The following is a 55044-nucleotide window of genomic DNA, read 5'->3' as shown; positions in this document are numbered from 1 at the left end:
AACTCCAGCAGAGGCGCTTGACGAGCTGCTGTCACGAATGAAAACACTGGGTGTTGCGACCACCGCTTGAGCCCGCCGGGCTCATCCGGCTGAACCTGTGGTTCCTGCCCATGCAATCTTTCCGCACGGGTGCCACGGGTGCCAGTCGGCACCCGGCCTTCCCTGCGCCCTCCGACTAATGAGGAGGGAATGATCGTCAAAGCTGGGGCGCAATCGTGCCGCGAGAGCGGCTCCGTTCGTCTCCGCGTCGACCGCGCTGCGCCGCGGGCCGATCGAGCCTGCTGCCACCGGGCGATGCCGCCCAGAGCTGAATATTCGGGCACCGCCCGCCACATCTGCTCCACTTTGTCGGCGCAAATCCGCCCGGTATGAATCCCTAAAACTCAGGTAAGCCTTCCAAAAGTAAGATTTTGGCAATCAATCGAACGCTAACTAAGGTTACCAAGTGCTCAACGTCATGCGGAGACTCTGAACGTGAGCGACCAAAAGCCCGAACGGGCCAGCCTTGGCGTGGCCGATACGACTGGCATGGCCAGTGCGAGTGTCGACCTGATGCCGAAGACATCCGCGTTCCCCGATGCAGTCGACCTGGCCGTGCCTGCGATCGCGACCGTCGCCCCGCCCATGATCGCGCCGGATCACGAAGCGCCTGCGGCTGACCGTCCGGGCATCGACCCCAAGGCGGCGATCGTGGAAGCGGTGACCGCGCCCGAGCCGCAGGCCGAGGCCAACAAGTCTGAGATCAAGACCGAGATGACGGCCGACACCGAGATCGGGACGATCAGCGTCAAGCCGGTCAAGCCCGAGCAGGTCAAGGTCGAAGCCCTCACGGCCGAGCAGGAAAAGATCGAGCCCGCCAAGATCCAAGCGGCGAAGCCGGAGCGAGCCAAACCAGAGCCCGCGCGGCTCGACCTGGTCAAGTCCGACAAGGGCAAATCCGACAAGGTCAAGCCCGAGCTGACCAAGGCCCAGGCGGCGGGGGGCAACCTTGCGGCGACGGGCAAAGTCGAAGCCGCAGCGAGCTCGAGTGCTGCGAAATCTCCATCGACGATCCTGGATCTGATCAGGACGGAGCCGGTCAAGTCGGAGCCGATCAAGACGACTGCGGCCGGTGAGCTCCTCAAGGTCGAGACACCGAAGCTGTCGATGCTCGCGGCCAATGCGCCGAAAGTCGGCCCGATGGCGGCGGCTGCGCCGAAGCCGGAGACGGCCATCAAGCCGGACGCGCCGATCAAGTCCGTGGCTGCCACCAAGACGGAAGCTGTCGTCCGGCCAGAGCCGGCTGCCAAGCCGGAGACTGTTGCCAGGCCCGAGACTGTCGCCAAGTCGGAGGCCAAGTCGGAGCCCGTTGCCAAGCAGGCATCCGCGGCCAAACCCGAGGTGTCCGCGACGCGCCCGGTCACGCCAGTCCAGGCGGATGCCGGACCGGCGACCAAGGCGGGTGCTTTTGCCGCGGTCGACAAGGCCGCGGCCTGGGCCAAAGCGAAGTTCAAGACCGAGCCCTTCAAGTTCAATGCGGCGTCCAAGCCGGCGGCCGCTGCCGCAACGGCGGCCAGCGCGACCGCTGCCGGAGCGGCGCTGCCGCCTCCGCAGCCGGGCCAGGCCCCGCGGCCGCATGGCGTGAACGGCAGGCTCGGCCTTCCGGCCATGGCCGCAATCCTGCTGCTGTCGATGATTGTCGGCGGCGTTGCCGGTGGTCTGGTCACGGCCAAGTTCGTCACGCGCTCCGGCGGCGGTGACGTGGCCGATGCGGCGGCAGGCGAGGCTGCAGACGCCACGCTTGGCGCGACCGTGGCGCGGATCGACAATGATGTCGCCGCGCTGAAGGCGAGCCTCGACCAGACCAATCAGACCAGCCTCGTCGAGCTCAACAAATCCGCCGAGCGTCTCGACCGGCTCGAGAAGATCCTGGGTGACCTGTCGACGAAATCGTCGGCCAAGCCGAGCGAGCTGCAGCGTCTGAGCGAGGCCGTGGACCGGCTGCGCGCCGCGCAGGCGTCCGCGACCGCGCAGGCCCCCGCGCGAGACAGCGCCGCGTCCGTGCCGCAGGCGGTGGGCGCGATCAATGCGGCGGCGCCGCCCGCGGGCGTGGCGAGCCGGGCCGACGCGGCCAGGACCACCGAGGCAGCCAGGACCGAAGCAGCAAGGGCAGAGGCGAGCCGGGCCGAGCCGGCGCGGGCGGAGACCGCTCGCCCCGAGCCGAACCGCACGGAGGCCACCAAGCCCAAGGTCGTCGAGGGCTGGGTGCTGCGCGACGTCGGTCGTGGCGGCGCGCTGATCGAGGGCCGCGGTGGCCTCTACGAGGTCTATGCCGGCGATCCCGTGCCGGGCCTCGGCAAGGTCGACGCGATCCGCAAGCAGGACGGCCGCTGGGTGGTCGTCACCACCAAGGGGCTTGTCGTCGCACGCTGACGGACCATCTGTTTTTGGAGACGAATCTGGACGAGGCGCCTCACCGCGACGTGAGGCGCCTCGTCGCACAATTGTCCGAAGCCGCCCGCCTTTCGGCTATCTTCGAGGACTAGCAGGCCCTCAATTGCATGTTCGTGGAAGCGAGGAGGCGCGTCTTGCGACTGTCGGTATTCGGCCTTGTCATGCTGTGCTGCGGCCAGCTCGCTCATGCGGACGAGAGCGCGCCGATCGAGCGCGGCGCCGCCATCCTCGAGCCGTTCGCGCTGCGTGAGCTCGACAACGGCGCGTTCGGCCTTGGGAAGATGCTTGCGCGCGCGAGCGATGCGCCGCTGACCGACGCGGCATTGTTTGCGCTGCCGTCGATGATTCCCGTGCGCAAGGCGCTCGACGCGGAGTTCGACCGCTATGTCGACAAGCACAAGACCACGCTGCCGAACGAGAGCATTGGCGTCGGCACGTCCTACGCGTTCCAGCTGTTCGACCGCACCATGCTCGATTCGTCCGATGCCCGCTTCGTGCTGGCCGGCGTCGTCAATCGCATGGATCGCGCCTTCGTCGATCCCGACCATTGCGGCGAGGTGCGGCTGCTGTACCGCCTGACGCGGACCACGCCGCCCGAGGCCAAAGATGGCGAGGTCGCCTCGCCGCGGCTGCCGATGACGCTCAACATCGTGCTCAAGGCGCGCAGCGATGCGGAGGCCAAGAGCAATTCGCCGAGCTGTGCCGAGATCGCCAAGCGCTGGCTGGCGACGTCCGATCTGCAACTGACCGGCCCGGAGCTTGCCGCGAAGCTGACGGCGCCGGACGGCCCGCTGGCGCTGATCAGGCCCGAGAACATCCACCGCATCGAGACCAACCTGCAGATCGCGCATGCGCCGAAATCGGCGATCCGCGATTTCCGCACCGACTACATGATGAAGGTGTTCGACTATCAGGCCGCGAGCGGGACGTTCGAGGAGGCGGTGCTGGAGGATCAGGTCGATCGCGACCGGCTGCTGGCGGATGCCGCGCTGGCGCGCGAGTTCAAGGCCTGGCTGCTCGACCCGGTCCATCTCGGCGAGCTCGACCGCGGCACCGCGGTGATCCCCCAGCAGTTCCTGGCCAAGGTTGCGGTGGCGCCGACCCCGGTCGGATTCGTCAATTCCGATCTGCTGCCGGCCTACGGGCTGGTGCAGGGGAGCGCGGCCGGGCAGGGCGCGGTGTTCACCGAGGCCGACGTGGTCGGTGCGCTGGAGAAGGCGGCCGCGCAGGGCATCGTGCTGCATAACATCCGGTCGGTCGCGGGCTTCGAGCGCCGCCTCAACGATTCGAGCTGCGGCGGCTGCCATCAGACCCGCGGCATCGGCGGCTTTCACTTTCCCGGCGTCGACTGGATGGCGGAGAAGCCGTCCAACACCGTCGTGGTGCCGGGCTCGCCGCACTTCTTCGGCGACCAGGTCCGCCGGCGCGACATCCTCAACGCCTTTGCCGAGGGGCGGACTCCGGATTTCTCGCGCGGCTTCGCCAGCCGCCCGCAATTGCGCGGCAGCGATGAGCTCGTCGGCACGGTCTACAACGACGGCTGGGGCGGGCATTGCTACGCGAGCCACGCCGCGGCCGCGGACAATGACAAGAGCTTCTCGACCTGGACCTGCGCCGCGAACCTGTCCTGTCAGACCGGCCCGGCGACGCGGTTCGGCATGTGCTTCATCGCGACCCGCTAGCTCAGGCCACCGCGCCGCGCGCGCGCAGGTCGCGGATGGTCTCGTCGTCGAAGCCGGCGCTGCGCAGGATCTCGTCGCTGTGTTGGCCTATGCCGGGCGGCTTGCGCGGGGTGACCTTGCGCTGGCCGTCGATGAAGATCGGGCTGTTGACCGTCAGCATGGTGTCGTTCTCGAACGGCACCAGCACCTCGTTCTCGATCATCTGCCTGTCGTTTGGAATGTCGTCGAGAATGCCGACCACCCCGAACACGAGCCCGCTGCCGTCGAGGATCCGGCGCCATTCGGCCAGCGGCCTGGTCGCGAACACCGCGTCGAACTCGTGGATCAGCTCGACCGAGCGGGCGTGGCGATCGGCCTTGGTGACGAAGCGCGGATCATCGATCAGCTCCTCCCGGCCGAGGCAGCGGGCGAGGATCGGCCACTGCTTCTCCTCATTGAGGAGCGACAGCATGATCCAGCGGCCGTCCTGGCACTTGTAATGATTGGCGACCGCGTTCAGCGCGCGTTCGCGTGGCCGCCGCTCGACGAAGGTCGCGCCGCAAAGCTTGGCCTGAGCAAGCACGGAGGCCGCCCAGACCCCGTTCGCCATCAGGTTGGAGGCGACATGGCAGCCCTTGCCGGTCTTCTCGCGCTGGTAAAGCGCCGTGACGATCGCGCCATAGAACGCCATCGCGCAGGGGTGGTCGCCCATCCCGGCGACGGAGCGGGCGGGTGTCGTGCTCTCGTCGGCGCGGACCAGGTCCATCAGTCCGGAGCGCGCCCAATAGGCATTGCTGTCGAAGCCGGGCTTGTCGGCTTCCTCGCCCTTCTCGCCATACCCGGTGAACGACGCATAGATCAGCCGCGGATTGAGCGGCGCCAGCTTTTCGTGGGTGAGGCCGAGCTTGGCGCGGACCGACGGCGGGAAGTTGGTGATGAAGACATCGGCTTCACTCACCAGCCGCTGCAGCACGGCTTGAGCTTCGGATTTCGAAAGATCGAGCGCGAGGCTCCGCTTGTTGCGGGCTTCGAGATACCACGCGTAGTTATGCTCGCTGCGCGGATAGCCCGGCAGGTTCGGCAGGTTGCGGTAGGGATCGCCGGCGCCGGGCGGCTCGATCTTGATGACGTCAGCGCCGAAATCGGAAAGAACGGTGGCGGCTGCAGGGGCTGCGATGAAGCTCGCGCAGTCCAGCACCTTCAGGCCATGGAAAATGCCCTTGTCGTCCATGATGCGTCGCTCCCGTCGCTTGTTTCCGCGCGCTGGAATTCTGCTGACGGCGCGGTTCGAGGCGCATTTGACCCAGGTCGGGCGAGCGAGGCAATGGCGGGGAGGGAGCCGAAACTACAAACAAACGTAAAGATGTGATCAGGAGCGGGCACCGCTCCTGTCTATTTCGACGTGTCGACAATCATGCTGGCTTGGTGAGGGAAACGATCGCGCCGAAAAGCCGCGAGGCGGAATGGCGCGCCAATTGGTCCACTACACTTTCAGGTTCTCGGCCGAACTCCTGCCGCGGTTGGCGATCTCGTCGTACTCGATCGTCTGGCCCTCGTTGAGGGTCGTCAGCCCGGCCTTCTGCACTGCGGAGATGTGAACGAAAATGTCCTTGCCCCCGGCCGCGGGCTGGATGAAGCCATAGCCCTTGGTCGGGTTGAACCACTTGACCGTACCTTTAGCCATACGTCGCCTCCGCGGGACCAATCCGAGTACGAGCCGGCGGTCCCCGCAAACCGTCAGGCCCGGAATTCAAGACTACTGCGGTTGCGACAGGCGTGATAGCGCAAACAGCGGGCGGTTTTGGCCCGAAATGATCGATATCGTGGCGGCTTTGCGGCTTTTGACCGCAGCGCCACCGTTCCGCCAGTCACCGCGGACCCGCTGCAACCGTTCTCGGTATGACAGCGCAGCCTGCAAACAGGTTCAACGCAACGCGTCATGCAGCGGCCCCCTCGTCCGAGAGCACCGCAAGTTCGGCGGCATCCATGGCCGTCCTGACGCGCATCGGCTCGGCGCGGCCGCGAATCTCGACCTCGCGCTGCGGCAGCACGTCGGAGGCGAGTCGCGCCCGCGCGTAGACCTCGTCCGAGATGATCACCTGGCAGCCGAGGGTCTTCGTCATGTCCTGCAGTCGTGATGCGACGTTGACGGCGTCGCCCAGCGCGGTGAACACCATGTGGTCGCGATAGCCGATCTCGCCGACGATCACCTCGCCGCCGTGAATGCCGATGCCGAAGCGGATCGGCTCATGCAGATCATGGCTGAGGAACGCGTTCAGCTCGGCGATGTTGGCCGCGATGCCACGCGCTGCCTGGATCGCCTGGCCGCAGGCGACATGTGAATCGGCGGCTAGTCCGAACAGCGCGAGCATACCGTCGCCGACGAACTGATTGGGCTGCCCGCCATTCGCCAGCACGGCCTGGGAGACGGCGCTGAGGAAGCGGTTGACGATGAACACCACGTCGAACGGCAGCCGTTTCTCAGCGAGGCCGGTCGATCCGCGCATGTCGACGAACAGGCTGACGAGGTAGCGCTCCTGCCCGATTCCGGCACGCGAACTGCCGCGCTCGCCGGGTGTCGCGTTCGGCATGAACAGTTGAAAGAATGAGAGATCGTCGGTGGGGCGCAATTGGCAGGCCAGCCTGACCGACGGGTCCGCCGCGCCGATCTGCGCGAGCACGAAGGCCTCGCGAGGCGAGGGGGGCGGCAGCGCGCCGGGATCTCCGATCACCCTGATGCGGCAGGTCGAGCAGCGCGCGCGGCCGCCACACATGCTGGCATGCGGTACGTTATTGCGCAGACTGGCCTCGAGCACGGACAAACCCTTTGGCACCCGGATGGAGCGGCCATTGTTGTAGGACAGCGTGACCATGCCGCCACGTCGCTCATGGACCGCTCGCACGCCGCGCGCGGCGAGCGCCAAGCCGATCAGGCCGCCATAGCCGACCAGAAAGCCGTTCATGATGGTCTCCAGCACCGCCTGTTCAGATGGCGTGCCGGTCTGCTTCAATGAAAGATTTTCGGCACGCCACTGCGGTGTTGCGCTGGCAGCGATGACGTCTCGGCCTCCACGGTAGAAGCCGAGCAGCGCCAGCGCCGGGAGCAGCACGGCGCAGGCGAGCAGCCACGGCGCCGCGCGCTTGTAGAACGGCTTGAGCCGCAGCCAGAAGTGCAGCCCGATGCAGCCATGCGCCCATGACGTCAGCAGGGCTGCCGACATCAACCAGATCCGCCAGGACAGGCCGGTCCAATACGAGTACAGAACCTGCGGGTACAGCTTCTCCTGTCCGTACAGGGTCTGTCCGATGCGGACGCCGGCGATGTGGCTGAAGATCAACGCGGGGATGCTGAGGCCGAGCAGCAGTTGCAGCGGCTCCATGGTGTTGCGGCTGAATTGCCGGCGCTGATAAAGCGCCCACACGCCGAGCCCGCCATGGGTAAGAGCGGCCGCATAGAACAGCACGGCGATCGGAAGAAACTGCCAGAACGCCACATGATAGGACACGCCCTCGGCGAGCGCCTGCAGCGAGATGTTGCCGAGCGCATGGTTGAGAAAATGACTGAGCAGGTAGCTGAAGAGTATGAAGCCGCAGATCAGCCGCACCTGCCGCACACCGATGCCGCGACAGGCGGACTGCAAACGATGGTAAATCGAAATGGTCATGTGGTCCGTATGATCTGGAGCGGCAATGCTAGAGATTTATTCCCTGTTGTCCTAGAGGGCTGGTGACGGCGGTCATCCGGCGGCGCGAGCTGTGCGCGGGAACGTTGACTCGCCCGGCGGAGTCGGGGAAAAGCACCGTGTGACGGCCATTTCCCCAGGCATCGACAGCCCAGAGTCTCGGTCCATGCGCGCTGCGTGGCTGATGGCTGCGGCCGTGATCGCGAGCATGACGATCATCCGCATCGTCTATGCCGGGACGCTCGATCTGCGCACCGACGAGGCCTATTACTGGACCTGGTCGAAGGAGCTGCAGCTCTGCTTCCTCGATCATCCGCCCATGATCGCCTGGTTCATCCGGCTGGGCACCGCCCTGTTCGGCGATACCAATCTCGGCGTTCGCTTTGCCGGCATCCTCGCGATGGGGGTGACGCAGCTCCTGCTCGCCGACATCGTTCGCCGTACCACTCACGATATGCGGGCCGTGATCCTCGCGGTGCTGCTGCCCGAGGCGGCGCTCTACTATGGCCTGCTGATGGCCAAGGTGGCGCCGGATGTCGCTGCGATCCCGTTTGCGCTCGCGATGATCTGGGCGCTGGTTCGCCTCGCCGAGAGCGACGATGGCCGCTGGTGGCTCGCCGCCGGACTGTTCGGTGGACTGGCGCTGTTGTCCAAATTCACGGTGGTCATGCTGCTGCCGGGCGTGGCGGCGTTCCTGCTCGTTCCGGCTTGGCGCAGCCGTTGGCTTGCCAGCCCCTATCCCTGGTGTGGGGCGCTGATCGCGCTTGCCGTGTTCTCGCCGGTGCTGATCTGGAACGTTCAGCACGACTGGGCCTCGTTCCGCTTCCAGTTCGTTCGCGCCACGACGCCGCATGAGTTTTCGTTGCGGACGCTGGGCGATTACATCGGACTGCAGTTCGGACAGGTCGGCTTCGTCCTGCTGCCGGTCACATTGTCGGCGCTGACGGTCACAGCCTGGCGCGGCTATCGCACGTGTGAGCCGGTCGCGATTCTGCTGTCGACGGCGGTGCTGGTGCCGTTCCTCTACTTCCTCTGGAAGTCGCTCACTTTGCGGATCGGTGACACCTGGCCGATGTTCATGTGGCCGATCGGGTTTGCGGCGGTCGCGATCAACATCGTCAAGCTGACGCAGGATGGCGCATCCGCCTGGTTCGTCCGATCGACCGTGCGCTGGGCGCGCATCGCCGTCGTCAGCGGCATTGCCATGGTGGTCCTGATCTTCCTCTACTACGTCGCAGCGCCCTGGAATTTCCTCGGACGAGCCGATCCGATCGGCGCCGAGGCGGGCTATCAGCAGGTTGCGGCGCGCGTTGAGCAGGAACTGGCAAAGACCGGCGCCACCTGGATCGCAACCTCCGACTACCGCACCTATGCAATGATGCGGTGGTTCTTCAGAGGCCACGTGCCGGTGGTCCAGATCAACGAGCGTGCCCGCTTCATCGGCTTCCGTGATCCCGGCATGGACCTGATCGCAGGACATGCCGGCCTCTATGTCGTGCGCGAGCCGGACAATGCCGGCCCGCTGCTGGCGGACACGACCGCGCACCGCGAGCCGCTCGGACATGTCGAGCGGAGCTGGCGCGGCCACGTCATGGACACTTACGCGTTCGGCAAGCTGACGGGCTGGACGCCGGAGTTGGCGCCGCCACCGGACTCGCCATTGTACCCATGGCGCTGGCTCGCCGGTGACCCCGATCATACGCCGCGGGCCTGAGCTTCATGCCTGGTCCTCCTGCTTGCGCAGGAGATCCTTGGCGAGATCGGCCAGCGCCGGCCGCGGCAGCGCGGCGAACGGCATCGGCCGCGTCACGTCGATGGCGGCGAGGCCGAGCCGCGCGGTGAGAAGGCCGTTGAGCACGCCTTCGCCGAGCCGCTGCGACAGTTTTGCCGCGATGCCATGCCCCAGCACCTGCTGGATCAGGCTGTCGCTCGCGGCCATGCCGCCGGTGATGGCGAGATGCGCGACGACGTGGCGCAGCAGGCTGATCATGCCGAGCGCGCCGGGACGGCCGCCATAGAGCCGCGCGAGTTGCCGGATCATCCGCAAGCTTGCCACGAATACGAACAGCACGTCGATCAGCGCGCGCGGACTGACCGCCGTGACCACAGAGACCCGTTGCGCCGCGACCGACACCAGCCGCCGTGCCTCGATGTCGAGCGGCGCCATCAGCTCGCGCTCGGCGAGCTTGATCATGTCACCGCCGTCGATGATGTCGTCGGCGTGGCCGGCGAGCGCGGCACGTGGCCGCGCCAGCCGGGGATTGGCATGTGCGATCCGCAGCAGCTCGACGACGACTTCGCGGCTCTCGGCGCGATCGTCGGACAGCAGCACCGCGGCCGCGCGCTGATGCAGCTTCTCGATGGTGGCGAGCCGCACCAGCCCGTAGGTTTCGCGGGCAGTGACGGCCGCCAATGCAATCGCGGCTGCGGCCGCGAACCCCGCGCCGACATAGCCGAGGGCTTCGCTGCGGGCGAACAGATCCTCGATCAGTCTGACGACGCCGAGGCCGAGGCCGAGCAGGACGAGGCCGGCGACCGAGCCCCAAAAAAGCGCGCCCCAGCCAAAGCCGCGCCGCGCCGGCAGTATGGTCTCGACCTGCACCGGCAGTTGCGCCGGATCGGCCTCCGGCGTGATCTGGATGGTGCCGCGGCCCGGCCGGGTGGCCTCCTCGGCATCGACCACGACGACGTCGGGATCGTCGAGCCGGAAGGTCTGGGGACGACGTGGCTTGGCGCGTTCGCTCATTGCAGCCGGTCTCCGATCAGGAACTGAAGGGCGCGGTCCATGCGGATATGGGGCAAAGCGGGCTCGGCGCCAGCATCTGGGGTCAGCAAAGGCGGGCGGAAGCGAAGAAAGCGGAAATCGGTCCCGTCGGCGGCGGCGCTCGACAGGCCGCGATAGGCGCCGCCCTTGAACAGCTCCTCGGCGTCGGCCGGCAGCTCGCCCGGAAAAGTGGCAACCTCGGTGTTGCCGTCGAAGATCTCGCCATTGGCGCTCTCGCCGGCGGCGGGGGTGCCGAGCAGCGAGGGGAGCTTGTCGCGGCCGCGGGCGACCAGCGCCTCGCGCGTCGCCCTGACCGCGGCCAGCGCCACGACGTCGATCGCAGCGCCTGTGCTCTCGGCGCGCGCGACGGCACGGTTGACGGCACGCCGCAGCACCGCTTCGAGCCGGTCGTGGCTGGTGTGATGCAGATGGTCGGCCTTGGTGGCCGCGAACAGGATGCGATCGATGCGCGGCCGGAACAGCGCCGTCAGCATGTTTCCGCGCCCGACGCGGAAGCAATCGAGAATGCCGGTCAGCGCGGCCTCGAGATCATGCAGCGCCTCGGGGCCGGCATTGAACGCCGCCAGCGCGTCGACCAGCACGATCTGGCGGTCGAGCCGGGCGAAGTGGTCGCGGAAGAACGGCCTGACAACGATGTCCTTGTAGGATTCGTAGCGCCGCGCCATCATCGCCCACAGCGAGCCGCTCGGCGCCTGGCCCTCGGCCGGCACGTCGAGGGGCGCGAAGGTGAGCGCCGGCGAGCCCGCGAGATTGCCCGGCATCAGGAAGCGGCCGGGCGGCAGCAGGCTCATGGCGAAGCGCTCGTCGCGGCAGGCGCGCAGATATTCGGTGAACAGCCGCGCCGCCTCCAGGGTCGCCGGCTCGTCCTCCAGGCCTTCGGGGGCGAGCGTCGCCAGATGCGCGTGCCAGTCCTTGGCGACATGCGCGCGCGGCTCGCTGCGCGACAGCGCGAGGCTTTCTTGCGCCCACTGCTCATAGCTCTTGTTCAGCAGCGGCAGGTCGAGCAGCCATTCGCCGGGATAGTCGACGATGTCGAGCGTGAGCGTCCGCTCGGCGCCGTTGGCGCGCTGGAATTCGATCACCAGCCTGAGCTCGCTGATGTCGACGGTCGAGCTCGGCCAGCGCCGCTCGGCGACCAGCGCCCGCAAATGACTCTCATAGGCAAAGCGCGGCACGCCGTCGTCGGGTTGCGGCGTCAGATGGGCGCGGGCGATGCGGCCCGATGCCAAGGCCTCGAACACCGGCATGCGCCCGCCGCGAACGAGGTCGTGGATCAGCGCGGTGATGAACACGGTCTTGCCGGCCCGTGACAGCCCGGTGACGCCGAGGCGGATGGTCGGGTTGAGGAAGCTCTCGCCATAATCGAGCAGGGCACGGGCCGAGAGCCGCGCTTCCTCGACGAGTTCGGAAAAGGTCACCATGGGAGGAGGGGAATTCGCAGTTGAAAAGGGCGTGAGCGATTTTTGACAGGTGGCGATGCAAAACGCCGGATTCAAGCTCACAATTCCGGCCCGTTTCCGGATAGAACCAGACTTTGAACGGAACGTTGACCACTGGAAACCATAATCCTTCCGGCACAATTGTCCCGGAAAACCGGCACCAGGTTCTGACATGACCGTATTTCAACTGAAGCAGTTCGCCTCGACCTCCGTCCATGCCGCCACCGGCGCGATGCGTTGGAACTACGACAAGGTCGAGATGATCGCGGACGGCGTCGTCCACGTCGTCGGCATCGCCGCCGGCCTGGTCGCCGCAACCGTGCTCGTCGTGCTGACCTCGATCTATGCCAGCGCCGTCGACATCGTGGTGGTGTCGATCTACGTCGCGGGACTGCTCTCGATGCTGACGCTGTCGGCAACCTATAATCTGTGGCCGGTGTCGCCGACCAAATGGGTGCTGCGCCGCTTCGACCACTCCGCCATCTATGTGCTGATCGCAGCCACCTATACGCCGTTCATCGCCGCCCTGAAGGATACGGTGTTCTCGGCCGCGCTGCTGCTCGGGGTCTGGGGCGTCGCCATCTTCGGCATCGTGCTGAAGCTGCGTTGGCCCGGGCGCTTCGATGCGCTCTCGATCGGCCTGTATCTCGCGCTCGGCTGGAGCGGCGTGATGATGTACGACCGGGTGATCTCGGTGATGCCGGCCTCGGTCCTGGCCTGCGTGCTCACCGGCGGCATCCTCTACAGCCTCGGCGTCATCTTCCACTCGTGGCGGCGCTTGCGCTTCCAGAACGCGATCTGGCATGGTTTCGTGCTGCTGGGCGCCGGCTTCCATTACACGGCGGTCTTGGACTTGATCCTGGCGTAGAATATTCCGCAGGGAGGGCTTTGCATGCAGGTGACCGGCAAAATCGTGGTGGTCACCGGCGGAGCCCGCGGCATCGGCAAGGCGCTGTGCGAGGCGTTCGCCCGCGCCGGCGCAGCGAAGGTGGTCGTGGCCGATCTCGATGAGGCCAGCGCCAAGGCGGTCGCGGATGGGATCGGCGGGGCCGCGTTCAAATGCGACGTCTCCCGCGAATCCGACATCAGTCATGTCATCGATGAGACTGAGCGGCAGTTCGGGCCGATTGCGTTGTTCTGCTCCAACGCCGGCATCGGTGGCGGCTTCGATCCGCTGTCGGCGAATGTCGGCGGCACGTCCGACGAGCCATGGGCTCGCAGCTGGGCGATTCACGTGATGGCCCATGTCTACGCGGCGCGGCATTTGATCCCGCGCTACAAGGCCCGCGGCGGCGGTTACTTCCTCAACACGATCTCGGCGGCGGGCCTGTTGTCGCAGGTCGGCAGCGCGCCGTATTCCACCACCAAGCATGCCGCGGTTGGCTTCGCCGAAAATCTCGCAATCTCGCACAAGGCGGATAACATCAAGATCTCCATCCTCTGCCCGCAGGGAGTCGACACCGACATGCTGCGCGCGATCCCGAAGGGGCCGCAATCCGGCGACGGCGACCTCTCGGCGGAGCAGGTCGCGCAGGACGTGCTGAAGGGGCTTGCCGAGGAGAGCTTCCTGATCCTGCCGCATCCCCAGGTGCTCGGCTACATGCGCAAGAAGACCGAGAACTACGATCGCTGGCTCGGCGGCATGGCCAAGATCCAGGCGAAGATGCGGGAAGAGTTCGGCAAGTAGGTCTGAGAGGTCATCGCCAGTAGACGGCTGATGGCGAACTGCATCAACACTCTCCGCTGTCGTCCCGGCGAACGCCGGGACCCATAACCCCAGGGAGGGGTTCGGGGCACGCTCGTTGACCATCTTGCCCAACACGCTCGCCGCGGCGTATGGGTCCCGGCGTTCGCCGGGACGACAATGAGGAGAGACCGGGCGCATTTTGATAGCTGATGACATGACCTCGCGGCCTCGCGGCGCGTGATGCCCGAGCTCTGCTGAAACGGTCGCCCTCATCAAGTCGAAGGGCGCAGGGAATGCCGGGTGACGGCCTCACCCATGGCCCGCCTGCGAAAAAAATGCAGGCGGCAGGTACCACAGGTGCCGCCGGATCAACCCGGCATTCCCTGCGCGATGGTCTTCACGTTTATATCGCGCTCTCCCCGGTGTCCGGCTTGTTAGCCACCGTCGCCCGTGCGATGCGCGAGCATCGTCACGAACTTGGCGCCAGCCTCGGGGCGCCAGGACCACGCAACTTCACGTCCGCAAGAGCATCGTTCGTCCGCACCTCCGAAGAAGCGCTGCGACCTCTTGCGGCCACCGCATCCCCGCCTCGCGTGTCGTGACGATCGCGCGCAACGCCCCTCCGTAGTGAGGCGGGATGCGCGGAAAGATCGTCCTGATTTGCCCGACGGCGCAAGCCTTGACGGTGCGACATTTCAACACGACGGGCAGTTTCGTCATGGCTCGCCTGCGCAATCCGCCCGTCGTGCATCGTCAGCCGCATGGCTGCATCTCTGCATCCGCGGCGCGCCGGGCTTCGAGCGCGCGCGCGTACAGCAGCAGGCCGTCGCGCACCGTGCGCCGTTCGGCCTTCGACAGCGACGACAGCGCGCCTTGAACCTGCTGCCGGCCGAACGCATGCAGCGCGGCGAGCGTCTTCCGTCCCTTGGCGGTGAGGCACAGCGGCTTGCTGCGGGCATCGTCGGGATCGGTCGTCTCCTGCAGTTCGCCGCTGTCGATCAGCTTGCGGACCATGCGGCTGATGCTGGATTTCTCCAGATGCAAGATCGTGCCGAGCTGCATCGCTGTCAGCGGGCCGCGCAGGCCGATCTCCAGGATGGTGTGGACCGCCGACGGCGGATGGTCGGTCGCCGCCAGCGTCGTTTCCATGAAGCCGAGTTCTCGCACCATCAGGCGCGAGGCGGCGCGGATATCGTCGACGAGGGGGAGTTCGGCTTCGGGCATCTTGACTCCTGCCTTATAGTTGTATCATACAACAAATAGGCGATGCAACGTGGCATCGACGGCGGCCTCCGCCAGAGGGTACGAAATGAGTGATACGCAGCTCGCGACCCAGGGCGGATCGCCCGCGACCTCACGCATGCAGGGGCAGGTCTGCCTCGTCACCGGGGGCGGCTCCGGCATCGGCCGCGCCGCCGCCTTGAAGCTTGCGGCAGAGGGGGCGGAAGCAGTCATCATCGCCGGACGGCGCGAGGCCGAGCTCGAGGACACGGCGGCCCGGTGCCGAGCGCTCGGCTGCGAGGGGCTCGCGGTGAGAGCCGACGTAACGCGCGAGAGCGACGTGGCGCATCTGGTGCAGGCCGTGCTCGATCGCTACGGTCGGCTGGATGCGGCCTTCAACAATGCCGGTTTCCAGGAGCGGCGGGCGCCGCTCGAGCAGCAGGACGACTGCATCTATGACGATGTGTTCGACGCCAATGTGCGCTCGGTGTTTCTCTGTCTGCGGGCGCAGTTGCCGATCATGTATGCGCGCGGGCAGGGGCGCATCGTGATCAACGCCTCCGTGAGCGGTGTGCGCAATCCCAATGCCGGGCTCGCGCTCTATTCGGCATCGAAAGCCGCCGTCATTTCGCTGACGCGCTCGGCTGCGATGGAGGCAGCGCCGCGCGGCGTCCGAATCAACGCGATTGCGCCGGGACGCGTCGTCACCGACATGATGCTGCGCGCCGGTGTCGGCGACATCGCGACCGTCGCCGCGGGTCTTCCGCTGCGACGGATGGGGCAGCCGGAGGACATCGCCGAGGCCGTGCTGTGGCTATTGTCGGACGCATCGTCCTACGTCGCCGGCCACGTCTTGGCCGCCGATGGCGGGTTTCTCGCATCCTGAAGCCGGCGGACTCCGCCCATCATCCGATGGCGGCGGGCCAAGCCGCCCTTTCTTCCCGAATGCGGCAAGACCCGCGAGCGATCGAAACGGGCTCGCCCGACGTTCGTCGGAACTGCATCACGTCGAAGACTGATTTCAGCCCATATCCGCGCAGCCGCGCGGCGTGCATCGCCGTTCGAGCTAATTAGTTCTTTCTGCGAACGCAGAACATGCCGGCTCCGCCAGCTTCTCGGAGTTCTTTGCGAGCGCCTCTCAATCTCGCATGAAATCTCCCCAGCACGGCAAAACTTCTGCCGACCTTTGCCGGTCATCTGGCCGGCAAGGGGAGTTGGTCGCGTGCACATGAAGCGTGTGATGTCGGCAGCGCCCCGACATTTTTCGCGCCATCTCTGCACAGCCCCGGCTTTCCGTTGCCAGCTCATTCACCACATAAGACTAGCGCGTTCGCCGTGCGGACGAAGCGGCTCATGGTGACCAGATCCCAGCGCGGGGTCACGCTCGCGCTCGTCGAGGTGCTGCTTCTGACAGTCATGGTGGTCGATGCCGCGTCCGCGCAGCAGGCCGTCAAGACCAAGCCGACGGATGTCGTTCCAGGGCGGGCCGATCGGCTGTTCTTTCGCCACATCACCGCACGCAGCATCTACTACAACGTTCCCCGAATCACGAGCGACAGCCGGACGCTGATGATGCGCCAGGACCCGCGCGGCGTGAGCGCGCTGTTGCGTCCGGTGCGTGAGGCCGGCGCGCCCTCTCTTGCTGCGCCCGGCAAGGCCGCCGGGGCCTTTGGATTCGGACCTGCGAATTTCCGACCGGCGCGCGGCGCGCTTTTTGCTACGGCCGAGCCTGTGCGTGAAGTCGCACGCGCGGTGCAGTCTGCCGCGATGCAGGTTCCAACGCCGGCTGCGTTGCCGCCGCCAGCCAAGCCCGCGGAGGCGGTGACTGTTGCCCAGCCTGCGGCCGTGCTGCGCAACCGCGACGTGCTGCCTGATCGCAATCTCGATACCGTGAAGCCGCCGCCGGTGACGGCCGAAGCCAAGCCCTACGATCCGACGGGCTTGACGGTCGGATCGTTCCTGGTGAAGCCGGCCGTCGAGATCCAGGCGGGGTACGACAGCAATCCGACCCGGCGAGCCGGTGGACCTGGATCTCCCGTCGCCATCGTGGCAACGGAAGTCTCGGTCCGCTCGCAATGGGAGCGGCATCAGCTCAACGCTGATTTTCGCGGCGCCTACACCGAGGACACCAACGTCCGCTCCATCAGCCATCCGACCTTCGAGGCACGCGCGCAAGGACGCTACGATGTCATCGAGGGCACTGCAGTCACGGGCGAAGCGCGTTTCGTCAACGATGCCTTGACGCTGCCGGGCGCGCTCAAGCTGCCGCGCGCCACGAGCTTCGGCGGCAGTGCCGGCGTGCTGCAGAAGATCGGCCCAACCGAGATCGCGTTCAAGGGGACGGCCGACCGCGTCGTGTTCAACGATGCCATGATCACGGCCAACGTGCCGCTGCGGACGCAGGACCGCAACTACACCCAGCCGGGCGCGCAGGTCCGCGTGACCTACGTGCTGACGCCGACTATTTCGCCCTTTGTCGACTTGAGCTTCGACCGCCGCAATCACGATCTGCAGGTCGACTTCAACGGGCAGCGCCGCGACTCCGCTGGCATCGCGGCGCGCGGCGGTGCCGTCGTCAACGTGGGATCGCTGACCGGCGAGGCCTCGGTCGGCTATCTCACGCGCCGGATGGACTCGCCGTTGATGCCGAACGTCAGCGGCGTGATCGCCGACGCGACGCTGGCCTGGGCCGCGACCGACGCCACGACCTTCGTGCTGGTGGCGCGCTCGCAGGCGTCGGAAACCCCGGCAATGAATGTCTCAGGCATCCTGTCGCGTGACGTGATCGTGCAGATGGACCATCAGTTCGAGCCATGGCTGATCGGCACGCTGCGCGGCGGCTATGGACAGGACCAGTTCGTGGGCATCGGTCGGACCGATCAGCGCATGTTCGTTGCCGCCGGCGGCACCTACAAGATGAACCGCAACATCCAACTGAAGAGCGAGGTCCGCACCGAGTGGACGCGCTCCAACATCGTGATGAACAATTTCATGGCGGTGGTCGGCGTCGTCGGCGTGCGTGTCCAATACTGAGCGTGTGATGGGGGCCGTTTGGCTGACCGTCGTCGCCAACATCACCGCCGACCCGCAGGGCTATTGCAGATGGCCTTCCCATGGCGGCGCCCTCCGGGCCTCATGGTTCTCAGGGCGATGCAGAGCATCGCCTGAACGCGCCGAAGATCGGCGCTCCTCACCATGAGGTCTGGCTCCGATACCGGCGCTCGAAGGATGGCCGCGACATGATCGCTCGGTCGCGCAAAAAAAAAGCCCCGCAGGGGGGCGGGGCTCAAGGCATTGCATGCCGGGCGGTGGGGGGGGGACCGGGGCGCGTCTCACGCGGCGGGGTGAGGTCAGGTCGCCGACGCGTGCGCCGTCCCCGATCGGTTCGGCATGTGGCTGGTGATGGTCTTGTTGTTATGAGCGGGTCCGCGCTGCCGGTCGGCGACGCGGACCGCAATCGCGTTACTGCTCGAGCGCGGCCAGCGCAGCGTTGCCGATCTGCTGCGCCTCGGCCCAGGCGGCCTGGGTCGCCTGCTGAGCGGCGGTGTAGCCGGCCTGGATCTGCTGCTGAGCCGCCGCGCGCAGCGCCCCCTCCTGCTGCTCGCCGGTTTCGCGCGCCTGGGTCAGGGCCTGGTTGTCGGCGTTCAGCGTCGCGTTGGCCTGGTTGAAGGCGTTGGCGGTGGTCTGCGCCTTGGCCTGGGCCGCCGCCAGGGCGGCCTGGTTGGCCGCATTGTTGGCACGCTCGAGGACCTCGGCGGCCTCCTGCGCATCCTGCTTGGCCTGCTGTGCCGCCTGACGCGCCTGTTCCAGGGCCTGCCGGTCGGCGTTCACCTTCTGCTCGGCCGCTTCCACCGTCGCATCGATCGTGCCGATCTTCTGGTTCAGCGCGGCCTCGACCGTCTTCTGGTTCTGGGTCGCAGCCGCCTGCGCGGCCTGGGTCTTCTGCTGGGCGACCGCGCGGGCCTGCTCGCCGGTCTTCAACGCCGCCTGCAGCGCGGCCTGCTCGGCGGCTTCCTGGGCCGCCTGGTTCTGCTGGTTGTTGTTATTGTTGTTGTTGCCGCCGTTGCCGGCCGCCGCTCCGCCATTGTTGGCATTGCCGCCATTGTTGGCGTTGCCACCATTGTTGGCGTTGCCGGCGGCTTGGCCGGCCTGCTGGGCCGCCTTCGCGGCGGCCTCGGCGGTCTCGCGCGCCGTGTCCTTGGCGGCGTTGGCGGCTTCCTTGGCCTCGTTGGACACGTCGATGTCCTTGTCGAGCTTCTGGAAGGCGCTCTGCAGCGCGGCCGAGGCGGCCGTCAGCTTCGCGGCATTCGCCGTCGCCGCCGCCTGGTTGGCCGCGGTTGGGTTCTTCTCGGCCTGCTCCTGGGCCTCGATCGCGGCGCCTCGTGCGTTCTGCTCGGCCTGACGCGCGACATCGATCGCCTTGCGGTCGGCGGCGACCTGCGCCTCGGCGGCGGCGGCGGTCTGCGCGGCGGCCGCGGCCGCCGCGTTGGCCTTGGCGACGGCATCGGTGCTGCTCGACGCCGCGGCCGCCGCCTTGGCCGGGGTTGCTGCGGCTGCAGGCGTGGCGGTGGCCTTTGCGAGGGCGACAGTGGTGGTTGCCGTCGCCGCGGCAGCCGCGGCCGGCTTGGCAGCGCTCGTGCTCGTGCCCGTGGTGGTCGCGGTTGCAGTCTTGGCCGTGCCAGTCGTCGTCGTTGCCGCGGTGGCGGCCGCGGCGGGCTTGGCTGTGCTGGCCGCCGTAGTGGTGGCCGCGACGGGCTTGGCCGCGGTGCTGGCCGTTGCAACCGTGGCCGTCGGGGTTGCGGCGGCGGTCTTGGCTGCCGTGCTCGCTGCGGTGGCGGCTGCCGTTGCTGCGGCCGTAGTGGCTGCCTTGGCGGCGGCGCTGGTCGCGGCCTTTGCGGCGGCGTTGGCGGCGGCCTTTGAAGCGGCGTCGGCTGCGGCCTTGGCGGCGGCGTTGGTTGCAGCCTTTGCAGCGGCGCTAGCTGCCGCCTTTGCAGCGGCATCGCTCGCCGCCTTCGCCGCAGCCTTGGCAGCGGCGTCCTGCGCCGCCTTGGCGGCGGCAGCGGCCGCGGCCTTCGCCGCCGCATCCTGCGCCGCCTTCGCGGCGGCGTTGGTGGTGGCCGAAGTGGCAAGGGCGGTGGTCATGGCCTGCGCATGGGCCCGATGCGGCAGCGCCGTCATCGTCAGGGCGGTCATCAGGGCCAGCACGCTGACATGGCGATAGAGATCGGTCCTCGACGCCGCGGTTTGAAGGTTCTTCTTGTCCGCCATCAGCTCAACTCCCTTGGTACGCTGGATTGGATGATGGAACCTTTTGAAAATGATTTTGGCTTGCAGCATGGTCGGACCTTGCAAGCAGCAAGGCGTCCGCCTGCAAGCTGACGGCAGGATTTCGCGATGTTTGCGGCGAGCCGGCCGCGACGAGATGGCGCAGGGGAACAGAAAGCTTCTGAAACAAGCGGTTGCCGTCGGTACGCCGGTTGCACGGTTGCGGCGGGCCGATGAGCATTTCGCGGCGAGCCATGCTGCCGCCATTGAAGATGCGACGCATTGTCGCATATGTCATGATTGACAAGTCGTCCGCTGTGCGAACGTCGGATCAGCCCTTCCGGGCGTAGAGCAGCGGGACCGCGGCGTCGACCATCACCTCGACGAGGCTCGTGCCGGCATGTGCGAGGGCTCGCGTCAGCGCACTGGCGAGCTCGGCGGCATGGCTCACGCGCACTGCATCGCAGCCCATGCCTTCCGCGAGCTTGACGAAATCGAGGCCGGGCAGCTCGAGCCCGGGCACGTTGCGCACCTGCATGACCTGGCTGAACGAGCGCATCGCGCCATAGCCGGAATTGTTGATGACGACGACCGTCAGCGGCAGCCTGCGCTGCGTGGCGGTCCACAGCGCCTGCAGCGAATACATCGCCGAGCCGTCGCCGATCAGGCACACCGTGCGGCCCGCGGTGCGCCCCAGCGCCAAGCCGACCGCCGCCGGCAGGCTGTAGCCGAGTCCGCCGCTCGCCATCGTGTAGAACGAATCCGCGCCGGGCATCGGCATGTACTTGTGCATCAGCGGCCGATGCGAGGGGATCTCCTCGACCACGGCGCTGCCCGCCGGAAGCGCCTGCGCCAGCGTATGCAGGAGATAGTCGACCGGGATCGGATCGGCCGGCTTCGGCGCGGCCGGCAGCACGCGGCCCTTCGGCGCCGCGCGCCTGGTCTCCGGCAGCAACTCCAGCAACACCTCCAGCGCCGGCCGCATGGTGGCAATGATGCTGGTGCCGATCGGCGGCACGGCGGCGCCTTCGGCATCGTCGGTGATCTGATAGAGCGTGGTGACGCCGTCGAAGATCGCGGCATGGCCCTCGACATGGAAGGTGAACACCGGGGCGCCGAACACGACGACGAGGTCGTGCGGCTTCAGGGCGTCGGACAATTGTCCGGGTGAGGCGTGCAGAAAGCCCTGGAATTGCGGATGGCGCTCTGGGAACGCGCAGCGCGCCGAGAACGGGCTGACCCAGACCGCGGCCTTGGCCTTCTCGGCGACCTCGACCATCAGTTCGACGCAGCCGGCGCGGTCGATGCCGGGGCCGACCACGAGCGCGGGATTCTTCGCGGCGGCAAGTGCGCTCACCAGTTCGTCCATGGCGGCGCGATCGGGGCCGAGCTCGCGGCTCACCTTGCGGGCGGTGATCGGCTGCGCCGGATGCATCCAGTCGTCGATCGGGATCGAGACGAAGGTCGGCCCGCACGGCGGCTGCATCGCGGTGTAGTAGGCGCGGGCGATCGCGCCCGGCACGTCCTCGGGCCGCGCCGGCTCGACGCTGTATTTGACGTAAGGGCGCGGGAATTCGGACGGGCGTTCGGCATAGAGAAAGGCCTGCAGCGGCAGGATCGCGCGCGCCTGCTGGCCGGCGGTGATCACCAGCGGCGTCTGGTTGCGATGCGCGGTGTAGATGTTGCCGAGCGCGTTGCCGACGCCGGCCGCCGAATGCAGATTGACGAAGCCGGCATTGCGCGTCGCCTGCGCATAGCCGTCGGCCATGCCGACCACGCTGGCCTCCTGCAGGCCGAGCACGTAGTCGATGTCATCGGGCCAGTCGCTCAGGAACGGCAGCTCGGTCGAGCCGGGATTGCCGAAGACTTTTTTGATGCCGAACGCGCGCAGCAGTTCGAACGTGGCCTGCTTGACGGTGACGGGTTTGGTTGTTGTTCTTGTGGTTTTTGGCACGGCGTTTCCTCGAATGACCGTCATTGCGAGGAGCGAAGCGACGAAGCAATCCAGAGTCGCGGGTGGAACTCTGGATTGCGTCGCTTCGCTCGCAATGACGAGACCGACTTCACCAATTCGCGGTGCCCTTCATCGTCGGCTGGCGCTCGGCGTTGGCGGTCCACAGCTCCAGGCCGGCATCCTTGTCATTCGCATTCACCGAGAACGCGCTGCCCTCGAACAAAGGCTGCACGCCGCGATAGGCGAACTTGGCCGGCGGCTTGCCCTTGAGGCTGGCGGCGAACTCGACCAGCAGCGCGGCCTGCAAAGGTCCGTGGAAGATCAGGCCCGGATAGCCTTCGACCCTGGTGACGTAGTCGCGGTCGTAATGGATGCGATGGCCGTTGAAGGTCAGTGCGGAATAGCGAAACAGCAGCACGGCATCGGAGATACGCGTCTCGCTGTGCTGCGCGACCGGCGGAGGCGGCGGCGCTTTTGCCGGCGCAGCCTGCGCCCCGCCCATGTCGCGATAGACGATGTCCTGGCGCTCGCGGATCGCGACGCCGCGCGGCGTGGTCACGACGTGCTCTACGGCGACGAAGCAGAGCTGGCCGGTCGAACCGCTCTTCAGGGTGACGTCTGAGATCGTCGAGACGCGGGTGGCGACATCGCCGACGCGCAAGGGATCGATGAACTGCACCTCGCCGCCCGCCCACATGCGGCGCGGCAAGGGTACCGGCGGCAGGAAGCCGCCGCGGGTGGGATGGCCGTCGGGGCCGAGCTGATCGTGCGGAAACACGGGCTGGCCCAGGCACCAATGCACCGTGTAGGGCGCGATGTCGCCGGTTGTCGGCTCGCCGATGTCCTGGAACAGCGTCGCGCGCAGGCCCTTGGTGAGCTGCGCGGTGACGATGTCGGTCGCCTCGGCGCTGCGGCCGACCCATTGCCGGAGATGGTCGAGATCGAGCGGGTCCGTCATGATCATCCCTTGCGCTGATGGGGCGAGGCGGCCTCGCCGGTCGCGGGCACGGCGCCGTAGTGCCTGTCCTCGCCGACCACGATCGCCGCCGGCGCGGGATAGCTGACGACGCCGTTCGGCGTGTCCACCTCGATGCGCCGCAGATGCGGATGGACCGAGAGATCCGCCATGCTGTTGACCTCGGCGAAGGCGATGTCGGCCGCGGCGAGCTTGCCCAGCAGCTCATCGCGCGACAGCGCCGCGAAGCGCGCGGCGACGATGCCGTCGGTCAGCGCACGATTGCGCACGCGTTCGACCATGTTGGCGAAGCGCGGATCGTCGGGCAGCCCGGGCTGGTCCAGCACCTTGGCGCACAGCGTCTTCCACTCGCGCTCGCTCTGGATCGAGATCAGGATGTCCTTGCCGTCTTTCGAGGTGAACACGCCATAGGGCGCAATCGAGGGATGGGCGAGGCCGATGCGCTTCGGCGCGTTGCCGGCTTCCGCGTTGAGCAGCGGCACGGTGAGCCAGTCGGCCATCACGTCGAACATCGAGATCCTGATATCGGCGCCCTCATTGGTGCGGCCGCGCCTGATCAGCGCCTCCAGGATCGCGGCATGCGCCGTCGCGCCGGTCGCGACGTCGACGATCGACATGCCGACGCGCGAGGGACCGTCGGGGCCGCCGGTGATCGAGGCGAGCCCGCTCTCCGCCTGGATCAGCAGGTCATAGGCCTTGCGGTCGGCATAGGGACCGGAGTCGCCGTAGCCGGTGATGGTGCAGCAGATCAGCTTCGGATAGTCCTGGCGCAGCCGCTCGCGCGCAAAGCCCATTCTGTCCATCGAGCCGGGCTTGAGGTTCTGCAAGAGAACGTCGGCGCCGGCGATCAGCTTCTCCAGCTCGGCGCGACCTTCCGGTTTTGAAAGGTCGACGACGACGGAGTCCTTGCCGCGGTTGAGCCAGACGAAGTAGCTGCTCTGGCCCTTGGCGGCCGCGTCATAGCCTCGGGCGAAATCGCCCTCGGGCCGTTCGATCTTGATGACATGGGCGCCGGCATCGGCGAGGCGCGACGAGCAGAACGGCGCGGCGACCGCCTGCTCGACGGCGACGACAATGATCCCTTCAAGCGGCAGCATGGCAGGACCTCAATACGACCTGGGCATGCCGAGCACGTGCTCGGCGACGTAGGACAGGATCAGGTTGGTCGAGATCGGCGCCACCTGATACAGCCGCGTCTCGCGGAACTTGCGCTCGACGTCGTACTCCTCGGCGAAGCCGAAGCCGCCATGAGTCTGGATGCAGGCATTGGCCGCCTCGAACGACGCGTCGGCGGCGAGCATCTTGGCCATATTGGCCTCGGCGCCGCAGTCGAGCCCGGCCTCGTATTTGCGCGTGGCTTCCTTGACCATCAGCTCGGCAGCCCGCATCGACGCATAGGCCTTGGCGATCGGGAACTGGATGCCTTGATTCTGGCCGATCGGGCGGCCGAACACGACGCGCTCCTTGGCATAGGCGGTGGCCTTGGCGATGAACCATTTGGCATCGCCGACGCATTCGGCCGCGATCAGGATGCGCTCGGCGTTCATGCCGGAGAGGATGTAGCGGAAGCCCTTGCCTTCCTCGCCGATCAGGTTCTCCGCCGGCACGCGCATGTCGGTGAAGAAGACTTCCGTCGTGGCGTGGTTCATCATGGTCCGGATCGGGCGGATGGTGAGCCCGGCCTTCTTGGCCTCGCGCATGTCGACGATGAAGACGGAGAGGCCGTCGGTGCGCTTCTGCGCCTGGTCCTTCGGCGTGGTGCGCGCCAAGAGGATCATCAGGTCGGAATATTCGGCGCGGCTGGTCCAGATCTTCTGGCCGTTGACGACGTAGCTGTCGCCGTCGCGCCTGGCGAAGGTCTTCAGCGACGATGTGTCGGTGCCCGAGGTCGGCTCGGTCACGCCGAACGCCTGCAGCCGCAATTCGCCGCTCGCGACTTTTGGCAGCCACTTGGCCTTCTGCTCGGCATTGCCATGACGCAGCACCGTGCCCATCGTGTACATCTGGGCATGACAGCCGCCGCCATTGCAGCCGGCGCGCTGGATCTCTTCGAGGATCGCCGCCGCCGCCGACAGCTTCAGGCCGGCGCCGCCATATTCCTCGGGGATCAGCACGGAGAGATAGCCGGCCTGTGTCAGCGCATCCACGAAGGCGGACGGGTAGGCCATCTCGCGATCGAGCTTGCGCCAATATTCACCGGGGAACTGGGCGCAGAGCTTTGCCACCGCGTCGCGGATGTCGGCATAATCGTCGTGCGGATGGTGTTCGGTCATGCGCTGCTCCGCGGACCGCTGTCGCGCGGCCCCGCGGTCTCCCTATGCTTGTTCGTCATAGCCTATGACGAAGCATGCCAGCCTTGGCAAGCAGGGAATGACCACGCCGCGCGCGTCCGGCCCCGCCACAGCGGCATGGCGCGCCCGCGCGGTGATCGCGTTCTAGCTGACGGGAAATCCGAGATGGCCGCGAAAGCGGCTCTTTAGGAAAACGCCGTCGCGCGGCGGCAACGCGCGGTCGACATGATCGGTCGAGATCGTCACGCGGGCGAAATGCGGACCCTGCCGATCGCGCAGCTTCGGCCGGAAGGCGTCGAGTGCGGCACGCGTTTCGATCGTGCTCACCGAGGGAAAGCCGGCGCCCGCGGCAATCAGCTCCAGCTTCGCGCCGAGCCCGGAATGACTCATCTGCATCCCGGTCTCGCCGAAATGGGCGTTGTCGAGCACGACGATCGAGAGATTCTTCGGCTGCTTCGCCGCCGAGGTCGCGAGGCTGCCGAGCCCCATCAGTTGCTCGCCGTCGCCGGTGATGACGACGACCGGGCGCGATGGCTGCGCCAGTGCGAGACCCAGGCCGATCATGGCCGCGCCGCCCATCGCGCCCCAGAGATAGAAGTTCGCGTCGTGATCGCCCGCGGCGAACACGTCGTAGGACGACGAGCCGAGGCCGCTGATCACCAGCAGATCGCCGCGATCATGGAGCAACGCCTTGACGGCGGTGCGGCGGTCGAGCGGTGCTCCCATCACTTCGCCTCCGTCCACTTCTTGGCGCCGATCATGCGCTGGGAGATCAGCACCGCGATCGGCTGGTCGCTGTCGAACGCGAGCCTCGCTGCAGCGGCCGCCATCTCGCCGGCGTCCTCGGGACGCCCGAGCCGGAACACCGTGACGCCCATGATCTCGAAGGCCGCCTGCGTCGCTTTGCCCATCGGCACCTGCCACGGATTGAACTCGGCCCATTCGCCGCGCATGGTCACGAAGCTGAGGAACGGGAAGCGGCAGCTCGCCAGCAGCGACAGCATGTTGACGCAATTGCCGACGCCGCTCGACTGCATCAGGAGCACTGCGCGCTGGCCGCCGAGCCAGGCGCCGGCGGAGAGCGCGATACCTTCCTCCTCGGTGGTGAGGACCGTGGTGGCGATCGCGGGATCGTCATGGGCGAGGCTGATCAGGCGGGAATGGCCGGCATCGGGGACGTAGCAGAGCTGCCGGACGTCAGCCGCCTTCAGCGCCTGGTAGATGGCGAGCGGCCAGTCGGGGCTGGGGCTTGGTGTATCGGAAGCGGCCATGGCGTCCTGTGGTTCGTGTGCACCCGTGGTGCAGCGGATGATTTAGCCAGAAACGACCGTCGAAGCCGATTGAATCCCGGTGGACCCAGCCATGCCGTTATAGGCAGCTAAGGCCCCACGGTTCGAGACGCGCCGCAAGCGGCGCTCCTCACCATGAGGGTCTGGAGCCTCGCTCATCCAGGCGGGCCTTCACCCTCATGGTGAGGAGCCGCGTAGCGGCGTCTCGAACCATGAGGCCCGAATTCGGTCGACTGAACGAGTGTCCATTTGGAAGAGGTCGACTGGAGCTCACCCGGGAATCCGCACCGGCAGGCTCTCGTAGCCGCGCACGAAGCTGGAATAGACCCGCTTCGGCTCGCCCACGACCTCGATACGGTCGAAGCGCTTGAGGATCTCCTGCCAGACGATGCGCAGCTGCAGCTCGGCGAGCCGCATGCCGACGCAGCGATGGATGCCGAAGCCGAATGACAAATGGATGCGCGGCCGCTTGCGGTCGATGATGAAGGCGTCCGGATTCTCGATCACCTCCCCGTCGCGGTTGCCCGAGACGTACCACATCACGACGCGGTCGCCCTTCTTGATCGTCTTCCCGCCGAGCTCGGTATCGACCAGCGCGGTGCGGCGCATGTGGGCGAGCGGCGTCTGCCAGCGGATCACCTCAGGCACCATGGTCTCGATCAGCGCCGGATTGTCGCGCAGCTTCTGATACTCGGCCGGGTTCTCGTTCAGCGCCAGCACCGAGGCCGTCATGGTGTTGCGCGTGGTGTCGTTGCCGCCGACGATGAGCAGGATCAGGTTGCCCATCAGATTGTCCGGCGTCATGTGCCGCGTCGCCTCGCTATGCGCCATCATCGAGATCAGGTCGCGGCCAGGCTCGGCCTGGCGCGCCTTCCACATCCGGCCGAAGGTCTCGGCGCATTCGCCGAGCTCGCGGCGGCGCTCCTCCTCCGACGAGACGATGCCGCTTTTGGGCAGCGCGGTCGAGACGTCGGACCAGCGCGTCAGCTTGCGGCGTTCCTCGAACGGGAAATCGAACAGGGTCGCCAGCATCTGCGTGGTCAGCTCGATCGAGACCTTCTCGACCCAGTTGAAGGTCTCGTTGCGCGGCAGCGAATCCAGCACCTTGGCCGAGCGCTCGCGGATCAGCACCGCCATCTGGTCGAGATGGTCGGGCGTGAACATCGGCGACACCGTCTTGCGCTGCTCGCCATGAACAGGCTCGTCCATCGCGATGAAGCTCGGCCATTCGTATCCGGGCGGCACGTCTCGGATCATGATCCCGCCATTGCTGACGTCCGAGGAGAAGATCGCGTGGTTGGTGTCGACATGCATGATGTCGTGATAGCGCGTCACCGACCAATAGGGCTCGATTGGCGCCTTGGTGCAGTAGTGCACCGGCGCCTCCTTGCGCAGCCGCTCGAACCACGGCCAGATCGTGTCGTTCTGGAACAGCCGTGGTGCGCCAGGATGGAAGTCCTCGATCGGGGTGGAATAGGCCTCGAGGCGCGCGTCGCGCAGCAGATCGGCCTTATCGGAGCGAAGCGCGGCCTGGGCGGTCATGGGGTGGTCCTTTTCTGAACAGTCGCTCAACAATGTACAAAATATGATTGCCTTCCGTCATTGCGAGCGAAGCGAAGCAATCCAGGGCCAGGAAGAAAGTCTGGATTGCTTCGTCGCCTTCGGCTCCTCGCAATGACGGAGCGGGTGGATAGCTCTCGGTCCAATTCGTCGAGATGGTGGGGCTACGCCGCAATCCTGACCGGCAATGCCTCATATCCCTTCACGAAGCTCGAATAGACCCGCTTTGGCTCCTCCATCACGTCGATATGATCGAATCGCTTCAGGATTTCCTCCCAGATGATCTTGAGTTGCAGTTCGGCCAATCGCAAGCCAACGCAGCGGTGGATGCCGAAGCCGAACGACAGATGCTGACGCGGTCTGATACGGTCGATGATGAAGTCGTAGGGGCGTTCGATGGCGGCCTCGTCGCGGTTGCCCGAGACATACCACATCACGACCTTGTCGCCTTTCTTGATCTGCTTGCCACGGAACTCGATGTCGAAAAGCGCGGTGCGGCGCATGTGGGCGAGCGGGGTCTGCCAGCGGATGACCTCGGGGACGAAGCTGTCGATCAGCGCGGGGTTATCCTTGAGCTTGCGGTACTGATCCGGGTTCTGGCTGAGCGCATAGATGCTGCCGGACATGGTGTTGCGCGTGGTGTCGTTGCCGCCGACAATCAGGAGCACGAGATTGCCGAGGAAGTTCTTCGGATCCATGTTCCGCGTCGCCTCGCTGTGGGCCATCATCGACAGCAGGTCGCTCTTCGGCGGCTGGTTGACGCGCTCCTGCCAGAGCCGCGCGAAATAGCGCGCGCAGTCCATCAGCTCGGCCTGCCTTTCATCCTCGGTCGCGACCAGCCCGTCCGGACCCGGGATGGTGGTCGCGATATCCGACCAGCGCGTCAGCTTGCGGCGGTCCTCCCAGGGGAAGTCGAACAGCACCGCCAGCATCTGCGTGGTCAGCTCGATCGAGACACGATCGACCCAGTCGAACACCTCGCCAACAGGCAGATTGTCCAGGCATTCGGCGGAGCGCTTGCGGATGTTGATCGCGAGCTCGTCGAGATGTGTCGGCGTGAACATCGGCGCCACGGTCTTGCGCTGCGCGGCATGGCGCGGCGGATCCATCGCGATGAAGCTCTCGCGGCGCAGGTCGGGGTCGACGTCGCGAATGGTGATGCCGCCGAGCGCGGACGCCGAGGAGAACACCGCGTGGTTGGTCTCGATCTCCATGATGTCGTCGTAGCGGGTGATCGACCAGTAGGGGCCGAACATCGACTCCTTGCAGTAGTGCACCGGATCCTCGCGACGCAGCCGGTCGAAATAGGGCCAGTGCGTGTCGGTACGGAACAACTCCGGATGACCGGGGTCGAATTCGGCGAGCGGCAACGATGCGGCGCGACTGGCGGCCGCGTCGTTGACGCGGTCGCCTGCTGCGGCGTGTCGCTGTGCCTCGGCCGTCGTGGTGGTCCCGTGCATGGACGTCTCCCTGATGGCCGGATTCTAGCTGTCCGGCGATGTCGGGCGCGATTACATCCTGCCCGGGAGCGCGGGGCAAGTGCGGAGTGCGGCCGCCGGGCCGGTCTTGCGTCGCAACGCTGGTATTTGTCCGGACGTCGGGCGTGACAAGCGTCACGTCACGGAATATGGCTTTGAGCGATTGTTGCAAAGCAGAAGACTAGCAGGAGGGCGCCCCCATGATCGCCAACGCGCAGCGCATGTTCAATTTCGATCTCGGCGAGACCGCGGACGCGATCCGCGAGACGGTGGCGAGCTTTTCGCAGGAGCAGATCGCGCCGCGCGCCGCCGAGATCGACCGCTCCAACCAGTTTCCGCGCGATCTCTGGCCCCGGATCGGCGAGCTCGGCCTGCACGGCATCACCGTCGAGGAGGAGTATGGCGGCGCCGGCCTCGGCTATCTCGAGCACTGCATCGCCATGGAGGAGATCTCGCGCGCCTCGGCCTCGGTCGGCCTGTCCTACGGCGCCCACTCCAATCTCTGCGTCAATCAGATCCGCCGCAACGGCAACGAGGCGCAGAAGCGCAAATATCTGCCGAAGCTGATCTCGGGCGAGCATGTCGGGTCGCTGGCGATGTCCGAGCCGCAGGCCGGCTCCGACGTGGTGTCGATGAAGACGCGCGCCGACAAAAAGGGTGATCGCTTCGTCCTCAACGGCAACAAGATGTGGATCACCAACGGTCCGATCGCGGAAACGCTGGTGGTCTACGCCAAGACCGATCCGCAGGGCGGCCCGCGCGGCATCACTGCCTTCATCATCGAGAAGGGGATGAAGGGCTTCTCGACCGCGCAGAAGCTCGACAAGCTCGGCATGCGCGGCTCGGACACCTGCGAGCTGGTGTTCGAGGATTGCGAGGTGCCGGAGGAGAACGTGTTGGGGCAGGTCGGCCGCGGCGTCAACGTGCTGATGAGTGGCCTCGACTACGAGCGCGCGGTGCTCGCCGCAGGTCCGCTCGGCATCATGCAGGCCTGCATGGACGCTGTGCTGCCTTACGTGCATGAGCGCAAGCAGTTCGGCCAGCCGATCGGCACCTTCCAGCTGGTGCAGGGCAAGGTCGCCGACATGTACACGACGATGAACGCCGCGCGCGCCTATGTCTATGCGGTGGCCAAGGCCTGCGATCGCGGCGAGACCACGCGCGAGGACGCGGCGGGCGCGATTCTGTTCGCCGCCGAAAAGGCGACGCAATGTGCGCTCGATGCGATCCAGCTGCTCGGCGGCAACGGCTACATCAACGACTATGCGACCGGGCGGCTGCTGCGCGACGCCAAGCTCTACGAGATCGGCGCCGGCACCAGCGAGATCCGGCGCATGCTGATCGGGCGGGAATTGTTCGACAAGACGTCTTGAGGTGCCGACCAAGCGGTTGGCGCATGCGGGACATGCGTTCGCCAACCGGCCGGATGCAGATATTTTAGTCATCCTCGTCGAGGCCGGTGTTTTTTCCGGCCGACTTGCGTAGAAAATACGTCGAACCTCGGAGTCGTCCCGGCGACGAACAATCGAGGTATATTGTAGATCTTTTGCGTGTGTCGGAGGCCCTGAGCCGTGAACCAGATGAGTTACGTTCCGGAGCAGCTGCCGCCGCTTCCGCCTCTCACCGCCACCTTCTCAGGTGCGCGTGGCGAGTTCTTCCGGCTGGTCAGCCGCGGGGCGGCCATCGAACTGATCACACTGGGCTTCTACCGGTTCTGGCTCGCGACCGACATCCGCCGGCATCTCTGGGTCAACACGGCTGTCGACGGTGATGCCGCAGAATATACCGGGCGCGGCAAGGAGCTCCTGATCGGCTTCCTGTTCGCGATGGCGATCCTGGTCCCGATCTATCTCGCCTATTTCCTCATCGGCGTCGAGGCCGAGCGCTACCAGGGCTTCGCCAGCGTGCCGCTGGTGATCGCCTTCTACGCCTTCGGCCAGTTCGCCATCTTCCGCGCGCGCCGCTACCGGCTGACGCGCACGGTCTGGCGCGGCATCCGGTTCTGGATGACGGGTTCGGGCTGGGCCTATGCCGGGCGCGCCATGTTGTGGACCTTGTTGACGGTGGTCACGCTGGGGCTGGCCTGGCCGTGGCGCGCCGCCGCGCTCGAGCGCTACAAGATGCGACATTCGCACTATGGCGATCTCAGCGGCGACTTCGAGGGACGCGGCTGGGAGTTCTTCAAGCGCGCCTGGTATCTGTGGGTCATCGCGCCGTTTGCGCTGCTGCTGTTTCCGTTGTTTCCGTTCGTCTATGCGCAGTTCAAAGCGATCGAGTGGCGCTGGTGGCTGTCGGGCATTCGCTTCGGCGGCGTGCGTCTGGAATCGGACCTGCCCGACAATGCGTTCTATGGTCTCTATTGGAAGGTGATCGGCTGGTGGTTTCTGCTGTCGATCGCCTCCAGCGCCTATTTCGGCGGTGTCGCCGCGCTGATGCTCAGATTGCTGGGGCCGGGGAGTGACGGCCGGCCTCAGGCGCAGGCGCTGTCCGACAACGTGCCGATGCTGGTGCTGGTCGGATTGGGCTACATCGCCTGGATCCTGGCGCTCAACGTCGTGATGCGGCTCTATCTGGTGCGCGACATGTGGGCGACCGTGCTGCAGTCGGTTCAAGTGCATGGCATCGAGGCCATGGCCAATGTCGCCGCCAGGGGCGATCTGGCCAGCGCGCTCGGCGAAGGATTTGCCGATGGACTCGACGTCGCCGGATTCTGATCCCGGGCAGGTGGCCGCTGCTGCGCCGGCCGCCGCCACGCCGGTCGAGCCGGCCGCTCCGCTCGGCGGCCCTGCGGTCTATTTCGACGGCCTGTCCAACCGGCGGCAGACGGTCACGATCGGCTTCGCCAATCAGCTCGTGATGCGCAGCGCCGACAATTTCGTCTCCTGGCCCTATGCCGACATCCGCCGCGTCGACGGCCCGAGCGGCACGCTGCGCGTGAGCTGCCTGTCGGCATCGCCGCTGGCACGGCTGGAGATCCGCGACGCGGCGTTGTCGGCCGAGCTGATCGCGCGCTGCAGCCATATCGACCAGAACAGGATGACCCGCGGCGCCATCGCGCGCATCGTCGGCTGGTCGCTGGCCGCCGTCGCCTCGATCGTCGCCGTCGTGCTGGTGGTGATTCCGTTCGCATCCGATCGGCTGACGCCCCTGGTGCCGCCGACCATGGAGCGGCATCTCGGCGAGGCCGCCGTGGTGCAGATCCAGACCGTGTTCGGTGACAAGCTTTGCGGCGAGGCGGCCGGGCAGGCCGCGTTCGCCAAGCTGGTGTCGGCGCTGCGCCGCCCCGCCGGCCTCGACGACAGCATCGCGTCGCAGGTGCTGGATACGCCGATCCCCAACGCCTTCGCGTTGCCGGGCGGGCAATTCTTCCTGTTCAGGGGGCTGCTCGACAAGGCCAATGACCCCGACGAGGTCGCCGGTGTGCTGGCGCATGAGCTCGGCCACCTCAAGCACCGCGACAACCTGCGGCAGCTGATCCACAATGGCGGCAGCTCATTCCTGATCGGCCTGCTGTTCGGCGACGTCACCGGCGCGGGCGCGGCGATCTTCGCCTCGCGGGCCATGATCAATGCGTCCTATTCGCGCGAGGCGGAGGCGGCGGCGGACGGTTTCGCGATCGACGTGATGCACAAGCTCGGACGGCCGACGCGCCCGATGGGCGAATTGCTGTTTCGCATCACCGGCAAGGAGGACGGCAAGCGCCCGTCGCTGTGGGCCAGCCATCCGCTCAGCGAGGACCGTCTCGCGCGCATGCGCGCCGAGGACCGGCCGCCGAGCGGTCCGCCGCTGCTGAGTGCGGAGGAGTGGCGGGCGCTGAAGGGGATCTGCCGATAGCGCCGAGTTGCCGCAGTCGCTTCGCCAAATGCGGTGTGGTCCCAGCGAACGCCGGGACCCATAGTCACCGGGCCCGGTAGTTGGAAGAAGAGCGTCGCTCAGCGTGCCCAATTGCACGGCCGCGGCGTATGGGTCCCGGCGTTCGCCGGGACCACACCTGTGTTCGAGGCGGCGTCTCGGCTCTCAAACCACGACGCTTAACCAAACGCCTGCGTCACTCCGCCAGATTGTTGGTCTTCCTCACCCAGGCCCGCACATCGGCCAGCACGTCCGGCAGCACCGCCTTGACCTCGGAGAGCGTCATGCCGGCCTTGACGCGCGGGTCGTACAGCAGGTTGAGGATGTACTGGTCGTAGACGTCGAAATAGCCCATCGAGACGTTGTCGTTGAACATGGTCCAGGGCACGCTCGAGGTGTCGTTGATCGGCCCGAGCGACTGCAGGAGCTCCTCATAGGCGCAGTCGAGAAAGACGAAATCGCCGTTGTCGACGGTGAGGATGACGTCGGAATGCTCGATCTCGAACGCCTCGTTCTTGCGGAAGCCGGACAGGCATTGCGGATCCAGCGAGGTCTTGATCTCGCGCGCGCGCTCGCTGCCATAGGCCTGGCTGATGGTGTGGTAGAGATCGCGGTCGCGCACCAGCTTGACGCGGACATTGGCGTCGCCGTCGGTGTCGGTCATCGCAATGTCGAGGTTGCGGATGCGCGCGGCGATGTCGCTGACGACCTTGGCGAGCTGCGCCTTGCGATCGGCGCGGCGGCCATCGGCGAACACCCGCACCGGTGCGCTGTACTTCCGGATGCGGTCGACCCGGCCCGCCAGGTGATACTCGGCGCCGAACGCGGTCTTGAAGAAGCCGTCGGTGATCTCGGCGTCGGTGAAGCTCTTCTTCTCGATGCGCTGGCGGGCGGCGATCGCCGGAATTTCGGTGGTCGACGCCGGCAGCGGGACCATCGCGGTCACAAGCGCAGCCAGCGCGGCCGCCACCGCGCTCCGCAGGGGGCGCCAGGAGCACGGATGCTCGTGGCGAGGATGCGCGCTGTGACATTGCCTCATCGTCGTGGTCGAGTGCGGCTCTAGTTCTTGACGATCACGGTCGTGCCGACCGAGACGCGGTCGTAGAGGTCGGCGACGTCGTCATTGGTCATGCGGAAGCAGCCCGACGATACCGCCTGGCCGATCGTCTCGGGCTCGTTCGAGCCGTGGATTCGGTACAGCGTTGAACCGAGATACATTGCGCGCGCGCCGAGCGGGTTCTCGATGCCGCCGGCCATGTGGCGCGGCAGGTCGGGCCGGCGCCGCAGCATCTGCGACGGCGGGGTCCAGGCCGGCCATTCCTTCTTGGCGGAGATGCGGTGCACGCCGCTCCAGCGGAACCCGTCACGGCCGACGCCGATGCCGTAGCGCAGCGCCTGGCCGCCCGGCAGGACCAGATAGAGCCGGCGCTCACTGGTGCTCACGACGATGGTGCCTGGCGCATACTGGCTCTGGAACATCACGGTCTGGCGCGGAATCGGGCTGACACCGCTCTGATAGAAGTTCGGCCCGCCGCCGAAGAGGTCCCTGGTGTCGAACATTTCCGCCCGCGCCATCCCGGCGCTTGCCACCGACGCGACCGCAGCAATTCCCAAAGCCAAACAGCGCTTCATTTCCGTCCCCTGGCAAACATCAAATTCCGTTCGCAGACAGGCCATAAACGGTTGCACTTCGCAACCCACGGCGGCGTGAGGCCGGTATGTGGCGACGGTCCGTGACCCAAATCCCACGGACAATCGCGCGCGTCCGGACCAACATCCTGTTAGCCAAGCCCGCGCATGAGCACCGTGGCGATGGCAGCAATGCGGCCAGCCCCTTTGACGCCGCGGGCGAACAATGATTGATCTGCCCAACATTGCAAATAGCGCGCGAAATCAGCAGGAGAAGATGATGAACGGTGCGGAAAGCCTGGTACGGACCCTGGTCGCAGGGGGCGTTGACGTCTGCTTTACCAATCCGGGCACCTCCGAAATGCACTTCGTCGCCGCGCTCGACCGCGTCGAGGGCATGCGCTGCGTGCTCGGCCTGTTCGAGGGCGTGGTGACCGGCGCCGCCGACGGCTATTTCCGCATGAAGGGCACGCCGGCCTCGACGCTTCTCCATCTCGGCCCCGGCCTCGCCAACGGCCTCGCCAATTTGCACAACGCCAAGAAGGCGCGCTCGGGCATCGTCAACATCGTCGGCCAGCACGCCACCTACCACATCGGCTTCAATGCGCCGCTGACCTCGGACATCGAGGGCCTGGCGCGGCCAATGTCCGACTGGGTGCGGACCTCGCCGAGCGCCAAGGCCGTGGCCGCCGACGGCGCCGCCGCGATCGCCGCCGCCAAGAGCGCGCCGCCGCAGATCGCCACCCTGATCCTGCCCGCCGACACCGCCTGGAACGAGGCCGACGGCATTGCCCAGGTTCCGGGAGAGGCGCAGCGCCCGAGCTATTCGGCTGACGCGGTCGAGAAGGCCGCGAAGATCCTGCACGCCCACGGCCCCGAGACGCTGGTGCTGATGACAGCGGGCGCATTGACCGAGCAGGCTCTGACCTTCGCCCAGCAGATCGCCGGCAAGACCGGCTGCCGCGTGATGGGCCAGACCTATCACCCGCGCATGGCGCGCGGCGCCGGACGGTTCTCGATCGACCGCATCCCCTACGTGATCGAGCAGGCGCTGCCGATCCTGAAGAACTACAAGCATATCGTGCTGGTCGAGGCCAACGACCCCGTCGCCTTCTTCGCCTATCCGAACAAGCCGAGCATGCTCAAGGCCGAGGGCACCGAGGTGCACCGCATGACCGCCTGGGGCGAGAACTCGGCCGCGGCGCTGGAGGCGCTCGCCGGCCATCTCGGCGCCAAGCCGGCCGACGTCAAGCCGCAGCCGCTCGCCGAGCTGATCAAGCCGACCGGCGGGCTGAACCACACCACCATTGCCCAGGCGATCGCCTACGCGATCCCGGAGAATGCGATCATCGTCGACGAATCCATCACCACCGGCCGCGGCTTCTTCCCGCCGACGGCGGCCGCCAAGCCGCATGACTGGCTGCAGAACATGGGCGGCTCGATCGGCTTCTCGACCCCGGTCGCGACCGGCGCCGCCGTGGCCTGTCCGGACCGCAAGGTGATGTGCCTGGTCGGCGACGGCAGCGCGATGTACACGATCCAGTCGCTGTGGACCCAGGCGCGCGAGAACCTCAACGTCGTCACGGTCGTGTTCGCCAACAGGATCTACCAGATCCTGCGCGGCGAGTTCGACGGCGTCGGTGCCGGCGAGCCCGGCCAGCGCGCCCAGGATATGCTCAAGATCGACCGCCCGACGCTGGACTTCGTCGCGATGGCCAAGGGCATGGGCGTTCCCGCCCGCTCCGTCACCTCGGCCGACGAGTTCAATGCCGCGCTGGCCGAGGCCAATGCCGAATATGGTCCGCGCCTGATCGAAGTGCAGATGTAAATCCGCAACGCTGGCGGCCGCAAAACGGCCGCCGGCCGAGGGAAGGCGCATCGCCTCATTTATGGGGTTGGCGACTCACGCCGATCGCGTGTTGATGGTGAGGTGTCCTTCTCTCCTGTATCTGAGCGGCATGCACAGTGAATTGAACCGGCTGATCTCTGCGCTGCAGGAGTTCTATGCGCGCGAGCGCTTCATCCTCGACCGTGATCTCGGCGAGCGCGCCTTGACGCATCGGCTGGCGGTGCATCTCGAACGCAACTTCCTGGGGTGGGATGTCGATTGCGATTACAATCGGCTCGGCGACCGCGCCATGCTGCTGCCGCGTGGCACCATCGTCTCGACCGACGATGAGCTGGGCAAATCGGTCTACCCGGACATCGTCGTGCACAAGCGTGCCGTGCCCGACAATCTGCTGGCGATCGAGGTCCGCAAGGCCGGCAACCACCAGCCGCTGGCGCATGACCGCCACAAGCTGATGGCGCTGACCGATCCGCATCTGTGGTTTGCCTATTGGATCGGCGTGCTGGTGATTCTCGACCGCCGCAGCGTGATCACGCCGGAGGTCTATGTCGGCGCCCGGATCGATCCGGGACTGTCGGCCTGGTTCGCGGGGCGATTGCAGCAGATGGGACTCGCCGCCGGCTGAGACATCTCGCAGAAGAGGTGCGCGATCGCGGTCGACGCGAATGAACAAGGGCCGCCCCTGATAGGAGCGGCCCGATCTCGTCGCGCATGTGGAGCCTGCGGACAGGCGCGCCCACGCCCTACTTCGACATGGCGTCGCCGGACGACTTCTTCGCCGACTTCTTCTTCGTCTTGCTCATCTTCATGTCGTCGCCCCCGCCCATGGCGTCGCCGCTCTTCGCCGACTGGCCGGTGGTCGTCATCGGCTTCTCGGTGGACTGGGCAAGAGCGGCCGACGAGACGAACGCGAGGGCGGCGGTGGCGATGATCAGTTTACGCATGCGGAAAACCTCCGTGGGTTGGAAACGCCCCGGACCATAGGCGGATTCGAGTCGCGGCGTTCTGACGCAGGAATCAGGAAAACGTGAGAGCTCCGCCCCGCAAAAGCCGCCTTGCGCCGTCCCTGCGGAGGTAGCAGGTGCATTCTGTGACTGATGTGCCGGATGCAGGGCGCCCATGCGCGGACGAGCGAGGTCAAAATAGCCGGGTGCGGCGATCCAATTGCCTCGATGCACATTCGATGCGTAGCCGCGGCCGTTGCTGCGACGTCGGCCTCTGGTCCAAATGGAATAGCTTCGGGCTTCATGGGGGAAGAACGGAATGTCGAACAACCTGAGCGCGGTCCGCTCTTCCGAGGAGATCGAGACCCTCGCGCGCGATGCAGTCGCCGACGCTCGGGCGGAGCGTCGCGAGCAGGCGTTGCAGAAGCTCGCGCCGTTGCGGAAGGCGCAGACCTGTCAGCGCGAAGCGGCCATGGCGCTGCTGTGGGTGGTCGATCATATCTGCCTGCCGCGGGACGTCGCGGCCGGGATTCTCATGGAGATCGCGCAATCTCACGACGAGGACGCCGACATTCTCGCCAGGGAAGCAGCTCGGACTACCGGTCGACATCGGCCGCTTCGGCCTGCCGGAATGTGAACTCGGCCAACGCAAGGTCAAGCTCGCCGAGCGTCCGCTGGCGGTGCCCCGATCGTCATCATGCGATGGCGGTATGGGCCCCAGATGGACGGTAGTAAACACGGAACGGACGCGCAAATTCAGAGGTCAATGGTGGGCGCACAAGGGATCGAACCTTGGACCTCTCCCGTGTGAAGGAAGAACCACGGCTCCAAGGCGGCCATATCAGACCATACGCTAAGTCGAAAATGACCTTGCAGTATAAGGATTTCCTGCAATATTTGACCTCAATCGGCCAGACGCAGCCATAGGTCAAATCTGTGCCCCCGCTGTGCCCCGAGAGCAATTCTCCCCTGGGGCACAGATCGGGGCTCAGAATCGCGGGAAAGATCTCATGTCTCACCCCGACGCGGGAAAAGGTCTCAGGTCCAAATCGCAGCAGCAATTTCTCAAGCTCACCGACGCCGCCGTTGAGCGCGTCGAGCTGCCGGCCGGCAAATCGCAGGTTTACCTCTACGACAGTGAACAGCCGGGCCTTGCGCTCAGAGTCCGCGCCAGCGGCGGCAAGAGCTGGGTCTATCTGTTCACCAAGCCAGGTGTCGATGGCACGCAGCGCAAGACGCTGGGCGCCTGGCCAAGGTTCAAGGAAAGGGACGCGCGCGCGGCCGCCAAGATTGCGACCGGTGATCTGGTGCGCACCGGCGACCCGAACGCCGCCAAGCGCGAAGCCAAAGAGCAACAGCTGGCCGCAAAAGAGCGGAAGACGCTGGGCGAGCTGATCGAGGCGAAGGGGCCGTACGAGAGGGCGCTGCTGCAGCGCGGAATCGTGAACTGGCAGGTTGCACTGTCGGCGATGCGGCGCGGTCTGGCCGGGCATCTGACCAAGGACATCAGGTCCCTGACGCGCCGGCAGATCGTCGCGGACGCGGACAGGATCGCCGCCACCGGCAAACGCGGCGCCGCCGACGATATGCGCAAGCACACCCACACCTTTCTGGAATGGTGCGTGAGCCGAGGTTTGGTCGATACCAACGTTCTTGCCGGCTATCGAAATCCAAAACAGACTCGCAGGGAGCGGGTCGGGCGCCGACAGAAGGGTCGCGCGCTCACCGACGATGAGGTGATCAAGGTCTGGAAGGCGGCGGGTAAGCTCGGCGCATTCGGACAGCTGACGCGGCTATGCCTGCTCGGTGGTCCGCGCCGCAGCGAGCCGACGATGCTGGAATGGTCGAGGCATATCCTGGACGACCGCGTAACGTTCGACGAAGCCTGGACCAAGATGGGTCTACACCACGACGTTCCGCGCACGCAGCCGATCGATGAGGTGCTGGCGGCGGCGAAACATTTTCAGCGCGCTACTTCTGACTATGTGTTCCCGTCGCCGAAGACCGGGGGGCAGATGTCGGGTTTCACCAAGATGGTTGCGCGACTGATCAAGGAAGCCGAGGTCGCCAGATTCACCATGCATGATCTGCGGCGCACACTGCGCACCATCATGTCGCGTTGCGGTTACGACAACGAAATCCAGCGGCTATGTGTCGGGCAAAAGCCCCGCGGAATCGATCAGGTCTACAATCACGACGAACAGTGGATTATCCGCAGGATGGCCTTCGAAGCGGCTCATGACTACATCGCGGAGTTGGTCGGCGCGAAACGGGCCGGCAAGGTCGTGCGTCTGCAGCGGACGAATCCGCTCGACCCGATCAAGGCCGAGTTGCTCGGCCGTCTCCGCGAGCACTATGCGGCTGAGACGGCTTAGTGGCCTTGTCGCGGCTCGCCAGATAGTCCCGCACTGCATCGACCCGATAGAGCGGGCGGCCATCGACGTAACGCCATTTCAGGGGATGGTTCGGATCGCGCCGCCACTGTTCCAGCGCGCTAGGCGTGCGCCGAATGATCGCGGCCGCCTCTAATACCGTCAAATTAGAACTACCCGGCAGCGTATCGATATCAAATGTCGCGGGCGGCGGCACGCCACGCTTCTTGCGGCCGCGTTTCGCGGGAGGCGGCATTTCCTTGCTACCTGGCGACCCAGACACTCCGATCCGCGTCTCTTCGTTCTTGCCGTCCATGCGCCGGTCCCGGACTACGATCGGTCCGAGGCAACAGGATGACAGAGCTCTTGCGCAAGAAGCCCGGAGCGCTGGTAGGGCTACCGGGTAGCTGGGAGTACAAATAGGACGAGCCGGTTCGATCGGCCTGGCTAGCTCGCGATTTTCAAGGTCGGAATGAAGCCACCGACCGACCGATTCTGATCGTAGATGTGCAAGGGCAGATCTGCCTTCGGCATCCGAACGCGTCCGACTTCTATGGAAGCTGAGTTCGGAAGCGCCGGAAAGACGTTGATGATCGCCTTCTCTCCATGAACTGCCTTGATGCGATCAAAGAGGCGTCGGAGGTGGCGTTTGAATTCCACCAGATCCTCAGGTCGCCGCATGATGTCGTTGTGCGGATTTTCCGCGGTCAAGGACCAGATGGCCACTTCGTCACCGAGCACGGCACGAATGCGATCATCCGTGAGGGTTGCGCTGAGCGCCAGTTTGAGCGCGACGCGCACGGCCGGCGGCCCAGAATACTCGTTGAGGAGGAACGTAATTGCCGGCTGATCGGGCTGCCAGCGCCACGTCGGCGGCTCCCGATATCTCTGATGAACGGAGACCGGGACAATGTCTCCCAGAAGATGGCCAAGTTCGATGAGAAGCGGTTGCGGCGCCAACGCAAAAACGCTGAGTTGCCGGATCTCCTTCTGCTCGATCCGCTCCTTCACCTTACGGGCGAAGACGCGCCGGAGATTGTCCTGCTGGATCGTCCAGTACTCCTGTTCATGATCGGCATAGTCACATCCGACCAACTCGATGTCGATCGTGCGGCCTTCGGCGGGATGACGATCGGGCGGCATGGCCATGAAGATCGAGCGTGTCGAGACAAGCGCGTCTCGCTGACCGATATCGGCCGCAAACCGGAGCACGTGGGCAGCGCGATCCTCGGCCATTCCGGTCACAATGGCGATCCGATCCTCATGTTCCGCCTTCATCTCGAGAAGGACGCCTTCCGGATGATCCGCGAGATAATCGACGTCCACGCCTTTGTGATGCTTCGCGCAAAGCAGCATCAGGTTGTTCAGATCTTTGCCGAGCGCCGGTGAGCGAACCGCATCCCCGCGCGGCCCCTCTGCGCTGTCGGCAACGATATGCGCGATGAAGCCGAACTTTCCATCCTCGCGACCGGCGACCAGGTCGCCGATAAGATCCTCGTTGCATCCGCGATACTCGCACCGGCCTCCGGCTCTGGCCCAGAGAGCGACCTGAATTTTGTTTGGGATTTGCGTCTTTGCCATGGTGGAGATCCGATCCGACTCGGTGTAGTGTTCACGTTTTATCCCTGAAGCTCAAGCGCGCAGTTTGACGATCCACACGCGCCTTTTGGGCGACATTTGGAGGCGACGGTGGACCAGCAGAGTCTGACCCGCGAGAGCGAGGAATTCCTGGAAGATCTTGCCGAGGAACTCAGCGTGCCACCCAGCCGCTACGAGCAGGCGGAGAGAAGCTACAACTCGCTCGGGGAGTGGCTGCATCGTGACGCGTCAAGCGTGCGGCAATATGGCCCGAAGGTTTACGTCCAGGGGTCTTTTCGGCTTGGCACTACGATCCGACCCTCTAACGAGGCGGAAGAGTACGACATCGACTCCGTCTGCGAATTTCAGAAGCTGGCTAAGGCGTCATTGACGCAGGAGCAACTGAAGTTCCTGCTCGGCGCAGAGATCGAGGCGTATCGCAAAGCGCAAAGCATGAACAAACCGCTGCGCGAGGGCCGTCGTTGTTGGGTTCTTGATTATGCCGACGGCGCCCAGTTCCACATGGACGTGGTGCCTTCGGTTCCCAATGGTCAAGGCGCCCGCATCCTCCTGGAAACTCGTGGCCTCGATGCGCGCTGGACCGCCACGGCGATCGCCATCACCGACAATGAATGCCCGACCTACACTGCCGTCACGGAGGATTGGCCGCGATCGAATCCCAAAGGCTACAGCGAGTGGTTCAAAAGCCGAATGGCGGCCGTTCTCGAACGGCGCAAGCGCATGCTGGCCGAGAGCACACGCGCCAGCGTCGAGGAGATTCCCGACTACAAGGTGCGCACGCCTTTGCAGGCAGCAATCATGATCCTGAAGCGCCACCGCGATCACAGTTTCGAGCAACGCAAAGAGGAACGGCCTATATCGGTGATCATCACCACCCTGGCGGCACATTCCTACAATGGCGAGGAGACGATCGGCCAGGCGCTGGTCGCGATCCTGACCGGCATGGACAAGCACATCCTCTGGCAGAACAACCAGTATTGGATTCCGAACCCGACCGACCCCTTAGAAAATTTCGCCGATAAATGGGCAGATCATCCTGAGCGGGCCAAGGCGTTTTTCGAGTGGCTGCAGAAGGCCAGGACAGAATTCGGGCAAGCCGCCCGTTCGAGCGATAGAAGCCTGATCACCGAAACTGTGGGCCGCGGGGTCGGCGGTTCGCTGGCCGATCGCGCGGCGCGCCGCCGCCAGCCGTTGGCACGCCCCACGCTGCTGAAAACTGCATCGGCGGCTCCGGCCAGCGCAGGTCTCTCCTTTCCGGACAGGAGCCGTGTCCCGACCAAGCCTCAGGGGTTCGGCGGCTCGGAATGATTTGGTGGCTCGAAAATTCGACACGAGCGCGGTCCGAGCGCCAGAGCGTCGCTGATCTCGCCGAGCGCGTGAACTGGCTCAGAGGCGTGCGCTGGTATCTCTCGGACGGCGCTGCGCTTGTCGTCGACTTCGAGATCGACCACGACGGCGAGAGCGTTCCGCTAACGATGACCTATGCTGAATTCCACCCCAATGCTCCGCCCATCGTTGTCCCCCGGGATGGTAGTCGCCTCTCGAGCCACCAATACGGGCCCGGAGGAAATCTCTGCCTGGAATATCGCGCCGACAACTGGGAGGCAGCGATCACCGGGGCGATGATGATCGAGAGTGCACATCGGTTGATCGCCGGTGAGCGCGATGTCGACGGTCCCGAACTGCCTTCGGCACATTACGTCTCCATTGGCCAAAGCGTCCGGGGCTCGCCCTTCCGATTCCTGGTGACGCCGCCGCTCGACGAGCGCCTGAAGGCGATCGAACCTGGCCAATCCGTCGAGATCGGCGTCGCGGAAAAGTACGACGCCGAAACCTTCACCGTAACCGTTGCAGAGATCGATGGCGCCACGGATGTGCGCGCCTGGCCAGCCGGAATTCGCGAGACGACGAAGCGCGGCCACGCCATTCGACTACCGGTGGGCACAAGGATGCCGACGGCGGCACAGGACAGCATCGCGGGCTTGCTCGGTGATCTCGGCCTTGCGACGCTCCGCGAGCAGGTGCTCGCCGCGACCGGCGAGATGGACCTGGTGATGGTCTCCCAGACCGAGATCGCGCACTTCTACGCCTATGATGGCAACCAGAAGCGCCACTTCGGTCGCTCGCGAACCCTTAAGGTCGGCGTCGGTAGCCGGCTTCGGGATGACTATGCCGTCCTTGCCGGGAAAAGCGTCGCCATCGTCGGATGCGGCTCCATGGGGTCCAAGGTCGCCGCGATGCTGACGCGCGCAGGCATACGCCAGTTCACGCTCGTCGATGATGACGTTCTATTCTTGGCGAACATCGTGCGAAACGAGCTCGGCGCCGTCGCAATCGGCGCTCACAAGGTCGACGCGCTCCGCGCTCGCCTTATCGAGATTGCGGGAACGATCGACATCACGGTGCGACGCGTCGCGTTGGGCGGCCAGGAGAGCGCGGATACTACGGACTCGGTAATGTCCGCGCTGCGAGCCTGCGACGTCATCATCGACGCGACCGCCGACGCGCACTGCTTCAACTTTTGCGCCGCCGTCGCGAAGGAGAGTCTGAAGCCGCTCGTCTGGGGCGAGGTGTTCGCCGGCGGCATCGGCGGCCTAGTGGCGCGCGTTCGATCAGGTCACGAGCCGGAACCTCAGACGGCCCGCAATCAAATCAATGCCTGGTGCGATGCGCACGGCGTTCCCGCGCCGCTCGCCGGCTTCGCAGCGCCTTACGCAGCGGCGGCCGGCGATGGAGCCGCGCTCGTCGCGGACGACGCCGAGGTCACCATCATCGCGGGACACCTGGCGCGATTGGCGACGGACGTCCTCATCCGCCCGGACGAAAGCACATTTCCGGTGCCGGCCTATGCGATCGGCCTGCGCAGGGCTTGGATTTTCTCCGAGCCGTTCGAGACTTGGCCTATTCGACTCGCCGGCTCCGAACCGTGGAAGATCGAACAAGATTCCGCCTCTGTCGCCGAGAGCCTTGCACTGCTTCGTGAACTCTTACCTTCTGCCTTCGATGGTCACGATCAGTCTTCCAAGTGACCAGCGGGCCCGCTTTCGCACATGCCTAAGACGTGCCGGAAGGCGCGAGATCGGTGGCATCCTCATGGGCGAGCAAGTCGCACCAGACCATTTTCGGATCGTCGACTTTTCAATTGATGAGACAACCGGAACGGACGCACATTTCGTCCGCAGCCCTGACCATCACGCACAGGCCCTCGAAGGCTTTTTTCGAAGGACGGGATCCGATTTCAGACGCTTCAATTATCTCGGTGAATGGCATTCCCATCCGAGCTTTCCAGTCCGACCCAGCCAGGAGGACATGATGTCCATGCAAAGCTTAGTCAATTGCGAGCGAGACATCGACTTCTCCGCCCTGGTCATCGTCAGATTGGGATGGTTTTCCCGGCTTGAAGCCGCAGCGTTTATGTTCGTCCGACACCGTCCGTCAAGCCACGTCACGCTCACCAGATAGGCGCGGCATGAGCAAACTCTATCAAGCGTTGGCTCTTCTGGAGCGTTTTGAGCGGGGTGAATTCATTCAGCCGTCAGAGGCAGAGAGCCTGCTTGTAGGAATATTCGAAGCTTGCGGCTATCCCGTCTCAGAAAAAGGCTTTATTGGATCGGGAAACGCATTGCTTGAAGTTGATTGCTTCATCCGCGCAATGGTCGACGGCAGCTCTAAGGTGATCGCGATCGAGGTAAAAGCCGGATCGAGGCAGGCCGGCATCGATTCTATTCAGCAGGCTTTCAATTTGAAGGCCAACGGCCCGTTCGACCGTGCGATGATCGTATCGCGCCTTGGCTTTTCAGCGGATGCCCTCCAGCATGCGGATATGATCGGTCTCGGAGAAATCGATCTCTTCGGACCTGAGCACCTTCGCAACTGGATCGCCAAACAGGCCGAACCGCAGGAAGTGGTTTCGAAATGCGAAACCATTGTGCGTCGTGCGATGCGGGAATTGGCCCAGACCGTTGCCCAGCATCCCGATGAACTGCCGAGAATCGAATGGCGGGACCTTGAACGACTGTTGGGCGAGGTATTCGACGGCATCGGCTTCGATACAAAAGTCACCCGCTCTGGCAAGGACGGAGGGTTTGATCTTGAACTGACCGCGATGGAGGGGGGCAAGAAGCAGGTTTATCTCGTGGAAGTGAAGCATTGGAGCGAGCAGAAACCGGGAATGTCGCACGTTAGGAAGCTCGTCCGGATCACAGCCTCCCGGCAGGCGACTGCCAGCTTGCTGCTGTCCACCAGCGGGTTCACAAGACCGGTCTATAGCGGAATCACGGAGTTCACGATTCCCGTGTGCCTCGGTGGGCGCGAAAAGATCATCTCTCTGTGTCGCACCTACTACCGCTTGAGCAGTGCTCTTTGGCTGGAAGATACGAGTCTCCAGGAGACTCTTCTGTCCGGCACCCTCGGGCGAAGATAGAAGATGAACGTCAATGCGCGACTATCCATATCCAACGGCATCAACGCGATCAAAGGGGGGCGACTACCAGGCGACGGTAACCTTGGATTCCCTGTTCGACCATTTTGACGGTAAGGGCCAGTCTGCCCGCGTGCGCCCCGGAGGCGCATGAGGATGTTGACCTCACCTGCCTCGTCCGTCTCGCTTGTCGAGTTTCCGTCGAGGCGCAGCCAGATAGAATTCAAGATCGCTTGCTCCATCCCTTGGGTTGACCCGTGACGGGAATATACGGCTTGCCTGTGAGATTGCGTCCCCGATCCCGACGTCGGTGCGGTGCTCAACCGTTAGAGGATGCGCACCCGCTCTGGACCGTTCTTATCCTCGGAGGTAGAGAAATGCATGGCGCTGCCCCAAGAATGACCAATGCGTTGCGACCAGCCCTTAATCTCGATCCCCGAAACGGCATTTTTGTTCGGATCGAAGTCGCACTCGCCTCTCAGGGTCAGAAGTGCTTTTTCGTCTTCGCCGGTCGTCCCGGCCGGACCGACGCGATTGAGTTCGAAATATAAGTCAAAGTACACTGCGATTAGAGCCTCCTTTGGCGTCGCATATCCCTTGATCCGTCTGGCCAATGCTCGGCCCAATTCGAACGGCCCTCGTTCGGTTGCAATGGCGCGAGCAGACGGAGTGACCGACTCGATTATGGATACTCCGATGGCTTGTTCGTCGATCGCGACAACGGTATCGCCGAGAGCGGTCAGCAATTCCTGAACGGTCGGATGAATGATGACCTCCACTCCGTGTCGCTCGACCTCGCTTCGCAAAGCCTTGGCCAATCCGTTCACATGTTTCCTACCGTCATAGAATGCGTGGTCTAAGGTAACGAGGTGCACCGTGCGATCTTTTGCGAGCGACAATGCCGATTCCCAAATGCAGCAGTCCCGGAACTGCTCGTTGTTTTCTCCGCACGGGGGCGTCTTGTCGATTATCCGCGACAATGCCGTTTTTGCTTGCTCGAACGTAAAGGGAATACGCTCGATAGAGCCCGAAAGCTGCTTCCAACGAGCAGCGACTCCGTCGCAGACTGCTCTAGGAGAGGGGCCGCTGACGGTCATCTGACTTCCCGACAGCTGATTCAGCAAAGTCATGTCTCGTCGAATATTCTGGACCGCTCGACGGGCCAACTCTGGCATGACGCGATCGACTTCGCGCTCAACGATCTCCGGAAGGGCCAACGTGGCCTTGGCGCCAACGATAGCATATAGCAGGGCATTGCCCAGCGAGGACCGTAGCAGGCGTTCCTCAATCCAGACATTGGCATCAAGTAAAACCGTGAATGGGGACGCCTTCTTCTCCATGGCCGGTCCTTGGAGGGTTCGAAAAAACTAATGGGCCAAGCGTGGTCAATAGGTTCTGTACCGCAGCCAGCCTTAGCTGAGGAGCTCTCGTTCACCCAGGGCTCAGAAAAGGAAAAAACACGCAGCTAACCGCCCGCTTTTCGAGACCCGGCAGCAATTAGGCGCTCTGGGGTCGTATGCAGTGCGGTGGCTAGGCGCGCAAGGACGACGATGGTCATATTCCGCTTTCCCCGTTCGACCTGGGAGATGTAAGTGCGATCGAGACCTGCCTCGAAAGCAAGTTCCTCCTGAGACCAATTCAATGCCTTTCGCGCTCTTCGCACGTTCGCGGCGACTATCCCCACAATTGCCGATTCATCCACCATAGCGGACAAATCGAAAAGAATGTAGACTATCGGTCTACGGACTATGAATCCCATTTCCGCTTGCCGCATTGTAGACGATAGTCTACATTGGGAGTGAAGCTTTCGACCCTTGACCAAATAGTCGACAAACGTCACGCGAAATATGGGGCAGTACTATGCCGGCTCGCGGCAACGTCGGAGATGGTTCGGACACCAGCCGGTCTTCTTCGCGGCCACGCGAGAGACATGCCTTTGATGATCGAGTAATGGCCGTCACCGCTATCGATTTTTGCGGCCACGTACTAACGGTAGTCAGTCAATCGGACGTGACCCGGGGATCCACGCGGACGGCCGACTTCATGCCGTTCATGACCATCATGTTCGGAGGGCCTCTGGGTCAGATGACGTGGAAAGCCGACACATGGGCGAACTGCCTTCGAAACCACGAAACGGCGGTCTGCAAGCTGATCGAATCGATCTCCTCAGAAGGCCGCGGGCTGAACGGTCAAGCAAATGGTTCAATCCGCTGGTGAGGATTGCATCGGCCAAGCTGCCTACCACCGCCGATTAACGACGGAAGGAACGACACAGCTTAGCCCGATTAATGGCCACCGGGCGCAGCGGAAAATTTGGCGCTGATCTGTTTCGTCTGCACCACAACCTCGAGCTGCTGCGCTCGCTACCGGACATCATCGAACCCGCCTGCCGGACGCCAGGAGACCGGATCTCTGATCCACCGGCTAATCTCGGATTCATGCCAGCCCGTCCCGTTGACGCTGATCTTAATTTGAGCCGGAAAGGTACCCTCCGCGATCTTGCGGTATATGGTGGAACGAGACAGCCCGGTCCTGGCGAGGACGGTCTTTAAGCGGATGATACGGTCTGGTCCGCGCATGGCTGCTCTGCCTCTTGCTAGCAGCTTCTGACTGCTGCTGATCCAGACAGAACAAGCCGTTGCAGGCGCGCAAGAGCGCTTTTCGTGTCGTAGCAGCGTCGCGTAGACGCGACGGAAAATGGGCGAAGTTAACGTTCGAGGCCGCGGCCTCTTCCAAGGTCGATTCCGTGCGCGAAGGCCAATTCGTGGCCGAGTCGGCGGCCTGATTCGAACGCGATGCCGAGCTCCCGCTTGCGATTGGCGAGCACGGACTCCAATTGCGGGTCGCGGTCGAGGCCTTTGACTAAATCGCCCATCGCCGAGCGCGTCGCTCTATAGCCGGACATGTCGCCGGCCTGATACTGACGCTGGCTGGTGTGGTCGAGTCTTTGCCAGCGCTCCACGAAACGGTCGGCGCGGCGGCTCGGATCGATGCGCAGTTCGCTTTCGAGCTGGAGCGCGCGTATGGCGCGGTTGAGGCGTCCGCCAGCTGCCTCGCGGGCCAGCTCCGGGTTCTGCTTGTAGGCGGCTTCGGCGTCGTGCGAGCCAAAGGGCCGCACCTCCTCGAAGGCCTGCCGGGCCTTCTGCAGCTCTTTGGCCTGGTCCGGACTTGCTCTGCCGCCTGTCGCCTGCGCCGTGAAGACAGCATCCACGGCGCGGGCATGGCGCACCAGCGCCTGGGTCCGCACGCGACGCAGTTTTTCATCTGCCTCTTCCGCCACCTTCCTGTCCGGCGTTGCGGCTGCGCGCCGTTCGGCTCCCGTATCACTCCTTTCCCATTCCGACGCTTCCCGCTCCGACCTCCGTCCGCCATCCCGGTCGGATACCTCTCCACGAACGCGCAGGCCGTCGAACATCTCGCGTAGCTTCTCCGGCACGATCTTGCGCACAATCTCCGCCACGCGCTCGCGGATTGTGATCCCGCGCCGTTCGGCATAGCTCTGGACCGGATCGGCACGATCATAATCCGAGGCCATGTCCTTGGCCCGATCCCGCGACAGGGCGCGGGTGAGCCGGTCCGCATGGGAAAAATCGTCGCGACCATAATGCAGGTCCACGCCGTCGCGGTGCCGCGACAGGGCGACATAGCTAGTGTGAGCATCCATGCCGCCCGTTGCGAGCACATGGACGCGGTCGACTGTCATGCCCTGGGCCTTGTGGATTGTCGCGGCATAGCCATGGTCGATCCGGTTATAATCCTTGAGGTCGAAGCGCATGGATCGACCATCGTCGGTCTGCACAGTCATGGATTGCGGACTGACCAGCTCGACGGTTCCGAGCGTGCCGTTCTTGACGCCAAGGCCGCGCTTGTTCTGCAAAAACATGATGCGGTCCCCGCTGGCAAAGGTTCTCGCGCCGCGCTCGACTGTCACGCGCACCTCGGGCCCCAGGTCGCCGGCGGCCCGCATCCGCTCGCGCGCTGTCTCGTTCAGCGCGCGGACCTCGTCATTGGTGTGGGTGAGGATGATTCGGCTCTGGTCCGGTGAGGCTTGCCGGTCGCGGTCCCAGCGCTCGATCAGATCGCTGCGCGCCTGCTCGCGGGTTGGGGCTTCATGCACCATGCCGTGAGCGCGGTAGGCTTCGAGCGCATGGCCGACTTTACCGGTCGCCAGATCGCGCGTGGCGTCCCGTTGCCAGTCCTCTCGCTGACGGCGGACTTCACCGATATCAGCGCCGCCGTGACGCGCATGGATCGACCGGAATGCCGCGCCCGCTTCGATCGCCTGCAGCTGTTGCGGATCGCCGACCAGCACCACCTTTGCGCCAGCCTCGGCCGCATGCGACAGCACGCGCTCGAGCTGCCGCGTACCGACCATGCCGGCCTCGTCGATGACAAGCACATCGCGCGAACTCAGCTCATCACGGCCCTGTTCCCAGCCGTGCTCCAGGCTGGCAATCGTGCGCGACGAAATGCCCGATCCGCTTTCGAGGTTTTCCGCGGCAATGCCGGACAGGGCCACGCCTCGGACCTCGAAGCCGGCCGCTTCCCAGGCGTCCCGCGCCACCCCCAGCATCGCGCTCTTTCCCGTCCCGGCATGGCCGACCACGACGCTGAGATCGCGTCCGTCCGTGACATGCGCCAATGCCTCGGCCTGCTCACCTGAAAGCACCAAGCCGCGCGCTTCGGCCCGCGCCAAAGCGGCTGTGCGGTCCGCATCCCCGACCTCATGGCGCTCCCGTTCCGCCATCCGTTCAGCGGCGCGGTGCAGGCGCTGTTCCGCCTCGATCATTCCTCGGGTGGTGAACCGATCCTCGCCGCGGGCGTCCTTGCCGAGTTCGACCAGATCGGGCGTTCCCTGCATCGCGCCGACCACCTGGTTGAACTGGTCGAGCCCGTCACTGTGCCGGTGCGCGAACTTCGCCATGTCGCGGCGGGTGAAGGTTGATTGTTGCTGGGTAATCGCATCCAGCCCAATTGAGGGATCGGCGACAATCCGCGCGCCGTTGTTCCGCGCAATCTCGCGGTGCATCTCGGTGCGATCGGCCTGGCCGCTTTCGCCCGAGATGTCTCGAACCTCGATCCGTTTCGCCGGTGCGCCGATTTGGCTCTGTGGCTCCAACGCAATGCTTTGGGCTTCCAGACTGCGATGGTCGATCCGCGCATCGATATCGAGCTCGGCCAGTCGCTCGTTGGCGAGCTCGGCCCAGCGCCTCCGCCAGCGCTCGACCATCTCGGTGCGATTCCAGTCCCGCACCTTCTGGCCAAAACCATTCTCGTCGACCGCGCGCATCGTCAGCATAACATGGGCATGGGGCTTGGGCATGCCGTCCTCGGCCATGTCCCAATGCACATTGAGGTCTGCGATCATGCCAAGACCCACGAACTCACTCCGAACGAAGTCTCGAGCCAGCTCGATGCCTTGTCCCTCGGTCAGTTCGCGGGGAAGGGCGAACTCCACCTCGCGGGCAAGCTGGGCGTCCTTGCGGATTTCGTGTGCTTCGACATTATTCCAAAGCCGTTCGCGGTCTCCCCACGCCTCCGGCGCATTCTCCGGCAGTATCACCTCGGAATGGACGACGCCTCGCTTGGCGGAAAAATCCTGCTCACGGCCCAACCGCTCGTCACGCAGCCGCGAGGCCGACCGGTAGGCCGCCGATGCCACCGCACTGCTTCCGGCCTTCCGGCCAATGACCTTGACGTGAAGATGATAGATCGCCATCGCGATCAGAGCATCTACACAGCAAAGGGTACGTCGGCACGACGTATAAGCGCGCCCTCCCTCAAAAAAATCTCGGGAGGGATTACACCGTCTCAGCCCGTCCAGGTGATCCTACGGCATTGTCCCTGGTGCCCAGCTATCATTCTTCATGAAAACTAGTGGAGAAGACGATGCGCAAACCACGAGACTTTGATGCGGACCTGAAGGCACTCGAAGACAAGGCGCGCGGACTGAAAACTCGCAAGGTGCGCCAGCTCGGCGAACTGGTCGTCGCGACTGGAGCCGACACTCTCACCGCTGAAGAACTGGCCGGCGCGCTGCTTGTCGTGGCCGAGACAAAGGAAGCCGGAAAGAGGGAGGCATGGGCCAGGCGCGGCGCCGCGTTCTTTCAACGCCGGGCGCGGCGAACTGCGCCAGCAACTGATCGCAACATGGATGGCACTCCCGCGCAACCGAGCGGCGCGCAACCGGCGTCAGGCCGCAGAAGCGCGACATGACATGCGTACTTGGCAGGTGGAACGCCGCAAGCGCACGCGGCATCTCATCGAACTTGGTGGCCTCGTCGTCAAAGCTGGAATAGTCGAACTGACCGGCGATGATCGCGCTGTCATCTTTGGCGGGCTGCTTTGGATGGCCGAAAAGCTCCAAGGTGACCGGAGGGAACAGGCCCGGGAGTTCTGGGCTTCAAAGGGTAAGCAGGCGATGAGGGGGCATCCGGTGATGCAAGTAAGCAGAGATCGATGAAGCGCGACGACGACATATTAGCCAGCAATGCGACGAGTTGGCATCTAGTGGATATTCAGAATGGAAGGCGGCGCCGGTGAGCCCCGATGGCCGACCTAAAGTTTGGGATGATAGCCGAGATCAAGTTTAGCCTAGGCACGATGGACTGGGAGGCGGTCTTTCGCCGTCAGAAGGAGAGCCTGAAGCTTGATTGCCAGCCGCGTACGAACTTATTCGGTTTTCCGCCGATCTTAGGGGACGTCCATCGATCGGAGGGGACATCGTCGTTGTACCGGCCTGGCCCGTTCGAATTCGATGGTGGGTTGTTCGGATTCAGGGCAGGGTCGGAATCAGCTTGCGGTGTGTCGTTTCCCGTGCCGATGGAGCGCTATATGGTGCCAAGCAGGCTCAGCCCAAGCACGTCAGGCTTGTCGTTGAGCACGTTGACGCGACTGATATCGTGCCGACGCAGCACCTCCAATAACATCAGAGGCCGGGCTCGCTCTGCCGTCAGCGCTGACGGCCTGCCGGATGGTCTAACCACATTCTCCATGGAGGAGGACGCCGGTCCCGAAAACCTCCGGGGGGTCGTGGGCCCTGCGGCCGAGAAGAGCCATCCTTCTCGTGTGCTGCGGTGCCGAAAGGGACTCAACGGACGAATGGAGTCCCTCTATCATCGCCCAAGAATCATATGGGAGCGAACATGGCCAACTTATCGACGGTCGATATGAAGCTGATCGACAGTTTGTTCGGCATGTACGGCGGATATGTTCTCAATTTCAGCAACAAAACGTTTGCCTCCTTCTTCTCTCGCGACATCGGAATCGACATCTACGACGAAGCCTACGCGATCCACGGCGACTCCAAAGGCAAGCGGCTGTGGGGTTTCCTCGAGAGGGCGCAGCCCGCCGTTGTAGCCAAGGCGTTGGCAGCCCTGTGGGAAATCCGCGAGATCGAACGCGCGGAGCGCGGCGAAGACGAGGAGAAGGTGCCGAAGGCCCGCGAGAGACTGAGCGCACTCGTCGAAAGACTGGGCGGCGCTCCTCTGCCCGGAGGACCGTCGGCTGACCGGAATCAATTTTCGGAGCAGACCACCGGTCCCGCCCGCGCCGACCTGGATGCGCTGGACGCCGAATATAGGACACTGGTCGCGATGCAGGACGCGCCGCAGGCAAGAGGCTACGCTCTCGAACGGTTTCTGAAGCGATGGTTCGATGTGTGGGGGCTGGACGCGCATGCCTCGTTCCGCCTGACGGGCGAGCAGATCGACGGATCGTTCCAGCACGGCAGTGACACGTACCTTGTCGAGGCCAAGTGGCAGAACAAGCCGGTCGACGCGCAGATGCTGCACGGTTTCCAGGGGAAATTGCTTGAGCGGCCGGATTGGACCAGGGGACTATTCGTCAGCTACGGCGGATTCTCTGACGATGGCTTCGCTGCCTTCACGGCCCGCCGCCTGATCATGATGGACGGGGCCGACATCTTCTTCGCTCTCGAACGACGGCTGGACCTCGGCCGCATAATCGGCGCGAAGGCTCGGAGGCACAGCGAGAAGCGCCAACCCTTCGTCAGCGTGATTGATCTGTTTCCCGGTTGATCCGCTTGGCTCGCCGGCCGATCGCTCCGTGTCAGGCATATAGCAACAGGCCGGAGCTGGTCGAGCGTTCCGCCGGCTCAAGAAGGCGCGTGTGGGCCAATAACCGGACCCGACGTCACCCCGCGTCCAAGCGACAGCTTCCAGATCGATTTCGCCAGACGCTCCTATGCCCAAGCTCTACAGGATGCGCTCGGCATCGGTCAGCCGCTCCTTGCTTATCGAGTTCGGGCTTCCGTTGCCGCAGAAGAGGGGCATCCAAGGCCTCTACCAGGCGTCTACGACCCGCGCCGGCCTCACGCCGAGAAGGGCGGCGTTCCGGACGAGATCGCCGGCGACGTGGGCACAATCCTCAGCGGCCTCAACTCGGTGGTGAACGGTGTCGGCTCGCTGCGGACCCATGTCGGCGACGCGCACGGACGCGAACGCAGCTACCGCAGGATCGACGCCGCATAGCCAGACTCGCAACCCACGGCGCGAGCACCGCATCGCTCTTCCTGGCCGAGACTTGGCAGAAGCAGTCTCCGCCTAAACGGCTGAAGCCGCACTACTCTAGGGATCGCTGGACCGGACCCGACAGGCTTCAACAAGCAGACACTGTCAGAAACCAGCAATCAAGAG

Annotated in this window: 48 protein-coding genes; 23 read left to right on the top strand and 25 right to left on the bottom strand. The window is 65.0% G+C overall.

Annotated elements, in window-relative coordinates; all coding sequences use genetic code 11:
- Positions 1 to 474 precede the first annotated feature (474 nt).
- Complete coding sequence (locus tag QW868_RS31110) at positions 475 to 2412, top strand: hypothetical protein (protein WP_316232356.1); 1938 nt, start codon at positions 475 to 477, stop codon at positions 2410 to 2412.
- Positions 2413 to 2540: 128 nt separating this feature from the next.
- Positions 2541 to 4115: a hypothetical protein gene (locus tag QW868_RS31105; protein ID WP_410051340.1), complete on the top strand. Its 1575-nt coding sequence runs from the start codon at positions 2541 to 2543 to the stop codon at positions 4113 to 4115.
- Position 4116: 1 nt separating this feature from the next.
- Here the strand turns inward: QW868_RS31105 and QW868_RS31100 are convergent, their stop codons facing one another.
- From QW868_RS31100 to QW868_RS31090, 3 genes are all read right to left on the bottom strand, one after another.
- On the bottom strand, positions 4117 to 5325 hold the full coding sequence (locus QW868_RS31100; RefSeq protein ID WP_315775373.1) for a CoA transferase: 1209 nt from the start codon (positions 5323 to 5325) through the stop codon (positions 4117 to 4119).
- A gap of 252 nt (positions 5326 to 5577) precedes the next feature.
- Positions 5578 to 5778 (bottom strand): cold-shock protein, encoded by a 201-nt coding sequence (locus QW868_RS31095; RefSeq protein ID WP_315734280.1) that lies wholly within the window; start codon positions 5776 to 5778, stop codon positions 5578 to 5580.
- A gap of 253 nt (positions 5779 to 6031) precedes the next feature.
- The gene (locus QW868_RS31090; protein ID WP_316232355.1) at positions 6032 to 7759 is read right to left on the bottom strand and encodes an adenylate/guanylate cyclase domain-containing protein; all 1728 of its coding nucleotides are present in this window, start codon (positions 7757 to 7759) and stop codon (positions 6032 to 6034) included.
- Positions 7760 to 7943: 184 nt separating this feature from the next.
- Here QW868_RS31090 and QW868_RS31085 point away from each other — a divergent pair, with 184 nt between their 5' ends.
- Positions 7944 to 9491, top strand: a complete 1548-nt coding sequence (locus QW868_RS31085; protein ID WP_316232354.1) for a glycosyltransferase family 39 protein — start codon at positions 7944 to 7946, stop codon at positions 9489 to 9491.
- Between the two features lie 3 nt (positions 9492 to 9494).
- On the opposite strand, the gene QW868_RS31080 is transcribed toward QW868_RS31085, so the two are convergent.
- Positions 9495 to 10523, bottom strand: coding sequence for a TIGR01620 family protein (locus tag QW868_RS31080; RefSeq protein WP_315759483.1), 1029 nt, complete (start codon positions 10521 to 10523; stop codon positions 9495 to 9497).
- On the bottom strand, positions 10520 to 11983 hold the full coding sequence (locus tag QW868_RS31075) for a YcjX family protein (protein ID WP_316232353.1): 1464 nt from the start codon (positions 11981 to 11983) through the stop codon (positions 10520 to 10522). Before QW868_RS31075 ends, QW868_RS31080 begins: the two co-directional genes overlap by 4 nt.
- A 190-nt stretch (positions 11984 to 12173) precedes the next feature.
- Here QW868_RS31075 and trhA point away from each other — a divergent pair, with 190 nt between their 5' ends.
- Together trhA and QW868_RS31065 are read left to right on the top strand one after the other, a co-directional pair.
- The gene (gene trhA, locus QW868_RS31070; RefSeq protein ID WP_316232352.1) at positions 12174 to 12869 is read left to right on the top strand and encodes a PAQR family membrane homeostasis protein TrhA; all 696 of its coding nucleotides are present in this window, start codon (positions 12174 to 12176) and stop codon (positions 12867 to 12869) included.
- A gap of 24 nt (positions 12870 to 12893) precedes the next feature.
- The gene (locus tag QW868_RS31065; RefSeq protein WP_316232351.1) at positions 12894 to 13688 is read left to right on the top strand and encodes an SDR family oxidoreductase; all 795 of its coding nucleotides are present in this window, start codon (positions 12894 to 12896) and stop codon (positions 13686 to 13688) included.
- A gap of 753 nt (positions 13689 to 14441) precedes the next feature.
- On the opposite strand, the gene QW868_RS31060 is transcribed toward QW868_RS31065, so the two are convergent.
- Positions 14442 to 14912, bottom strand: coding sequence for a MarR family winged helix-turn-helix transcriptional regulator (locus QW868_RS31060; RefSeq protein ID WP_316232350.1), 471 nt, complete (start codon positions 14910 to 14912; stop codon positions 14442 to 14444).
- Between the two features lie 85 nt (positions 14913 to 14997).
- On the opposite strand from QW868_RS31060, the gene QW868_RS31055 reads away from it, so the two are divergent.
- Both QW868_RS31055 and QW868_RS31050 read left to right on the top strand, forming a co-directional pair.
- Complete coding sequence (locus tag QW868_RS31055) at positions 14998 to 15795, top strand: SDR family NAD(P)-dependent oxidoreductase (protein ID WP_316232349.1); 798 nt, start codon at positions 14998 to 15000, stop codon at positions 15793 to 15795.
- 467 nt (positions 15796 to 16262) lie between these two features.
- Positions 16263 to 17942, top strand: a complete 1680-nt coding sequence (locus tag QW868_RS31050; protein WP_316232348.1) for an outer membrane beta-barrel protein — start codon at positions 16263 to 16265, stop codon at positions 17940 to 17942.
- A 429-nt stretch (positions 17943 to 18371) separates the two neighbouring features.
- Here QW868_RS31050 and QW868_RS31045 read toward each other — a convergent pair whose 3' ends face one another.
- The 10 genes from QW868_RS31045 to QW868_RS31000 form a co-directional block, all read right to left on the bottom strand.
- Positions 18372 to 20177 carry a hypothetical protein gene (locus QW868_RS31045; RefSeq protein ID WP_316232347.1) on the bottom strand — a complete coding sequence of 602 codons (1806 nt, stop codon included), beginning with the start codon at positions 20175 to 20177 and terminating at the stop codon, positions 18372 to 18374.
- A gap of 4 nt (positions 20178 to 20181) precedes the next feature.
- Positions 20182 to 20472, bottom strand: coding sequence for a hypothetical protein (locus QW868_RS31040; protein ID WP_315775366.1), 291 nt, complete (start codon positions 20470 to 20472; stop codon positions 20182 to 20184).
- Positions 20473 to 20505: 33 nt separating this feature from the next.
- The gene (mdlC, locus tag QW868_RS31035) at positions 20506 to 22152 is read right to left on the bottom strand and encodes a benzoylformate decarboxylase (RefSeq protein ID WP_410051339.1); all 1647 of its coding nucleotides are present in this window, start codon (positions 22150 to 22152) and stop codon (positions 20506 to 20508) included.
- Positions 22153 to 22237: 85 nt separating this feature from the next.
- Positions 22238 to 23086, bottom strand: coding sequence for a MaoC family dehydratase N-terminal domain-containing protein (locus QW868_RS31030; protein WP_316232345.1), 849 nt, complete (start codon positions 23084 to 23086; stop codon positions 22238 to 22240).
- 2 nt (positions 23087 to 23088) lie between these two features.
- A complete protein-coding gene (locus tag QW868_RS31025) occupies positions 23089 to 24201 on the bottom strand; it encodes a CaiB/BaiF CoA-transferase family protein (RefSeq protein ID WP_316232344.1) in 1113 nt (370 codons plus the stop codon).
- Between the two features lie 9 nt (positions 24202 to 24210).
- A complete protein-coding gene (locus tag QW868_RS31020) occupies positions 24211 to 25377 on the bottom strand; it encodes an acyl-CoA dehydrogenase family protein (protein ID WP_316232343.1) in 1167 nt (388 codons plus the stop codon).
- Between the two features lie 162 nt (positions 25378 to 25539).
- Complete coding sequence (locus tag QW868_RS31015) at positions 25540 to 26121, bottom strand: thiamine pyrophosphate-dependent enzyme (RefSeq protein WP_315734251.1); 582 nt, start codon at positions 26119 to 26121, stop codon at positions 25540 to 25542.
- Entirely contained in the window at positions 26121 to 26666 is a 546-nt protein-coding gene (locus QW868_RS31010) for a thiamine pyrophosphate-binding protein (protein WP_316232342.1), read from the bottom strand. The genes QW868_RS31015 and QW868_RS31010 overlap by 1 nt, the downstream gene beginning before the upstream one ends.
- A 288-nt stretch (positions 26667 to 26954) precedes the next feature.
- On the bottom strand, positions 26955 to 28226 hold the full coding sequence (locus QW868_RS31005; RefSeq protein WP_315775359.1) for a cytochrome P450: 1272 nt from the start codon (positions 28224 to 28226) through the stop codon (positions 26955 to 26957).
- A gap of 182 nt (positions 28227 to 28408) precedes the next feature.
- Positions 28409 to 29704: a cytochrome P450 gene (locus QW868_RS31000; protein WP_315734245.1), complete on the bottom strand. Its 1296-nt coding sequence runs from the start codon at positions 29702 to 29704 to the stop codon at positions 28409 to 28411.
- A gap of 218 nt (positions 29705 to 29922) precedes the next feature.
- On the opposite strand from QW868_RS31000, the gene QW868_RS30995 reads away from it, so the two are divergent.
- From QW868_RS30995 to QW868_RS30985, 3 genes are all read left to right on the top strand, one after another.
- A complete protein-coding gene (locus tag QW868_RS30995; protein WP_315734243.1) occupies positions 29923 to 31095 on the top strand; it encodes an isovaleryl-CoA dehydrogenase in 1173 nt (390 codons plus the stop codon).
- Positions 31096 to 31302: 207 nt separating this feature from the next.
- Entirely contained in the window at positions 31303 to 32436 is a 1134-nt protein-coding gene (locus QW868_RS30990; RefSeq protein ID WP_316232358.1) for a DUF898 family protein, read from the top strand.
- The gene (locus QW868_RS30985) at positions 32411 to 33556 is read left to right on the top strand and encodes a M48 family metallopeptidase (RefSeq protein ID WP_316163614.1); all 1146 of its coding nucleotides are present in this window, start codon (positions 32411 to 32413) and stop codon (positions 33554 to 33556) included. The genes QW868_RS30990 and QW868_RS30985 overlap by 26 nt, the downstream gene beginning before the upstream one ends.
- A gap of 214 nt (positions 33557 to 33770) precedes the next feature.
- Here QW868_RS30985 and QW868_RS30980 read toward each other — a convergent pair whose 3' ends face one another.
- Entirely contained in the window at positions 33771 to 34511 is a 741-nt protein-coding gene (locus QW868_RS30980; protein ID WP_316232357.1) for a DUF2927 domain-containing protein, read from the bottom strand.
- A gap of 122 nt (positions 34512 to 34633) precedes the next feature.
- Positions 34634 to 35206, bottom strand: coding sequence for a L,D-transpeptidase (locus QW868_RS30975; RefSeq protein WP_315734239.1), 573 nt, complete (start codon positions 35204 to 35206; stop codon positions 34634 to 34636).
- 277 nt (positions 35207 to 35483) lie between these two features.
- Here QW868_RS30975 and QW868_RS30970 point away from each other — a divergent pair, with 277 nt between their 5' ends.
- Entirely contained in the window at positions 35484 to 37031 is a 1548-nt protein-coding gene (locus QW868_RS30970; protein ID WP_316232341.1) for an acetolactate synthase large subunit, read from the top strand.
- 130 nt (positions 37032 to 37161) lie between these two features.
- A complete protein-coding gene (locus QW868_RS30965) occupies positions 37162 to 37677 on the top strand; it encodes a hypothetical protein (RefSeq protein ID WP_315734235.1) in 516 nt (171 codons plus the stop codon).
- Positions 37678 to 37795: 118 nt separating this feature from the next.
- Here the strand turns inward: QW868_RS30965 and QW868_RS30960 are convergent, their stop codons facing one another.
- Positions 37796 to 37996 carry a hypothetical protein gene (locus tag QW868_RS30960; RefSeq protein WP_315734232.1) on the bottom strand — a complete coding sequence of 67 codons (201 nt, stop codon included), beginning with the start codon at positions 37994 to 37996 and terminating at the stop codon, positions 37796 to 37798.
- Positions 37997 to 38315: 319 nt separating this feature from the next.
- Between QW868_RS30960 and QW868_RS30955 the strand changes: the two genes are divergently transcribed.
- Together QW868_RS30955 and QW868_RS30950 are read left to right on the top strand one after the other, a co-directional pair.
- Positions 38316 to 38633, top strand: a complete 318-nt coding sequence (locus QW868_RS30955) for a hypothetical protein (protein WP_316232340.1) — start codon at positions 38316 to 38318, stop codon at positions 38631 to 38633.
- Positions 38634 to 39006: 373 nt separating this feature from the next.
- Positions 39007 to 40371, top strand: coding sequence for an integrase family protein (locus tag QW868_RS30950; RefSeq protein WP_316232339.1), 1365 nt, complete (start codon positions 39007 to 39009; stop codon positions 40369 to 40371).
- On the opposite strand, the gene QW868_RS30945 is transcribed toward QW868_RS30950, so the two are convergent.
- On the bottom strand, positions 40316 to 40684 hold the full coding sequence (locus QW868_RS30945; RefSeq protein ID WP_316232338.1) for a hypothetical protein: 369 nt from the start codon (positions 40682 to 40684) through the stop codon (positions 40316 to 40318). The two genes, QW868_RS30950 and QW868_RS30945, sit on opposite strands and share 56 nt — an antisense overlap.
- A 131-nt stretch (positions 40685 to 40815) precedes the next feature.
- A complete protein-coding gene (locus QW868_RS30940; RefSeq protein WP_316232337.1) occupies positions 40816 to 41949 on the bottom strand; it encodes an SAVED domain-containing protein in 1134 nt (377 codons plus the stop codon).
- Between the two features lie 108 nt (positions 41950 to 42057).
- Between QW868_RS30940 and QW868_RS30935 the strand changes: the two genes are divergently transcribed.
- The 4 genes from QW868_RS30935 to QW868_RS30920 are packed head-to-tail and all read left to right on the top strand — an operon-like array spanning position 42058 to position 46390.
- Positions 42058 to 43275, top strand: coding sequence for a nucleotidyltransferase (locus QW868_RS30935; protein WP_316232336.1), 1218 nt, complete (start codon positions 42058 to 42060; stop codon positions 43273 to 43275).
- A complete protein-coding gene (locus QW868_RS30930) occupies positions 43272 to 44996 on the top strand; it encodes a ThiF family adenylyltransferase (RefSeq protein WP_316232335.1) in 1725 nt (574 codons plus the stop codon). The genes QW868_RS30935 and QW868_RS30930 overlap by 4 nt, the downstream gene beginning before the upstream one ends.
- A complete protein-coding gene (locus QW868_RS30925; RefSeq protein WP_316232334.1) occupies positions 44971 to 45429 on the top strand; it encodes a Mov34/MPN/PAD-1 family protein in 459 nt (152 codons plus the stop codon). Before QW868_RS30930 ends, QW868_RS30925 begins: the two co-directional genes overlap by 26 nt.
- A gap of 7 nt (positions 45430 to 45436) precedes the next feature.
- On the top strand, positions 45437 to 46390 hold the full coding sequence (locus QW868_RS30920; RefSeq protein WP_316232333.1) for a restriction endonuclease: 954 nt from the start codon (positions 45437 to 45439) through the stop codon (positions 46388 to 46390).
- A 323-nt stretch (positions 46391 to 46713) separates the two neighbouring features.
- On the opposite strand, the gene QW868_RS30915 is transcribed toward QW868_RS30920, so the two are convergent.
- Positions 46714 to 47727 (bottom strand): PIN domain-containing protein, encoded by a 1014-nt coding sequence (locus tag QW868_RS30915; RefSeq protein ID WP_316232332.1) that lies wholly within the window; start codon positions 47725 to 47727, stop codon positions 46714 to 46716.
- 125 nt (positions 47728 to 47852) lie between these two features.
- Positions 47853 to 48092, bottom strand: coding sequence for a helix-turn-helix transcriptional regulator (locus tag QW868_RS30910; protein WP_316232331.1), 240 nt, complete (start codon positions 48090 to 48092; stop codon positions 47853 to 47855).
- A gap of 245 nt (positions 48093 to 48337) precedes the next feature.
- Between QW868_RS30910 and QW868_RS30905 the strand changes: the two genes are divergently transcribed.
- Entirely contained in the window at positions 48338 to 48604 is a 267-nt protein-coding gene (locus QW868_RS30905) for a hypothetical protein (RefSeq protein WP_316232330.1), read from the top strand.
- A 146-nt stretch (positions 48605 to 48750) separates the two neighbouring features.
- Here QW868_RS30905 and QW868_RS30900 read toward each other — a convergent pair whose 3' ends face one another.
- Together QW868_RS30900 and traA are read right to left on the bottom strand one after the other, a co-directional pair.
- Positions 48751 to 48966 (bottom strand): AlpA family transcriptional regulator, encoded by a 216-nt coding sequence (locus QW868_RS30900; protein WP_316232329.1) that lies wholly within the window; start codon positions 48964 to 48966, stop codon positions 48751 to 48753.
- Positions 48967 to 49094: 128 nt separating this feature from the next.
- On the bottom strand, positions 49095 to 52106 hold the full coding sequence (gene traA, locus QW868_RS30895) for a Ti-type conjugative transfer relaxase TraA (protein ID WP_316232328.1): 3012 nt from the start codon (positions 52104 to 52106) through the stop codon (positions 49095 to 49097).
- 170 nt (positions 52107 to 52276) lie between these two features.
- Between traA and QW868_RS30890 the strand changes: the two genes are divergently transcribed.
- The 4 genes from QW868_RS30890 (at position 52277) to QW868_RS30875 (ending at position 54879) form a co-directional block, all read left to right on the top strand.
- Positions 52277 to 52603 (top strand): conjugal transfer protein TraD, encoded by a 327-nt coding sequence (locus tag QW868_RS30890; protein ID WP_316232327.1) that lies wholly within the window; start codon positions 52277 to 52279, stop codon positions 52601 to 52603.
- 1 nt (position 52604) lies between these two features.
- Positions 52605 to 52850, top strand: a complete 246-nt coding sequence (locus QW868_RS30885; protein WP_316232326.1) for a conjugal transfer protein TraD — start codon at positions 52605 to 52607, stop codon at positions 52848 to 52850.
- Positions 52851 to 53532: 682 nt separating this feature from the next.
- The gene (locus QW868_RS30880; protein ID WP_316232325.1) at positions 53533 to 54426 is read left to right on the top strand and encodes a restriction endonuclease; all 894 of its coding nucleotides are present in this window, start codon (positions 53533 to 53535) and stop codon (positions 54424 to 54426) included.
- Between the two features lie 336 nt (positions 54427 to 54762).
- Positions 54763 to 54879 (top strand): abortive infection family protein, encoded by a 117-nt coding sequence (locus QW868_RS30875; RefSeq protein WP_316232324.1) that lies wholly within the window; start codon positions 54763 to 54765, stop codon positions 54877 to 54879.
- The last annotated feature ends 165 nt before the right edge of the window (positions 54880 to 55044 follow it).

Source organism: Bradyrhizobium sp. SZCCHNR1051 (assembly GCF_032489615.1).
Lineage (GTDB): Bacteria > Pseudomonadota > Alphaproteobacteria > Rhizobiales > Xanthobacteraceae > Bradyrhizobium.
Note: the sequence above shows the minus strand (reverse complement) of the source record. Positions and strands in the feature narration are given on the sequence as shown.

Coding starts and splice junctions, on each gene's coding strand:
- QW868_RS31105 (WP_410051340.1), top strand. CDS start 2,541: ATGTTCGTGGAAGCGAGGAGGCGCGTCTTGCGACTGTCGGTATTCGGC.
- QW868_RS31100 (WP_315775373.1), bottom strand. CDS start 5,325: ATGGACGACAAGGGCATTTTCCATGGCCTGAAGGTGCTGGACTGCGCG.
- QW868_RS31095 (WP_315734280.1), bottom strand. CDS start 5,778: ATGGCTAAAGGTACGGTCAAGTGGTTCAACCCGACCAAGGGCTATGGC.
- QW868_RS31090 (WP_316232355.1), bottom strand. CDS start 7,759: ATGACCATTTCGATTTACCATCGTTTGCAGTCCGCCTGTCGCGGCATC.
- QW868_RS31085 (WP_316232354.1), top strand. CDS start 7,944: ATGCGCGCTGCGTGGCTGATGGCTGCGGCCGTGATCGCGAGCATGACG.
- QW868_RS31080 (WP_315759483.1), bottom strand. CDS start 10,523: ATGAGCGAACGCGCCAAGCCACGTCGTCCCCAGACCTTCCGGCTCGAC.
- QW868_RS31075 (WP_316232353.1), bottom strand. CDS start 11,983: ATGGTGACCTTTTCCGAACTCGTCGAGGAAGCGCGGCTCTCGGCCCGT.
- trhA (WP_316232352.1), top strand. CDS start 12,174: ATGACCGTATTTCAACTGAAGCAGTTCGCCTCGACCTCCGTCCATGCC.
- QW868_RS31065 (WP_316232351.1), top strand. CDS start 12,894: ATGCAGGTGACCGGCAAAATCGTGGTGGTCACCGGCGGAGCCCGCGGC.
- QW868_RS31060 (WP_316232350.1), bottom strand. CDS start 14,912: ATGCCCGAAGCCGAACTCCCCCTCGTCGACGATATCCGCGCCGCCTCG.
- QW868_RS31055 (WP_316232349.1), top strand. CDS start 14,998: ATGAGTGATACGCAGCTCGCGACCCAGGGCGGATCGCCCGCGACCTCA.
- QW868_RS31050 (WP_316232348.1), top strand. CDS start 16,263: ATGGTGACCAGATCCCAGCGCGGGGTCACGCTCGCGCTCGTCGAGGTG.
- QW868_RS31045 (WP_316232347.1), bottom strand. CDS start 20,177: ATGGCGGACAAGAAGAACCTTCAAACCGCGGCGTCGAGGACCGATCTC.
- QW868_RS31040 (WP_315775366.1), bottom strand. CDS start 20,472: ATGACATATGCGACAATGCGTCGCATCTTCAATGGCGGCAGCATGGCT.
- mdlC (WP_410051339.1), bottom strand. CDS start 22,152: ATGACGGTCATTCGAGGAAACGCCGTGCCAAAAACCACAAGAACAACA.
- QW868_RS31030 (WP_316232345.1), bottom strand. CDS start 23,086: ATGACGGACCCGCTCGATCTCGACCATCTCCGGCAATGGGTCGGCCGC.
- QW868_RS31025 (WP_316232344.1), bottom strand. CDS start 24,201: ATGCTGCCGCTTGAAGGGATCATTGTCGTCGCCGTCGAGCAGGCGGTC.
- QW868_RS31020 (WP_316232343.1), bottom strand. CDS start 25,377: ATGACCGAACACCATCCGCACGACGATTATGCCGACATCCGCGACGCG.
- QW868_RS31015 (WP_315734251.1), bottom strand. CDS start 26,121: ATGGGAGCACCGCTCGACCGCCGCACCGCCGTCAAGGCGTTGCTCCAT.
- QW868_RS31010 (WP_316232342.1), bottom strand. CDS start 26,666: ATGGCCGCTTCCGATACACCAAGCCCCAGCCCCGACTGGCCGCTCGCC.
- QW868_RS31005 (WP_315775359.1), bottom strand. CDS start 28,226: ATGACCGCCCAGGCCGCGCTTCGCTCCGATAAGGCCGATCTGCTGCGC.
- QW868_RS31000 (WP_315734245.1), bottom strand. CDS start 29,704: ATGCACGGGACCACCACGACGGCCGAGGCACAGCGACACGCCGCAGCA.
- QW868_RS30995 (WP_315734243.1), top strand. CDS start 29,923: ATGATCGCCAACGCGCAGCGCATGTTCAATTTCGATCTCGGCGAGACC.
- QW868_RS30990 (WP_316232358.1), top strand. CDS start 31,303: ATGAGTTACGTTCCGGAGCAGCTGCCGCCGCTTCCGCCTCTCACCGCC.
- QW868_RS30985 (WP_316163614.1), top strand. CDS start 32,411: ATGGACTCGACGTCGCCGGATTCTGATCCCGGGCAGGTGGCCGCTGCT.
- QW868_RS30980 (WP_316232357.1), bottom strand. CDS start 34,511: ATGGTCCCGCTGCCGGCGTCGACCACCGAAATTCCGGCGATCGCCGCC.
- QW868_RS30975 (WP_315734239.1), bottom strand. CDS start 35,206: ATGAAGCGCTGTTTGGCTTTGGGAATTGCTGCGGTCGCGTCGGTGGCA.
- QW868_RS30970 (WP_316232341.1), top strand. CDS start 35,484: ATGAACGGTGCGGAAAGCCTGGTACGGACCCTGGTCGCAGGGGGCGTT.
- QW868_RS30965 (WP_315734235.1), top strand. CDS start 37,162: ATGCACAGTGAATTGAACCGGCTGATCTCTGCGCTGCAGGAGTTCTAT.
- QW868_RS30960 (WP_315734232.1), bottom strand. CDS start 37,996: ATGCGTAAACTGATCATCGCCACCGCCGCCCTCGCGTTCGTCTCGTCG.
- QW868_RS30955 (WP_316232340.1), top strand. CDS start 38,316: ATGTCGAACAACCTGAGCGCGGTCCGCTCTTCCGAGGAGATCGAGACC.
- QW868_RS30950 (WP_316232339.1), top strand. CDS start 39,007: ATGTCTCACCCCGACGCGGGAAAAGGTCTCAGGTCCAAATCGCAGCAG.
- QW868_RS30945 (WP_316232338.1), bottom strand. CDS start 40,684: ATGGACGGCAAGAACGAAGAGACGCGGATCGGAGTGTCTGGGTCGCCA.
- QW868_RS30940 (WP_316232337.1), bottom strand. CDS start 41,949: ATGGCAAAGACGCAAATCCCAAACAAAATTCAGGTCGCTCTCTGGGCC.
- QW868_RS30930 (WP_316232335.1), top strand. CDS start 43,272: ATGATTTGGTGGCTCGAAAATTCGACACGAGCGCGGTCCGAGCGCCAG.
- QW868_RS30925 (WP_316232334.1), top strand. CDS start 44,971: ATGGTCACGATCAGTCTTCCAAGTGACCAGCGGGCCCGCTTTCGCACA.
- QW868_RS30920 (WP_316232333.1), top strand. CDS start 45,437: ATGAGCAAACTCTATCAAGCGTTGGCTCTTCTGGAGCGTTTTGAGCGG.
- QW868_RS30915 (WP_316232332.1), bottom strand. CDS start 47,727: ATGGAGAAGAAGGCGTCCCCATTCACGGTTTTACTTGATGCCAATGTC.
- QW868_RS30910 (WP_316232331.1), bottom strand. CDS start 48,092: ATGGTGGATGAATCGGCAATTGTGGGGATAGTCGCCGCGAACGTGCGA.
- QW868_RS30905 (WP_316232330.1), top strand. CDS start 48,338: ATGGCCGTCACCGCTATCGATTTTTGCGGCCACGTACTAACGGTAGTC.
- QW868_RS30900 (WP_316232329.1), bottom strand. CDS start 48,966: ATGCGCGGACCAGACCGTATCATCCGCTTAAAGACCGTCCTCGCCAGG.
- traA (WP_316232328.1), bottom strand. CDS start 52,106: ATGGCGATCTATCATCTTCACGTCAAGGTCATTGGCCGGAAGGCCGGA.
- QW868_RS30890 (WP_316232327.1), top strand. CDS start 52,277: ATGCGCAAACCACGAGACTTTGATGCGGACCTGAAGGCACTCGAAGAC.
- QW868_RS30885 (WP_316232326.1), top strand. CDS start 52,605: ATGCGTACTTGGCAGGTGGAACGCCGCAAGCGCACGCGGCATCTCATC.
- QW868_RS30880 (WP_316232325.1), top strand. CDS start 53,533: ATGGCCAACTTATCGACGGTCGATATGAAGCTGATCGACAGTTTGTTC.